The sequence below is a fragment of the Streptomyces sp. ML-6 genome, assembly GCF_030116705.1.
Lineage (GTDB): Bacteria > Actinomycetota > Actinomycetes > Streptomycetales > Streptomycetaceae > Streptomyces.
Genome location: NZ_JAOTIK010000001.1, coordinates 4,100,307 through 4,157,977, shown reverse-complemented (window position 1 = coordinate 4,157,977; position 57,671 = coordinate 4,100,307). Strand labels below are relative to the sequence as shown.

Genomic DNA, 57,671 nt, shown 5'->3' with positions numbered 1-57,671 from the left:
GCCCGGCCAGGAGGACGCCCTGCTGAGGCTCTGGCCCAAGTGGGGCCTGGACATCGACGGACAGCGCGTCCTGGACCTGCCCGAGCTGTTCGACGGGCTCCCGGTGGTGCTGGAGATCGGCTTCGGAATGGGCGAGGCCACCGCGCAGATGGCCGCCGACGACCCGGACACGGGCATTCTCGCCGTCGACGTGCACACCCCGGGCCAGGGCAACCTCCTCGGCCTCGCGGACCGCAACGGCCTGTCCAACATCCGGGTGGCCAACGGCGACGCGATCATCCTGCTGCGCGAGATGCTCGAACCGGAGTCGCTGGACGGGCTGCGGGTGTACTTCCCCGACCCGTGGCCCAAGAAGCGCCACCACAAGCGGCGGCTGATCCAGCCCGAGTTCCTGGACCTGGCGGCGCAGCGGCTGAAGCCGGGGGCCGTGATCCACTGCGCAACCGACTGGGAGCCGTACGCCGAGCAGATGCTGGACGTGCTGACCGCGCACCCCCGGTACGAGAACACCCGGGCGGACGGCGGCTACGCGCCCCGGCCCGCGTACCGGCCGCTGACCCGGTTCGAGGGGCAGGGGCTGGACAAGGGCCACGTCGTGCACGACCTGCTCTTCACCCGCCGCTGAACACCGCCGCGGGATTCCGTACGCCGCCCCCGCCGCTGAGCATCGCCTGCTGAGCCCTGCCTGCTGAGCACCGTCGCAGGGCCCCGTTCGCCGAGTGCCGCAGCCGGGCCCTGCCACTGAGCACCGCCGCAGGGTTCCGTTCGCCGAACCCTGCCCGCCGCCGAGCACCGTCGCAGGGCCTGCTGCCGGGGCCCGTCCGCGGGCCGGCGGGGGCCGGGCCCGCGTCCTCGCCCCATGGCCAGGTGTCGGTGCTGCTCGTTAGGGTCGTCGGGTGGTCTTCGACGGGTCTGTCCAGCAGCGGCAGTCACAGCCGGCCGTACCGCTCCTCGAGGAGAAGCGGGTCGGTGAGATCCTCGCTGCCGTTCCCGGGCGGGGGCACTGGCGCTACCGGCCGCGCCGCGTCGGCATGGTGTGGCGCAGCCGGGCGTTCCGCGTCACGGCCGTGTGCACGGTGCTCGCGCTCTGCGGGCTGGCGATCCTGGCCCTGGTCCGCGACCAGACGGGCACCGAGGGGTTCCTCGTCGGGCTGGGACTCGCCGTACTGCCCGTGCCGCTGCTGATGACGGCGTTCCGCTGGCTGGACCGGGTCGAGCCGGCCCCCTGGCGGAATCTGCTGTTCGCCTTCGCCTGGGGCGCGTTCGCCGCCGCCCTGGTCGCGATCCTCGCGAACTCGTTCGCGACCCGCTGGATAGCCACGGCCACCGCCGACCCGGCGGACGCCGACACCCTCGGTGCCACGGTCATAGCGCCGGTCGTCGAGGAGAGCGCCAAGGCCGCCGCGATACTGCTGGTCTTCCTGTTCCGGAGACGCGACTTCAACGGGATCGTCGACGGCGTCGTGACCGCCGGGTTCACCGCGAGCGGCTTCGCCTTCACCGAGAACATCCTCTACCTCGGCAACGCCTTCGACGAGGACCAGCAGGCGGGCACCGCCGGTGCCGTGTCGGTGACGGCCGCGACGTTCTTCGTACGGGTGGTGATGTCGCCGTTCGCGCACCCGCTCTTCACGGTGCTGACCGGCATCGGCTTCGGGATCGCCGCGACGATCGCCCGGCGCCGGCGTGTCCGCCGGGTCGTGCTGCCGCTGCTGGGCCTCGTCCTCGCCATGGGCATGCACGCGCTGTGGAACGGGTCGGCGACCTTCGGCCCGTACGGCTTCTACGCCGTGTACGGGCTGTTCATGGTCCCGGCCTTCGGGCTGGTGACCTGGCTGGCGATCTGGTCGCGCCACCGCGAACTGCGCACGCTCTGCGCCGAGCTGCCCGCCTACGCGGCGGCCGGCTGGCTGACCCCGGCGGAGCCGCTCGCCCTCTCCTCGATGCGGGCCCGCGGCCTGGCCCGTGACGAGGCCCGCCGTCGGCACGCCATCGCGGCACGGGGGCCGGTCCCGTACGGGGCGGGGTGGCCGGGGTACGGGCCGGTCGCCGTCCCCGCCCCGACGAGCGGGGACCTGGCCCGGGCCACGGCCCACGGCAAGGCGGCCGCCCGCACGGTCGCCGAGTACGAGTCGTTCGCCACGTCGCTGGCGTCGCTGCGGCTGCGGGCCCGGCGCGGGGCGGCCGAACCGGACTTCGCGGCGCGGGAGCTGGAGCTGCTGCACCACCTCTGGCAGCGCAGGGAGGTGGCCGTGCCCGCCCTCACGTACGCGGCGCAGGCCACGGGCCGGCTGCGCCCCCATCACCCGGCGCCGCCCCCGTACGCCGGGCCGTACCCCGCGCACGCCCCGTACGGCGGTCACCCCAACGGCCCCGGGCCGGGACACCACCCCTACCTGCCCCCGCGGTAGGACCACCGGGGTCTGTCCGGCCCCACCGGGTGACGAACCGTCCGCCCCGCCGACGGCGCGGGCGAGCGGCCGTGGACGGGGCGGGACGGGACTTCGCGTCAGGCGGACGCCTCGGTGAGTTCGGCCAGGTCCTGTTCGGTCAGCGCGAGGTCCGCGACGGCCACCAGGGCGGGCAGCTGCTCGACCGTGCGGGCCGAGGCGATCGGCGCGGCGACGGTCGGCCGGGACGCGAGCCAGGCCAGCGCGACGGTCGCGATCTGCGCGTCGTGCTCCCGGGCGACCTTGTCCAGCGCGGCCAGGACCTTCTGCCCCCGCTCCGACTCCAGGTACTGACCGGCGCTCTGGGCCCGCGCGCTGTCCACCACGGCGCCCGGCCGGTACTTGCCGGTGAGGAAGCCGGAGGCCAGGGCGTAGTACGGCACGGCGGCGAGCCCGGCGCGGGCGGCCGTGTCCTGGAGCTCGCCCTCGTAGGTGTCGCGGGAGACCAGGTTGTAGTGCGGCTGGAGGGCGACGTAGCGCGCCAGCCCCTCGCGCTCCGAGAAGTCCAGGGACGCCCGGAGCCGCTCGGCACTGAGGTTGGAGGCGGCGATCTCCCGGACCTTGCCCTCCTTCACCAGCTGGTCCAGGGCGGTGATGATCTCCTCGACCGGCACGGTCTCGTCGTCGAAGTGCGTGTAGTAGAGGTCGATGTGGTCGGTGCCGAGCCGGCGCAGCGACTCCTCGGCGGCGGCCTTGAGGGTGGCGGGGGAGAGCCCCTTGTACTCGGGGTGGGCGCCGCCCTTCGTGGCGACGACGATGTCGGAACGGTTGCCGCGCGCGGCGAGCCACTTGCCGATGACGGTCTCGGACTCGCCGCCCTTGTTGCCCGGCACCCAGGCCGAGTACACGTCGGCGGTGTCGATGAAGTTGCCCCCGGCCTCGACGTAGGCGTCCAGCACGGCGAACGACTGCGCCTCGTCGGCGGTCCAGCCGAAGACGTTGCCACCGAGCGCGAGCGGGAAGACCTGGAGGTCGGAGGAGCCCAGCTTACGAAGAGAAGTCATGAGTGGATCAACGAATTTCGACGGGCTCGTTGTTCCGGCGGGCCGCCGTTCCGGTGAGGCCGTTGCTCCGGTCAGACCCGTTGTTCCAGTCGGGACTGCCGTCCCAGTCGGGACTGCCGTCCCAGTCGGGGCCGCCGTTCCAGTCGGGACTGCCGTCCCAGTCGGGGCCGCCGTCCCGGTCGGGGCCGCCGTTCCAAGTTCCCCGGCCCGGGCCGCTCACGACGAACCGGCAGCCCTGACGTCGGGGGGTGAGCGTCAGGACTGCCGGGGTTCATGGCCGGTGGACCGGCTCGGGCGGCCTCAGATGTTGAGGCCCTTGCCGCGGAGCCAGGCCATCGGGTCGACGCCCGTGCCGTCGGGGGTGTGGATCTCCAGGTGGAGGTGCGGTCCGGTCACGTTGCCGGTCGCGCCGACCCGGCCGATGGTCTCGCCGGTGGTGACCTTCTGGCCGACGCCGACGCCGATCGAGGACTGGTGGCAGTACCAGATCTCCGTACCGTCCTCCAGCTCCAGCACCGTGCGGTAGCCGTACGAACCGGCCAGACCGGCCGACTTGATCGTGCCGCTGTGCACGGCCTTGACCGGGGTGCCGGTCGGGGCGGCGAAGTCGAGGCCGGTGTGGTGGCCGGAGGACCACATCGAACCGGCCTGCCCGAAGGTCGAGGTGATCGTGTACGAGAAGGTCGGAACGGCGTAGCTGGCGGCGAGCTTGGCGAGCCGCGCGGCCTCCGCCTTCTTCTTGGCCTCCTCCTCCGCCTTCTTCTTCTCGGCGGCGGCCTTGGCCTCGGCCGCGTCCTGCTGCTTCTTCGCCTCGGCGGCGGCCTTCTCCGCGGCCTTCTTCTCCTCGGCGGCCTTGGCCTCGGCGGCGGCCGCGTCCTGCTGCTGCTCGGCCTGCTGGAGGATGCGGGCGCGGAGCGCCTCGCCCGCGTCCGTCCTGCCCTGCTCGGCCTCGGCGACGGTGAGGCCGGCGGAGGTCAGCGGGGCGGAGGCGGTGACGTCCTCGGACGCGTCCTTGTCCGAGTCGTCGGAGAACAGGGCGCCCACGCCGGGAAGTGACGCGGCGTCGGGAAGGTTCTCCGTGATGGAGTCGGGGACGGAGATGGAGACCGCCGGCTTGCTCTGCGCGGTGGCCATGCCACCCGCGCCGACCGCCGCGATGACGCCGACGCCCAACACCGTGGAGCTGCGGGCGAGTCCGCTGCGCTGCTTGGCGACGCGGTGCCGGCCGCGCACGGGGCGGACGGACTCCTCGGTGGGGTTCCACTCCTCCAGGCTGCGCGCGGGCTCACCGCCGTTGCCGTCGGTACGGAAGCCGCCGCCGAAGTCGTCGTTGAAGTCACCGCCGAACTCGGTGGTGAGGTCGCCGCCGTGGCCGGTGTGGGGGTCTGCGCCGTAGTCGCCGCCGTACACCGTCGTCATCGTCCCGGTGGCCGCCGGATCGGAACCGGCGTCGGAGTCGGGACCGCGCTGCGCGGGGAAGTCGGCGCCGAAGCCGTAGTCGGGGGTGAACCAGGACGGGGCCTCGGGGGCAGGCTTGTTGGACGCCACGGGGGCGCACTCCTTTCCTTCCTTCTCGCCTACCGGGTTAGCTGACGGGTTCGGAGCAGGAAGGTCTCCTACGGGCCCCTCTGCCTCTCACGAGACACAGGCGTCCGATTCACCCCATATAGGTGGTTCCCCGGTTCCCTTGCGGAATTCGGCGCTCGCGCACGGTGCCGCCACTGGCGACGGCTGGGACGACCGCACTGCGTTATCGAACGTTAATAGACACCGGGGCCGCTTTCCAAGCCGTTCCCACTGATCGTTCATGTCTTTGGCCAGGACTTTACGGGACATAACCTAATGAAAATGTACGAGTTGACCGACTCTCAGTCATTACCCTGATTCTGACGTTGCGTCAAACGTTATGCGGAGCGACGCCCTTCGATCACGCACGGTGGCACTGCGGGCGGAAGGAACGGAACCGGTCCCCCGCGCCCCGCCCCTCACGCCTCCTCCAGGCCGACGATCCGCACGGTCCTGCGCCGGTCCGGCTGCCTCTCCGCCGGACACATGACCGCGAGCAGCGCCATGTCGTCGGTCGTCTCGCCGCCCGTGTGCAGACGCACGTCGTCGGTCAGCGCGGACAACAGTTCTTCGGGCCCCGGGAAGATCCGCCCGCGCAGCCGTTCCGCCGGGTCGTAGAAGACCCCTTCGGCGTTCCGCGCCTCGGAGAGGCCGTCCGTGTACAGGAGCAGGGTCGCCCCGGCCGGCAGGTCCCACTCGTCCGTCCGCTGCGGCCACGCACCCAGGTCCATCCCGAGCGGCAGCGCGGGCTCGGTGGGCCTCAGCACCTCCAGCGCCCCGTCGGGATGCAGCAGGATCGGTTCGGGGTGGCCGCGGTTGACGACGCACACCCGGGACAGCCCGGACGGGATCTCGGCCAGCACGGCGGTGATGAACCCCTCCAGCACGTCGAGCCCGCCCCGCCTCGCCTCCTCCCGCGCCAGCGCCCGCTCCAGCCGCCGCGCGACGCCCGCCAGTGAGCGCTCCTGCTCGGCCGCCTCGCGGAACGCCCCGATGACCACCGCCACCGTCCCCACGGCTTCGAGGCCCTTGCCCCGCACGTCCCCGACCACCAGCCGCACCCCGTACGGGGTGTCCGTCACGGCGAACAGGTCGCCGCCGACGAACTCGTCCGCCTGCGCCGCCACGTACCGCGCCGCCACGTGCAGTCCGCCGATCCGCTCGGACGGCTTCGGCAGCACCGCGCGCATGGCGGTCTCCGCGATGACCCGTGCGGAGGCCAGCTGCTCGTTGCCGCGCCGCACCACCGCGTTGATCACGACCGCGAGGACCGAGACGGTGGCCAGGGTCAGCAGCTCGATCAGCGGCACCACTTCGGGCAGCGTGCTGCTGGACAGCCGCAGCGCGATGACGGCCAGCGTCGAGGCGACACCGGTGCAGACGGTGCTGGACAGCGAGAAGAACGGGGCGGCGATCAGCGGCGCCGCGACGAACAGCGGGATGGCGGTGAAGACCGGCGGCGTGAAGGCGTCGAACACCAGCCCGCCGAAGATCATCAGGGCGGGCAGTGCCCGCACGAACCGCCGGGTGCCGACGCCGCCCCCGGCGTGCCCGCCGGGCCGCTGTTCCCGCTTCCACACCACCCGTTGGTCTCCTGCCCGGTACGTCCGCGGCTGCGGACGGAACCGCGCCCCGCCCCCAGACTCCCCGGAACGGCACGACGCGGCGACCGCTCGTCGGCCAACGGAGGGACCCGGGCGGGGCACGAAACGAGTCAGGCCCGGCACGCTGCATGCGTGCCGGGCCTGACTCTTCAGTAGCGGGGACAGGATTTGAACCTGCGACCTCTGGGTTATGAGCCCAGCGAGCTACCGAGCTGCTCCACCCCGCGTCGGTGAACACCACTCTACGCCATTCCCGGGACGCTCATGACCACTCGGGTCCCCCCGGGCTTCACCCGGGCCACATCCGGCACACGGACCGACCCCGCGCCCCACGCCCCACGCCGACGAACGAGGACCCGGCTCCCGTACGGGCCCGCCGCGGGACAGCGCGCACACACCCATATGCAGTGATATGACTGATTTCACCTACCGGCCGACCGAGGCGACACCATCGCACTGATCGGGAGCGAACCGTGGACGACTACTCGTTGCTCGACCTCTTCTGGACCATGCTCTGGTTCTTCCTCTGGGTCATGTGGCTGTTCCTGCTCTTCAAGGTCATCACGGACATCTTCCGCAGCCACGACCTCAGCGGCTGGGGCAAGGCGGGCTGGCTGGTCCTGACACTCCTGCTGCCGTACATCGGGGTGCTGGTGTACGTGATCGTGCGCGGCAAGTCCATGAGCCGGCGGGACATCAAGGAGGTCCAGGACCGGGACGCGGCCTTCAAGGCGTACGTACGGGAGGTGGCGGGCACCTCGGGCGGGGACGGCCCGAAACACGGCGGCCACGTCGACGACCTGGCGAAGCTCGCCGACCTCAGGGACCGGGGCGCCCTCACGGAGGAGGAGTACCAGCGCGCGAAGACGAAGCTCCTCGTCTGAGCCGGGGGGGCAGGCCACCCGTACCTCCTCGTCCGGACCGGGACGCCGGTACCTCCTCGTCCAGGACGTGACACCCGCACCCCTCGTCCGGGTCGGAACCGCCCGTACCTCCTCGTCCGGACCGGGACGGGCCCGCACCGCCCCCCATCCCCCGCCGCCGCCCCGGGCGCGCATGTCTCCCTCCGCCCGCCCCGGCGGGCTGGCAGGGTCGCTGGGCCGGGCGGAGGCTGGAGACATCAGCCCACGGCGGCCTTCCCGTCCGCGGCTCCCGGGCACCGGGGCCCCGGCCTCCCCCGCCGGGTGCCGGGCGGGGCGCGACCGCCATCCCGACCTCGACGCACGAGGGGGTGGCCAGGCCATGAACCGCACCACACCCGTACCCCTGGACGCGATGCGGACCGCGTTGCGCGGCCCCGTCATCGGCCCGCAGGATCCGGAGTACCGCCCGGCCGGCACGATCTACAACGCCATGATCGACAGACGTCCCGCGGCGGTGGTCCGGTGCGCCGACACGGCGGACGTCATGGCCGCGGTCGACTTCCTCCGCGACGAGGGACTCGTGGTCGCCGTCCGCGGCGGCGGCCACAGCGGGGCGGGCCTCTGCCTGGTGGACGACGGCGTCACCATCGACCTCTCGCCCATGCGCTGGGCCCACGTCGACCCGGAAGCGCGCACGGCCACGGTCGGCGGCGGCAGCACCCTCGGCGACCTCGACCACGCGGCCCACGCCTTCGGGCTGGCCACCCCCTCCGGCATCCTCTCGACCACCGGCGTCGGCGGCCTCACCCTGGGCGGCGGCCACGGCCACCTCACCCGCAAGTACGGGCTGACGATCGACAACCTGCTGGCCGCGGAGGTCGTCCTGGCCGACGGGACCCCGGTGACGGCGAGCGACACCTCCCACCCCGACCTGTTCTGGGCGCTGCGCGGCGGCGGCGGGAACTTCGGCATCGTCACCTCCTTCACCTTCCGGATGCACCCGGTGGACACCGTGGGCGTCGCCGTCACGCTCTGGCCGGCCGCCCGGATCCACGACGTGCTGCGCTGGTACCGCGACTTCCTGCCCCGGGCCACCGAGGACCTCAACGGCTTCTTCGCCTCGCTCACCGTGCCGCCGGGGCCGCCGTTCCCGGAGGAGATCCACGGCCGGCGGATGTGCGGTGTCGTGTGGTGCTGGACGGGCGACCCCGAGCTGCTGGAAACCACCCTCAAGCCCGTCGAGGACCCCGGAACGCCCGCCTTCCACTTCACGGCGCCGATGCCCTACCCCGCCCTGCAGTCCCTGTTCGACGCCCTGCTTCCCCCCGGCCTGCAGTGGTACTGGCGCGGCAACTTCTTCGACCGGATCACCGACGAGGCCGTCGACGTGCACGCCGAGTACGCCGAGCGCCTCCCCACCGACCTGTCGACCATGCACCTGTACCCGGTCGACGGCGCCGCCCACCGGCCCGGCCCCGGCGACACGGCCTGGGCCTACCGGGACGCGGTCTGGTCCGGCGTCATCGCGGGCATCGACCCCGATCCGGACAACGCCGGAAGGCTCCGGCAGTGGTGCGTGGACTACTGGGAGGCACTGCACCCGCACTCCATGGGCGGCACGTACGTGAACTTCATCGGCGCGGGCGAGACCCCGGACCGGGTACGGGCCACCTACCGCGACCACTACGACCGCCTCGCGGCCGTCAAGCGGACCTACGATCCGCACAACTTCTTCCACGCCAACCAGAACATCGAACCGGCGGCCCGACCCGGGGTCCGGCGGAGGGCCCCGGCATCGTCCGATCGGCTGACCCCGGCGTCATCCGTCGGGGGTCGCGAGGGAAGCCCGTAGGGCGACCGGGGCGGGGCGGGTCCGGCCCGAGGATGGATCTCGGAGCGGGAACGCAGAGATTCCCGAACCCCCGGCCGAACCCGAGGAGTCGTTGACCATGAAGAAGCTGTCGCTGCGCACCCGCGTCCTGACCGGTGCCGTCGTCACCGCCGCCGTCGCGGGCACGTTCGGAGTCGTCTCCGCCAACGCCGCGGCCCCGGCCGCCGCGCCCGCCGCCGCCGTCAAGGCCGACGCCGCCGACAAGAACCTCACGCACTCCACGCACCTGACGATCGAGGCCGCGACGAAGGCCGCGCGGGCGACGCTGGACGCCGCCGAGAAGGAGAACCAGCGCGTCTCGGTCGCCGTCGTCGACCGCAACGGCAACACCGTCGTCACCCTGCGCGGCGACGGCGCGGGCCCGCAGTCCTACGAGTCGGCCGTGAAGAAGGCCTACACCGCCGTCTCCTGGAACGCCCCCACCTCCGAACTGGTCAAGCGCCTGGAGAACGCTCCGACGCTGAAGGACATCCCCGGCACCCTCTTCCTCGGCGGCGGCGCCCCCGTCACCACGAAGGGCGCCCCGATCGCGGGCATCGGCGTCGCCGGCGCCCCGTCCGGCGACCTGGACGAGAAGTTCGCCCGGGCCGGCGTGGCCGCCCTCGGCCGGTAACGGCCCCCGAACGCCGGCGGCACCCGATCCCCCCGTACGGGTGCCGCCGGCCCCTCCGCACACGACGAACGCCCCGACCGGACGGAACCGGTCGGGGCGTTCGGAGTACGGGTGGGAGGGACGAACCGCTCCCCCGCCATCGGTAGGCCGTGTGGGACTCGAACCCACAACCAACGGATTAAAAGTCCGCTGCTCTGCCAATTGAGCTAACGGCCCTCGGCGAATCACCCCTGAGCATAGCCCGCCGGAACCCGGCCGCCGATCGGGTATCGGTTACCGGGCCCGTCATGGCGGAAACCTGATGCTTCGAAGGGGGCTTCCGGCCGCCGAGGCACGGCCGCCGGAAGCCCCTCGGGTCGCCGGCCGCCGGAAGCCCCTCGGGTCAGAAGATTCCCTTGTAACCCTGCCACCCGGTGGCGATCTTCGTGCGCGAGCCGAACGATCCCTTGCCGTTGCCGTTGTTGCGGAAGAGGTTGCCCGAGCTGTCCCGCTCGACGATGTCGGCCTTCCCGTCGCCGGTGATGTCGCCGACCCCGACGATGACGTCGTACGACCTTCCCCACGCGGCGAAGACCTTCACCCGCTCCTTCAGCCTGCCGCTCGCGGTGCCGTCGTAGCGGTAGAGCGTGCCGTCCTTCTTGTCGTGGGCGAGCACGTCCCCGTATCCGTCGCCGTTGAGGTCTCCGGCGCCCACGACCTTCGAGTAGCCCTTCCAGGCCGAGCGGATCTTCACCCCGGGCTTCAGCCTGCCCTTCCCGTCGTCGGCGAAGAGGTGGATGTCGCCGGTCGACGCCTTGCGCGCGAGCAGGTCGGGGCGTCCGTCACCGGTCAGGTCGCCGGGCACGGTCAGGATGTCGTACGCGTTCCAGCCGGTGCCCAGCGAGGTGTGGCCGCTGCCCGGCGTGTACGAGTTGCCGCACTTGCCGTTGTACCGGCGCAGTTCCCCGTTCGGCATCCGTACGAGCATCTCGGCGCACCGGTCGCTGCCCATGTCCCCGAACGGGACCGCGACCGTGCCCTTGGGCCAGCCGGCGCCGGAGCGCTTCCAGTCGAACTTCCCCTTGCCCTCGGTGTAGTGCAGGGTCAGTTCGCCGACGGAGTTGAGCGTGACCAGTTCGCCGAAGTCGCTGCCGCCCTGGTCGTGGTGGCCCTGGAGACCGCCGCCGACCGAGATCTTCCCGCTGGTGGTGTACGTGCCGCCGCCCTTGACGGCCTTGGCGGTCAGCGTCCAGGTGTGGAGCTCGTTGTGGACGTGGGTGCCCTTGTCCGTCCGGCCGTCCCAGTTGACCTCGACCTCGGCGCCGGGGCCGCCGGTGAGGGTACGGACGGTGCGTCCGCGCAGGTCCTTCACCACGAAGGTCCAGGTCGCGGGCGCGTTGAGCTGCCAGCTGCTCTCCCAGCTCCGGCTGCCCTCCTTGCTCTTGAGGTCGACGGACCCGGCGTCGAGGTCCGATTCGATCTTCGCCAGCGGCTGCGTGGGCACCCCGCTCGGCACGATCCGGATCGCCTTGTCCGGGCCGACGTACGCGATGTCGCCGCCGAACTTGTCCACGGCCCAGGTCAGCCGCCGCTGGTCGACGGTGCCGCCCGCGGGCAGGTCCGCGATCTCCCTGGGCGGTGCGACCGTCCCGGTGTGGAAGTCGGTGAGCAGCAGCTTCCCGGCGGTGCGGTCGTGCCGGACGAGGTAGCCGTCGCCGACGAGCGCGGCGCCGGACGGCACGGTGACGCTCTTCTTCGCCGTACGGTCGTAGACCCCGGCGGCGCCGTCCGGGCCGCAGTTCCAGTAGATCCAGCGGCCGACCGTCTGGAGCTCCTCGAGCACGCACGGGGCGCCGGTGGTGACGGTCTGGACGACCTTCTTCTGTTCGAGGTCGGTCGCGGTGACCACGCCGGCGGTGGAGGCCGCCGTCCACAGCGCCGAGCCCCAGACCGAGGCGGCGGTGATGGGCCGCGTCATCCGCACGTCCGCCCGGCGGACCCCGAGGGCGTCGATGTACTGCTTGCCGGTCGACGCCGCCTCGTAGACGAAGTAGCGTCCGGTCGCGTCCACGAACCGGCCACCGGTCACCGCGGGTTCCTCGGAGCTGTGGTGCGTGTTCCCCGTCGTCCAGATCTGGGCGCGTTCCTTGCCGTCGTCGACGAAGAAGCGGCCCAGGTGGCCGTTGCCGGTGGCGCGCAGGAGCACGCAGTCACCGGCGTCGCACGGCACGCTCTTCGCGTGCGCTCCGGTCGCATAGCCGTCCACGTACCCCATCGAGACGGGGGCGCCCACCGTCGTCCCGCCCGGGGAGATCCGGCGGGCGAGCGCGTACCGCGGTCCGCTCGGGGCGATTTCCACCGTGTTCAGCACTCCGCCGGAGAAGTCGATGCCCCAGACGCCGCTCGTCGCGATGGGTGCCGGCGCGTCCGCGGCGACGGCGTTCGGCACCGTGCCGAGACCGGCCGCGGCCACGGTGAGGGCGGCCAGCGCCGCGATACGGCGCCGGGCGCCACGACCGGGTGAAGAAGCAAGGCGAGCCAAAAGGGTCAGTCCTCCCCAAAATGCCCGAAGGCATGAAGACACAAAGACACGAAGATGCAAGGACGCAAAGACACGCAGGGCCCGAAGACACACAGGGCACAGGTGATCAACGGCGGTCCACCGCAAAGGAATTACGCAAAGCCCGCAAAGCCCCCCGGCCCCGCCCCCGCTCAAGTCGCCGGATGCTAGCAGCAGTTGCTCGTGTGTGGGAAGCGAAAAGAAAAGCGGGCCCGCTCGTGAAGAGCGGGCCCGCTTTCCGCAGACCGTTCAGCGGACCCTCGGCGGGTCCTCACGGTGTTCAGCCGTTGCGCTTCCAGCGCGGCTTGTCGTCACGGCGGCCGAAGGAGCCGGTGCCGCCGCGGTGGTCGTCACGGCGGCCGGTCGGACGGTCGCCGCCGGAGCGGAAGCCGCCGGAGGGACGGTCGTCACGACGGTCGCGGTTGAACGGACGGTCGCTGCCGCCGGAGCGGAAGCCGCCCGACGGACGGTCGTCGCGACGGTCCCGGTTGAACGACGGGCGGTCGTTGTCACGGCGGTCGAAGGAGCGGCCACCGCGGTCGTCCCGGCGGTCGTGGGAGCGGAAGCCGCCCGACGGACGGTCGTCACGGCGGTCCCGGTTGAACGAGGGACGGTCGTTGTCACGGCGGTCGCGGTTGAACGACGGACGGTCGTCACGGCGCTGGAAGCCCCGGTCGCCACCGCGGTCGTCACGACGGTCCCGGTTGAACGACGGGCGGTCGTTGTCACGGCGGTCGCGGTTGAACGACGGACGGTCGTCACGGCGCTGGAAGCCCCGGTCGCCACCGCGGTCGTCACGACGGTCCCGGTTGAACGACGGGCGGTCGTTGTCACGGCGGTCGTACCCGCGGTTGTCCCGGCGCTCGAAGTTGCCGCGCTCGTCGCGACGGTCCTCGCGGGCGGGCTGCTCCGGCACGGAGACGGCGGCCTCCAGAGCGGCCTCCGCCTCGGCCGTGGCCTCGGCCACCGCGGCCTCGGGGTCCTCGCCCCGCTCGCGCGCGGCCCGGGCGACGAGGCGGTCGGCCTCCTCGCGCAGCTCACCGGCACGGCGCTGGACGCGCTCCAGCTGCTTGGTCAGCTCGGCGACCTCGCGCTCGGCCTGCTTGGCGGCGTTGCTCGCGGAGTCGGCCTGCACCTCGGTCAGCGAACGGGCACCGGTGATCTCGGCGACCTCCGGGTCGAAGGCGCCCGCGCCGCCGACGATGTGGCGCGAGGCGTCGACGCCCGCGTCCTCCATCAGGCGGAAGATCTGGCGGCGCTGGTGCGGCAGCGCCAGCGACACGACCACACCGGACTTGCCGGCCCGCGCGGTACGGCCCGAGCGGTGCAGGTAGTCCTTGTGGTCGCCGGCCGGGTCCACGTTCAGGACCAGGTCGATGCCGTCGACGTGGATGCCGCGGGCGGCGACGTCTGTCGCGACGAGCGCGTTGACGTAGCCGTCCTTGAAGTCGGCGAGCACCCGGGTGCGGGCGCCCTGCGTCATGCCGCCGTGCAGCGCGTCCGCCTTGACGCCCGCCTCGACGAGCTGCTCGGCGATGCGGTCGGCGCCCAGCTGGGTGCGGACGAAGATGATGGTGCGGCCCTTGCGGGCGGCGATGGCGGAGGTGACCGGCGCCTTGTCCTTCGGCTTCACGACGAGGACGTGGTGCGTCATGGTCGTGACGTTGCCCTGGGCGCTGTCGACCTCGTGGCTCACCGGGTTGTCCAGGTAGCGCTTGACCAGCGTGCCGATCTCGTTCTCCATCGTGGCGGAGAAGAGCATCCGCTGGCCGCCGGCCGGGATCTGGTCGAGCAGCTCGGTGACCTCGGGCAGGAAGCCCAGGTCGGACATCTGGTCGGCCTCGTCGAGGACGGCGACCTGGACGTTCTCCAGGGAGCAGGCGCCCCGGTTGATGATGTCGCGCAGCCGGCCCGGGGTGGCGACGAGGATGTCGACGCCGCGCTCCAGGGCGTAGATCTGGTTGCCCATCGACGTACCGCCGCAGACGACCTTCATCTTCAGGCCGAGCACGTCGCCGTACGGCTGGAGGGCGTCCGCGACCTGCATCGCGAGCTCGCGGGTCGGGGTCAGGATGACCGCGCGGGGCTTCTTCTTCTCGGTGTGGCCGCCGGCCAGCGCGGCCAGGGTCGGCAGACCGAAGGAGAGGGTCTTGCCGGAGCCGGTGCGGCCGCGGCCCAGGATGTCCTTGCCGGCCAGGGCGTCCGGGATGGTCGCGGCCTGGATCGGGAAGGGCTCCGTCACACCGTTCTGCGCGAGCTTGCGGACGATGCCCTCGGGCAGGCCCAGGTCGGCGAAGGTGACGGTCGGCTCGGCGTCCGCGTCGGCGGCGTCGGTGTCGGCCTGCTCGGCCAGGGGGGCGTCCGCCTCGATCGAGTCGGCGGACTCGGCGACGACGGCCTCCGCGGCCTCGACGAGCTCGTCGTTCTCGATGCTCTCGGGCATGACGGTGCGGTCAGAACTGGAAATTGACATGCGAAATGCGAAACCTTCCGGAGTCTCGGCACGCGCCCGTAACTCCGTGATTCGCAATTTCGACCGCCTCAATGCGGTCCAGCCACGGCAAGGGAGAGTACGCGCCACACGGCGCGCTTCTGTTTCGGCGCCGGGCAATGGGATCAAACGATCTACTACCATACGGGCTCCCTCCCCCATTGCGCAAACCGGCCCCCTCCGGCCCCCCGCTACACCGGCCTCACCTGCGGCGATGCCTCCGGGGTCCGCAGCACCGCCGGTCCGTACGGCGCGGCCATCGCCCCGCCCCGGAGCCGGGCGGCCGGCGAGGCGGACGGCAGCGGCAACGACGGCTCGGAGGGGGTCGGCGGCTCGACGGGGGCCGGCGGCTCGGTGGTCGCGGGCGCGGACGGCGTCGGGGTCCCCGATGACTGCGGCACCCCGGGGCCGGGGGGCGGGACCGGGGGCGCCGGTGTCCCGTCGCCACCCCGCGCGGGTTCCGGACCGCCCGGCTCCGCTCCCGGGCGCCCGTCGCCGGGAGCGTCCGGGGCCCCGGTGGAAGCGCCGGGCTCCGGCGAGCCGGCGGCTTCCCGCTCGGAGTCGGAGTGCGCCTCGGCCCGGCCGCCCCCGGCCCGGACGCGGCCGGTGCCCGCCACGGTGCCGCCGTCCGGCCGCGCCGCGCTCCTCCGCCCCGGCGGACCGCGACGGCGAGGGCGCGGGCTTCGTGCCGCTCCCCTCGTCGCCGTCACCGACGCTCATGCAGCCTGCGGACGCGGCGACCGTCGCTGCGATGACGGCCGCCCATCGGACGGGGGCGGGGAACTGGCGCACGGGAGGCACCTCCGGGAGCACGAAGGGGGCGGAGCGGTACGGAAGGAGCGGGCGGGACTTCCGTGCCCAACTCCCCTCCCCCCGCCGGGGACACGCCCCCGTCCCGGGCCGCGCACCGCCCCGTGTCCGAAAACGCGCGGGTTTCCGGAGGGGCCATGCGCCACCGCCACCGGAAGAGCCCGTACGCGGCAGCCCGTACGCGAGGGGCTGCGCACCACCGCCCCTCCCGGGGCCCGTGCGCGACCGGCCCCGGCTCACCCGTAGCCGAGCGCGTGCAGCCTCTCGTCGTCGATGCCGAAGTGGTGGGCGATCTCGTGCACCCACAAACTTTCATCAAACATCTCTCACCAGACCGTCCGGGAACCTACGATCCCCCACAGGGAGTAACGATCGGAGGCTCCAGTGTCACCACGCTCGGCGTTCACACGCACCGTTTCATCAGCACTCAGGGCAATTCTCTACCTTCGGATATCAGACCTCACGGACACCTCGACCTCGATACCGCGCCAGGAGAAGGCAGGCCACTCGAAGGCAGACGAGCTGGGCGCCGATGTGGTGAAGATCTTCAAGGACGTGGACAAGTCCGGCTACCACGCGTACGTGGACCGCCCCGACTGGGACGCCGCCCTGTCCATGCTTCGCGAGCGCCTCGCGGACGTACTGATCGTCTTCAAGGTGGACCGAGCAACGCGCCAAGGCATCCCGCAGGCATCAGAGATCATCCGTGTCGTTTACGAGACCGGGTGCCGCTTCATCTCGGTAGCCGACGGTATCGACTCCCAGAACGAGGGCTGGGAGATCCAACTCACCCTTGCCGCCCATCAGGCCCACAAGGAGTCCAAGAACACGTCGATCCGGGTCGCGGACCTCCGGGCGGACGAACGCGACGAAGGCCGCTGGATGGGCAGTCGTCCATACGGCTTCGTCGTCACCCCGGAGCGGAAGCTCACCCCGCATCCGGAGGAGTCGAAGATCGTCAGCGCCGTGGTCGCCAAGCTCCTGGATGGTCAGTCCCTGCGTTCCGTGGCGAAGTGGCTGAACGATCAGGGCCACGACTCTCCGCGCTGGGCAGGCCGGAAGCTACGGATCGCTCAGCTTGAGGCCAAGGGCGAACCGATCAAGGCCCAGAAGCTCCGGGAGAAGCCGCTCAAGACGCCGAACTCATGGTCGTGGCCCGTCGTCCGGCAGCTTGTGATCTCACCCACCCTGGCGGGGTACCTGCCGCACAAGGGTGAGGTTCACCGTCACAGCGTGACCGGCGAGATGGTCCGGGTGGGCAAGGAGATCATCAGCTTCGCGGACCACACCCGCCTGCGATCGATGTTCGGCAGCCGTGTCCCGGTCCACTGGACCCGGGACTCCACGCCGGGCACGAAGTCCAAGGAGACCGGACGGGCTGTGACCGGACTTCTCTCGGACTACCTGGGCTGCGCCGGGTGCGGCTCCCGCATGTCGTACGACACGGCATTCGTCCGTAACGGAGAGGTCTGGCCACGCTACCGCTGCATCCGGCGTCACTTCAGCGGCCGATGCCCTGGCGTGCTGATCAAGGGTACTCACGCGGACGCCCTGGTGACCGAAGCGGTGATCACCCGTCTCGGGGCCCTTGCTGACGACGACCCGGCGGTCCTGGCCATCGCGCAGCGCTGGGCCGACATGAAGCACCCGGACCGCAAGGCCCGCCGCTCCCAGCTTGAGGCGTTGATCTTGGAGGAGGAGCAGTTTCTTGACCGTCTGGAGGACGAGAAACTGAAGGGCCTGTTTCGAGGCTCCCGTGGTGAGGCCCGCTTCAAGCGCCGCTACGACGAGAGCAACGAGAGGCTGGACGCCTACGAGCGGGAGTTGAACAGCCTCCCCACCGGGAAGGCGCTCGACATCACTTTCCTGCGGGAGACGGACCTCTTCCGCGAGGCGTGGGAGAAGTGGCCCCTTCCTGAGCGTCGAGAGATCGTCGGTCTCGTGCTGGAGCGGGCTTGGGTGCTCAAGGCCCGCCAGACCGGGGTCCGCCCGACGATGGACCGCTTCCGCTTCTGGTGGGTCGGAGAAGAGCGCCCGAAGGACCTGACCTTCTCCACAACGCTCGCGGAGGCCAACACCCAGCCTGAGCCCAAGTAAGCCTCACAGGCCCCCCAGACGGCCACGCGGCCCCGTTCCACCCAGCCAGAGGGACGGGGCTCCCGCCCGGCGACGCTCTCACCGGCAAGGGCAGGCAGCCAGCTCCCCAGTCCAAGGGTGAGGGCGGTGACGAAGTGACGGAATGACGATTAGTTCCTATTCCATCCATGAAACCAAGAACCAGTAGATTTAAGGGGTAACCGAGCTTCAGCAGCACTTCGTCACTTCGTCACCGCAGTGGTCCCCCGCTGACCACCAAATCCCGACCGGACGCTCATCGCGTGCAAGGCCCGGGGCGAGCGGCCCCGCTGAGGGGAAGAGCGGCCCGGAAGTTCCCGCGCGTGCACGCCGGCGATCCCGGCCCCAGCTCGGAAAACGCGCCCTGGGTGCGGCTCCGTTTTTGGACTCTCGGGCGCTGTCTGACCTGGGCAAAGCCCGTTCCGCACCCCTGAGAAAGGCACCCGCTAAGGGGGCGATAAGCCCCGCAGAGCACCAACAAGGCCCCCGATGGCTGCCCGTACTGGGTGGCTGTCGGGGGCTTTCGTGCTTACTAGCTGTTTCTGACTCCTCGAACCAGCAGAGTCCCCGTGCGCTGGCTTCCGACCGGGGGCGGGATCACGGACACAGAGACATCCACGTATCCGTGCTCCTTTAGCGTCCGGGCCCACACGTCCGGCTCGTAGTCCCATCGCTTGACGACGGCCGGTTCTTCGTCGGGGCCCCGTGGGATGTAGGACGCCTGACAGCCGTAGCAACCCTCCACGGCGGGCCGCTGGGACATGGCGAACACCCCGCCGGGCTTGAGCGTCGCGTGGACGGCGGGAAGCATCTCCGCAGGATCAGTGAAGTAGGCGGCCCCGAAGACGGAGTAGATCGCGTCGAAGGGAGCCATCCCCCGCAGGAAGGTGAGCGCGTCTCCCCTGTGCAGGGTCATGCCTTCGATGTCGGACCAGCGATCGCGAGCCTTGGCCAACTGCGCCGGCGACAGGTCGATTCCCACGGCTTCCATGCCGAGAGTGGCGAGATGAGCGACGTTGCCACCGGATCCACACCCCAGGTCCAGCACCCTGCCTCCGGACGGCAGAGAGAGCACTTCGGCCCCCGGTCCATGGTCAGGGTGTTGGGTCCAGTTGAACCAGGTGGTCTCGCCCTTGGCGTTGGTCTTCCGGCGCTGGGGCTTGCTCTGCGAGTAGGTGTCCCAGGCAGCGCTACGAGTGTCGGTCACGGCGTCCGTCCCATTTCGTGGCGAGAGCCGCCCGGCGTGGGGACCGGACGGCTCACGCGCTGAGGCGTGCTACTTGTTCACGGGGCTGTCGGTGCACCCAGCGTGGCACTGCGTGCAGTCCGCCGCGCCCTCGTTGGGCCAGAATTCCGGGTCGATGGTGAACCCGACGGCGCGGATCGCCGCCTTCGTCGCCTCCATGGCGGCCCTGCCCGCTTCGGGGTCCGAGCCGGACTCGTCGTCGTCCGGGACGTGGTGGATGTAGTCCACGCCGAGCGACTTGGCGAAGGCCACGTAGGGGACGCTCCGCTGGAGGAACGCGTGCCAGAACAGGTCCACCCGAAGGGACGGGGTGAGCGGCTCGTCGGTGAGCGTCGAGGCCACCAGGAAGGCCGCCATCTGGCTCACTCCACGCTCGCCCTGGTCGTCGGACATCTCCGGCCAGGTCTTGCGCACGTCCCGGGCGAGCCGTTCCCGGAGGTCCGGGCTGATGAGGCCCAAGACCTCGGCCGACTGCTTCGTGATCGTCACGTCATTTCCTTCCGTGTCGGATGGTGCGTGATCGGGGAGGAGCATCGGGGGCATTCGCAGGGAGGCCACGCGGCGGACGCTGCGGGGGTCAACGGCTTGTCGCTCCGGTCGGTGGGGAAGACGACCTCTCCGCCGTAGGTTCTGCCGCCGTCGCGGGATACCCGCACCGTCATGGTCATCCGCTCACGCTCCCTCGTAGCTGCCTCACGACGCCCTGATGTTCCGCCTGTGGGCCAGGGCAGAGCGACGACGGATCGGGCGTCTTCGGGGCGTCACTCAGAGGGGCGTCAATGACGCCTCAATGGGCGTCAAACCGGTGTCATTGCAAGGCTGTTCGGTCTAGCTTTGACGTCATGACGACGACCGCTGTGGTGCCGAATGATGTGCTGCGGGCCGTACGAATGGGCCTGCGTATGAGCCAGGACGAGTTCGCCAACGCGCTCCGCCAGGCGGGGGCCGAACTGGGAGAGCCCAACGAGGCGTCCAAGCGCCTTGTGCAGCGCTGGGAATCCGGGACGAGCAAGACAACCCCGGGGCGTCTACGCCAGGGCGTTAGAACGGGTCACAGGGCGACCCGTGGAAGCCCTGGGGTTCGCCCTGCCGGTACCGATGGCACGGGTCCACGCCGATGGGTCAGGAGGGCATGACATGGACGCTGGAGCAGGGGGCGTCACCTCCGCAGCCGCGACCGCCGCACCGGTCACCGAGGAGACGTTCTCGGGGATCTGGCTCAGCCGGTACGAGTTCTACTCGTCCAGCCGGGACGCGACGTACGAGGGCAAGCACTACGTGGTGATCGTCCAGCACGGGAACCGGCTGACCGCTCAGAGCCTTCCGGGGGCGTCCAGCAACCCGGAAAGCCCGCTCACCCTGGATCTCACCGTTGATCGCAACGTGGTGACCGGCTCCTGGGTGGAGCAGACGGCGTCTGACGGCTACTACCAGGGCGCCCGGTACCACGGTGCGGTTCAGTTGCTGGTCGAGCCGACCGGCCGCCGGATAGCCGGAAAGTGGGTCGGCTTCGGCAAGGACTTCGACGTGAACACCGGGCCGTGGGAGCTGCGGCTTGTGGACCGGTCCACCAGCAAGGCCGCTCTGGAGCGGTACAGCCAAGCGCCGGAGTGACCGTCCGGAGGCTTCTCGCGCCTCTCCTCCGTGGAAGTGATGTCGCTCACGGAGAATGGCCGTGTGCTGGAGATGACGCGAGAAGCCTTCGAAGAGCTGGTGTCCGATGCCCTGGACACGATCCCGCCTGAGCTGACGCGGATCATGGACAACGTCGCCGTGTTCGTGGAGGACGAGCCCCCAGCGGACGATCCGGAGCTTCTGGGGCTCTACGAGGGGACTCCGCTCACGGAGCGGGGCGAGTGGTACGCCGGGGTGCTGCCGGACCGCATCTCGATCTACATGGGGCCGACGCTGCGGATGTGCGAGACCCCGGCAGACGTGGTGGACGAAGTTGCCGTGACCGTCGTCCATGAGATCGCCCACCACTTCGGCATCGACGACGAGCGGCTGCACGAACTGGGCTGGGGTTGATCCAGGGCGGTCCGTCAGGCCGCTATCAAGCCGCGAGACTCACCTGAACAGGGGATTCCTCACTCGAAGAGGTGTACGACGGGATATCGTGCACGACGGTGATCTCGGTCTCGGCGACGACGTCCTCGCGGGACTCGCGCATCCGGAGCGTCGGCCCCCGGTAGATGGTGATCCGGTCCGGCAGCACCCCGGCGTACCACTCCCCGCGCTCGGTCAGCGGGGTGCCCTCGTACAGCCCGAGCAGCTCCGGATCGCTCGGGTCCGGTTCGTCCTCGACGAACACCGCGACGTTGTCCATCAGCCGCGCCGGCTCCAGCGGGATCAGGTCCAGCGCCTCGGCGACCAGCTCTTCGAACTCTTCGCGCGTCATCTCCAGCACCCCGCCATTGTCCCGTACGCCCCGCCCGTGCGCCCCGGTCCGGAGCGCCCCGCCGATCCGCCGGCCGCCGTCCTGCCTCGGGCTCGGGCGCGGACCGGCCCGGGGCGGCGACGGCCGAGGTCAGCCCCCGTACGCCGGTGGAGCACCCGCCCGGCGCACCCCTGTCACCTATTCGGTTTGGCTGACCCCGAAACGCCGTAGTACAGTCTCCGACGTGCCCAAGGGCGCCGGTCAGGACTCGACCGTCCCGAAACCCCCGGGTCGAAGGAAAAACAGTTCTGCCCTCATCGTCTAGTGGCCCAGGACGCCGCCCTTTCAAGGCGGTAGCACGGGTTCGAATCCCGTTGGGGGCACGCACAACCTTGTGCGACACTTAGTCGCACAACAGCTTGGTCCTGTGGAGCAGTTTGGAGTGCTCGCCACCCTGTCAAGGTGGAGGCCGCGGGTTCAAATCCCGTCAGGACCGCTGCAGCCCTTTTGAGCTGCGTGGCTGGGTAGCTCAGTTGGTACGAGCGATCGCCTGAAAAGCGATAGGTCGCCGGTTCGATCCCGGCCCCAGCCACCATTCGAAGGCCCCGTCCGATGGACGGGGCCTTCGTCGTATCAGGCCTCTTCCCGGTCGGCCGAGTTCACGCCGGTACGGCCGCGCCACGCCCGTACCGCCAGGAACAGCAGCACCACCGTGACCACGGCGACCAGCGCCATGCCGTCCGGCACGCGCTCGCCCATGCGCTGGGCCCACTGCTCGACGGCGAAGGAATCGTCCACGTCCAGCAGTCCGGGCAGCGCCGTCGTGCCGTCGAACACCAGGAACAGCGCGCCGAGGCCGATGAAGAACAGCCCGGACAGCAGGCTCGTGGTGTGCGCCTCGAAACGGCCGATCCTGAAGGTCCGGCCGCGCAGCCAGGTGCGGCGCCCCAGGTCGAAGCGTTCCCAGAGCAGGGCGAGCAGGAAGAGCGGGATCGCCATGCCCAGGGCGTACACGGCGAGCAGCAGCCCGCCGTAGACCGGGCTGCCGCTGACCGCCGCCACGGTGAGGACGCTGCCGAGGATCGGGCCCGCGCAGAATCCGGCCAGCCCGTAGACGGCGCCCAGCGCGTAGACGGACAGGGCGGTGGTGGGGCGGATCCGGCCGCTGAGGGCGGCGATCCGGCGCGAGGCGAAGCCCAGGCCCACGATCTGGGCGACGCCGAGCGCGATGATCAGCCAGCCCGCGCCGAGGACGAGCGCGTCGCGGTGGCCGTAGAAGAGCCGTCCGGCGTACGAGCCCGCGGCGCCGAGCGGGACCAGGGTGGTGGCCAGGCCGGCGTAGAAGATGCCGGTGCGGGCCAGGAGCCGCGAGGCCGAGTCGATCGAGTATGCGAAGAAGGCGGGCAGCAGGAGGGCGCTGCACGGGCTGACCAGGGCGAGCAGCCCGCCGAGGAAGGCGGCGAAGTAGCCGATGTCGGCCGTCACTTCGCGTCCTCCGCGCCGCCCTTGCCGCTCCCGGAGCCCTCGCCGCCCTTGGCGCCCTTGGCGTCCTCGGTCCTGCGGGCCTCCTTCGCCGCCGCCTCGATGACCTCGGTGAAGGTCTCCAGGGGCTGGGCCCCGGCGATCGGGCGGCCGTTGATCAGGAACGACGGGGTGGAGGTCGCGCCGATCCCGTACCCCTGTTCCTGGTCCTTGCCCACCGCGGCCGAGGCGGCGGAGCTCTCCGTGTCGCGCGCGAACCGGGCGAGGTCCGCGACCCCGGCCTGCCGGGCGAGCTCCTTCAGCCGGTCCTCGCCGAAGCCCTTCTCCTTGGCCCCCTCCGCGTACGCGGCGGCGTGGAACTGCCAGAAACGGCCCTGCTGGCCGGCGGCCCACGCGGCGCGCGCGGCAGCCTCGGACTCGGCGCCGAAGATCGGGAAGTTGCGCCACTCGATGCGCAGGGTGCCGTTCTCGACGTACTTCTTCACCAGGACGGGTTCGGTGTCGCGGGCGAACTTGCCGCAGTAGCCGCACTTGAAGTCGGCGTACTCGATGAGGACCACGGGGGCGTCCGCCCGGCCCTGGGCGAGCTTGTCGCCGGCGTCGCGCCGGGCCAGCTTCGCCAGCTCCGGATAGACCCCGGCGTCCGCCTCGGCGGTGACGTCGGCGGCCGGGGAGGACGTGGTGGAACCCGTGGAATCGGGGGCGGTGGCCCGGTAGGAGGCGTAGCCGAGCAGCGCGGCGGCCAGGACGACCCCGGCGCCGTAGAGCACCGGCTTCCTGGACCGCGAGGTGCGGGCGGGCGTGCGGGAGGGCGTGGACTTGGACATGCGGGACTCCGTGCTGAGCGGGTGGAAAGGGAAAGGAGAGAGGAAGGGACGGCCGGGTGGGGCGGTCCTCTACACCCTCAGCACGGAGAGTTCGACGGGAGTGGGAGCGGCGGGCTCCGGGTCGCACAGCCCGATCCGCGCGGGCGGGCGGACGGGCCCCGGCCCGATCGCCGCGGGCAGGCCCCACTCGGCGAGGCCGGGGGCCTGGTCGTACGAGGCGCGGGCCCGGCCCGGGAGGGAGGGCTCGTTGCCGTCGTGCTTCTTGCCCCTGCCGCACCCGGGCATCTGCTGCCGCTCGTCGGCGGACGTCACCGCCGGACCGGGGTCAAGGTCGTGCCCGGCCGGCGCGACCGTCGCCACCGCCCCCGCGGCGGTCACGGACGCGCCGCCGCCTTTGGTGACGGTCGCGGCCGGCCCGCAGAACAGCCCCAGCACGACCGCGACCACCGCCATCAGGCAGCACCACTGCGTACGGGACACGGCGACCGGCCTTTCCGGACGGGGACGACGGGCAGGGACGACGGGCGGGAGCAAGGGGGCACGGGCTGTGTGCTCGGCTGCCCGAAATGGTACGTGCTGTGTTTCCCCGCCTCCCCGCCGTGCCTCGCCGTGCCTTGCCATGCCCCGCCGTGCCCCGGGCTCGCGGACGCGCCGGCGCTTCGGTGCATGGGTGTGCCGATGCGGTGACGCGTCGGCGTGGTGACCGGGGCCGCACGAAATGCGTTCGCCGTTCGTCGGGCCCGAGTGAGATCCTGGGCTCCGTATGTCTACTTCCTTCGCCGATCTCCAGTCCCAGCTCGGAGAGATCTCGCTCCGCGACGCGCACCGGCTCGGCCGCCGTCTCGAAGGTGCCCGCCGCATCCGCAAGCCCGAGGCCCGGCAGTCCGTGCTGGACGAGATCGCCGCCGAGGCCGCCAAGGCGGCCGAGCGGCTCTCGCTGCGTGCCGCCCGGGTACCCGCCGTGTCCTACCCGGACCAGCTCCCGGTCAGCCAGAAGAAGGACGAGATCCTGGAGGCGATACGCGACCACCAGGTCGTGATCGTCGCCGGGGAGACCGGCTCCGGCAAGACCACGCAGATCCCCAAGATCTGCATGGAGCTGGGGCGCGGGGTCCGGGGCATGATCGGGCACACCCAGCCGCGCCGGATCGCGGCCCGTACGGTCGCCGAGCGCGTCGCCGACGAACTGAGGACGCCGCTGGGCGAGGCGGTCGGCTGGAAGGTCCGCTTCACCGACCAGGTGAACCCCGACGCGACGTTCGTGAAGCTGATGACGGACGGCATCCTGCTCGCCGAGATCCAGACGGACCGCGAGCTGCGCGCCTACGACACGATCATCATCGACGAGGCCCACGAGCGGTCGCTGAACATCGACTTCCTGCTCGGCTACCTGGCCAGGCTGCTGCCCAGGCGCCCGGACCTGAAGGTCGTCATCACCTCCGCGACGATCGACCCCGAACGGTTCGCGCGCCACTTCGGCGACGCCCCGATCGTCGAGGTCAGCGGGCGCACGTATCCGGTCGAGGTGCGTTACCGCCCCCTCCTCGAAGAGGAGGGGGAAGACTCCGACCGCGACCAGATCACCGCGATCTGCGACGCCGTCGACGAGCTCCAGACCGAGGGCCCCGGCGACATCCTGGTCTTCCTCTCCGGCGAGCGGGAGATCCGTGACACCGCGGACGCGCTGAACAAGCGCAACCTGCGCCACACCGAGGTGCTCCCCCTCTACGCCCGGCTCTCGCACGCCGAGCAGCACCGGGTCTTCCAGCGCCACACGGGCCGCCGCATCGTCCTGGCGACCAACGTCGCCGAGACCTCGCTGACCGTGCCCGGCATCAAGTACGTGATCGACCCGGGCACCGCCCGGATCTCCCGCTACAGCCACCGCACCAAGGTCCAGCGGCTGCCGATCGAGCGGATCTCGCAGGCCAGCGCCAACCAGCGCAAGGGCCGCTGCGGCCGTACGTCGGACGGCATCTGCATCCGGCTGTACTCCGAGGACGACTTCCTGACCCGTCCCGAGTTCACCGACCCCGAGATCCTGCGCACCAACCTCGCCTCCGTCATCCTCCAGATGACCGCGGCCGGCCTCGGCGACATCGAGAAGTTCCCCTTCATCGACCCGCCGGACCACCGCAACATCCGCGACGGCATCCAGCTCCTCCAGGAGCTGGGCGCGCTGGATCCGGAGGAGAAGGATCCGAAGAAACGGCTCACCCAGCTCGGCCGGAAGCTCTCGCAGCTGCCCGTCGACCCGCGGCTGGCCCGCATGGTGATCGAGGCCGAGCGCAACGGCTGCACCCGCGAGGTCATGGTGATCGCGGCGGCGCTCTCCATCCAGGACCCGCGCGAACGGCCCGCGGAGAAGCAGACCCAGGCCGATCAGCAGCACGCCCGGTTCAAGGACGAGACCTCCGACTTCCTGGCGTTCCTCAACCTGTGGCGGTACGTCCGCGAGCAGCAGAAGGAACGCGGCTCCTCCAGCTTCCGCCGGATGTGCAAGCAGGAGTACCTGAACTTCCTGCGCATCCGCGAATGGCAGGACATCTACACGCAGCTGCGCACCGTCGCCAAGCAGATGGGCATCGCCCTCAACGAGGAGGACGCGCCGGAGCAGTCGGTGCACACCTCGCTGCTGGCCGGGCTGCTGTCGCACATCGGGCTGAAGGACACCGAGAAGAACGAGTACCTGGGTGCCCGCAGCGCCAAGTTCGCGATCTTCCCCGGTTCGGCGCTCTTCAAGAAGCAGCCGCGGTTCGTGATGTCGGCCGAACTGGTCGAGACGTCCCGGCTGTGGGCCCGGGTCAACGCCAGGGTCGAACCGGAGTGGATCGAACCGCTGGCCCAGCACCTGCTCAAGCGCACCTACAGCGAGCCGCACTGGGAGAAGGACCAGGCGGCGGTGATGGCGTACGAGCGGGTCACGCTCTACGGAGTGCCGATCGTCGCCCAGCGCAAGATCAATTTCGGCCGGATCGACCCCGAGACCTCGCGCGACCTGTTCATCCGCAACGCCCTGGTCGAGGGCGACTGGCGGACCCACCACCAGTTCTTCCACGACAACCGCAAACTGCTCGGCGAGGTCGAGGAGCTGGAGCACCGCGCCCGGCGCCGCGACATCCTCGTGGACGACGAGACGCTCTTCGACTTCTACGACCAGCGCATCCCCGCCCACGTGGTCTCCGGGGCGCACTTCGACTCCTGGTGGAAGCACAAGCGCCGGGACGAGCCGGACGCGCTGGACTTCGAGCGCTCGATGCTCATCAACGAGAAGGCCGGGGCCGTCACCAAGGACGACTACCCGGACTCCTGGCGGCAGGGGAAGCTCAAGTTCAAGGTCACGTACCAGTTCGAGCCGGGGGCGGACGCCGACGGCGTGACCGTCCACGTCCCGCTCCAGGTGCTCAACCAGGTCACCTCCGAGGGCTTCGACTGGCAGATCCCCGGCCTGCGCGAGGAAGTGGTCACCGAGCTGATCCGCTCCCTGCCCAAGCCGATCCGCCGGCACTACGTCCCCGCGCCGAACTACGCGGGCCGGTTCCTCGACCGGGCCGTGCCCCTGCAGGAGCCGCTGACGGTCACGCTCGCCCGTGAGCTCCAGCAGATGGTCGGCGTCCCGGTCACGGCCGACGACTTCGACCTGAGCCGCGTCCCGGACCACCTGAAGATCACTTTCCGGATCGTCGACGAGCGGCGCCGCAAGGTGGCCGAGGACAAGGACCTGGAGGCGCTGCGGCTCCGGCTGCGCCCCAAGGCCCGCCAGGCCCTCTCCAAGGCCGCCGCGGCCAGTGCGGGCCCCTCGGGCGAGTCCGTCGAGCGCTCGGGCCTCACGGACTGGACGATCGGCACGCTGAACAAGGTCTTCGAGACCCGCCGGGCCGGCCAGCCGGTCAAGGCGTATCCCGCGCTGGTCGACCAGGGCGACACGGTCGCCGTGCGGCTCTTCGACACCGAGGCCGAGCAGCAGCGGGCGATGCGGCTCGGCACCCGGAAGCTGATCATGCTGAACGTGCCGGTGAACCCGGCGAAGTTCGCCTCGGACCAGCTGACGAACCAGCAGAAGCTGGCCCTGTCCCGCAATCCGCACGGCTCCGTCCAGGCGCTCTTCGAGGACTGCGCGACGGCCGCCGCCGACCGGCTGATCGAGGCGCACGGCGGCCCGGCCTGGGACGAGGAGTCGTTCCGGAAGCTGTACGACAAGGTGCGCACCGACCTGGTGGCGCTGACCGAGCACGCGGTCAAGCAGGTCCAGCAGGTGCTGGCCGCCTGGCAGTCCTGCGAGCGGCGCCTGAGGGCGACCAACAGCCTGGTCCTGGTCGACAACGTCACCGACGTCCGCGACCAGCTCGCCGCCCTCGTGCCGCCGGGCTTCGTCACGAAGACCGGGCTGCGCAGGCTGCCCGACCTGATGCGCTACCTGGTCGCCGCGGACCGCAGGCTCCAGCAGATGCCGACGGCCGCCCAGCGCGACACCACGCGCATGGAGAAGATCCACGAGATGCAGGACGAGTACGCCTGGCTGCTGGAGCAGCTGCCGCAGGGCAGGCCCGTCCCGCAGGAGGTCCTGGAGATCCGCTGGATGATCGAGGAGCTCCGGGTCAGCTACTTCGCCCATGCGCTGGGGACCGCCTACCCGGTCTCCGACAAGCGCATCGTTAAGGCGATCGACGCGGCGGCGCCGTGAGCGGGCCCGCCCGGACGGGCCCCTTCCGCGGTGACGGAGTCACCACCATCGGTGAGTTCGACCTGACCCTCTGACCTGCTGTACAGTCTGTCTTCGCAGCCAGCCGCAAGGCAGGCGGCGAAAACCTGGTCCTGTGGAGCAGTTTGGAGTGCTCGCCACCCTGTCAAGGTGGAGGCCGCGGGTTCAAATCCCGTCAGGACCGCAGTGACGAAAGCCCGGATCCCCTGGATCCGGGCTTTCGCGTGTCGTGGCTCCGGTGATTGCCGACGAGCAGTCAGGGCGTCAGGAGCCGCCCCTTCTCCCAGTACGGACCACGATCCACCGGGGGTGGCTCGCACTGCGACGGGCATCCGCACACCCGCCCACGCCTCGCGTCCACCCCGCACCGGACCGCCACCCGGACCACCCCTCCCCCGCCCGCACTCCAGGCCTCCTCACCCACGCCCCCGGCCGGCCGTCCCGCGTCGCCGTCGGCCCGGCACCGGCCCCGCCCGCTCCACGGACGGGCCCACGCGGCCCGCCAGGGGCCTTCTGACGGCCTTTCGGACCCATTTCCCGCCCCGGACCGCCCGCGCCGCCCCCGAGGCGCCGGAGGCGCCCGGGAGGGCCGGGGCGGAAATCCCCGCGCACAGGAAAGCCGGGACGAAAGTCCCCCCGGCGAGCGACCAATGGCGAGGCGTTCCGCTCCCCGGCGGTGGCAGGCTCGTCAGCAGCAGGATCCATGCGGTGTGACGGGAGTCACTCAAGCAGTTTTGAGAAGGGGTGACCTTACACCCGTCCTACAACTGCCGAATTTAATATGTGCAATTGCACCACCTGGACGAGAGTCCCGTGGGACCATCCCGGCCCGCCCCGTCCCGGCCTCCTCGGACGGCCCGGCCCGGTCACCCGTGGACCCGCCCGGGAGCGCGCACGAACGTACGAACACACGGGCGACTACAGGCGCGTACGGGAACACGCGGGCGTGCTCGGGCGTGCGCGGACACAAAAAGATCGCGCTGGACTCGGCGGAGTCCAGCGCGATCGAACGACGCACCCGCATTTCACAGGTATGGCGCCCGTTGGGGCGGGCGCCCGTCATATGGAGCATGGGGTGGGCCTGTACGGGTTGGGGGACCCGGAAGCCCGGTTGTTGCGCGACGCAGGGGGTGTGTCAGGCCTCGCTGCGCTGCTGCGGAATACCCGCAAGCAGTGCGCGGACCTCTGCCTCGCGGTACCGGCGGTGTCCACCGAGCGTACGGATGGACGTGAGCTTGCCGGCCTTTGCCCAGCGGGTAACCGTCTTCGGGTCCACGCGGAACATCGTGGCAACCTCAGCCGGGGTCAGCAGCGGCTCGGCATCAGGGGTGCGAGCAGTCATGAGCGGCCTCCTCGGGAGAACCGAACCATCTCGGTTCTTTCCTCTAAATTCTGCACCTTGACCCGCGTTGCCCGAAATGGCGGACGCGGGCCGAGTCGGTTATAGGACGAACGGCTTGTCCTCGGCACTACAACTACACCATCCGTCCAGCCACGTCGGCCAAACCGATGGAATTGCCCTCCCAGGTGTTCATCAGCGACGGAAGCCGATGGACCATGCCATAGCGGACAGTCACACCGCCGTGACGATCAGTCACAGAGCGATCAGGAGCCACCAGACCCCCCATAGCGTGCAATGCAGAGCAATCCGCCCTTAGTTGGACGGAAGGAGCCCTCCCCGGACTCCTTGTCCTATTTTGGCACGAGGAGTAGGGAACGGCGCAAGGGCCCAGTTAGTGCTATCCATCACGCTTGAGGCAAAGGCCCGGTTCGGGACGTAGGTCCCGGACGGACTTCCGCCTCCACGTCCCCACGTGCCGCACGGGGCACCGGTTCACCTCACATGGATACAAGATCACGGACGCGGATCGCGCCCCGTCAGTTCGCGAACTGACGATCTTTCACCGCCCGCCAGCGCTCCGCCAGCCGTCCGTACGCCTCGCTCGCCCCCTCGGTGTCACCGGCCCGCAGCGCCTCGAGGCCCTCGGCCACGTCGGCGGCCGACCGGTCCCCGGCGAGCTGCCCGGCCGGCAGGGCGTGCACCAGACCCGCGTAGTCCAGCTCGACCAGCGCCCGCGGATGGAACTCCTCCAGCCAGCGCCCCACGTCCACGAGCCCCTCGATCAGCGGGCCCTCGTCCACCGCCTCCCGCATGGTCCGCAGCGCCCGCGCCAGCCGCCGCCGGGCCTGCACCATGGGCGTCCGGTACCGCAGCACGGGCGCCGCGCCGTCGCCGCCCGCCGCGTACTCCCGCTCCTCGTCGGAGAAGAGCACGAACCAGCGCACCGGCACCTGCCACACCGAGGTGCGGATCCACGGTCTGGCGTCCGGATTCCGCTCCGCCCACCGCTCGTGGTCCGCGACCGCCTGCCCGCGCACCACCGGCGGCAGCACCGCGTCGAGCACGGGGGCGGGGAACATCTCGGCCAGTTCCTCCAGGGCCAGCCAGCCGCGCAGCCGGGTCCGCCACGGACAGACGCACACCACCCCGTCCGTCTCGACGACGAACGCGTCCCCGCTCTCGTGCGCCGGCACCGCGACCGGCGGCGTGGCCGCCAAGTCGGCCAGCGAGCGGCGCAGTTCGTCCTGGGCCGTGGGGCGTCCGGAGCGCTCCGCGTACCGGGCCCAGTGGCTCCGTTCGGGCTCCGGGAAGGCGGCCAGCGGCTCGTACACCCGGAGGTAGGACGCGTAGGGAACGAGCACCGAAGACACCACCGACATGCAGCAGATCGTGTCATGCCGGTACTCCGCCGGGGGGTGATCTCGGCACCGGAACAGATCTACGTGCGCGTAGGACTTACGCTCTTGCCCAGTCGGACCTGCCATGTCGGCCGGTCCGCGGCCCTCCCCACCTTCAGGAGGGTCCTCCGCCGCTTCGTACTTGGGAGTCACCACAGTGACCGATGTGACCGGCGCGCCTGCTGATGTACTGCACACCCTGTTCCGCTCGGAGCAGGGGGGCCACGAGCAAGTCGTGCTCTGCCAGGACCGTGCCACCGGCCTCAAGGCCGTGATCGCCATCCACTCCACCGCCCTGGGCCCGGCCCTCGGCGGCACCCGCTTCTATCCGTACGCCTCCGAGGGGGAGGCCGTCGCGGACGCGCTGAACCTCGCGCGCGGCATGTCGTACAAGAACGCCATGGCCGGTCTCGACCACGGCGGCGGCAAGGCCGTCATCATCGGCGACCCGGAGAGGATCAAGACGGAGGAGCTGCTGCTGGCCTACGGGCGGTTCGTGGCCTCGCTCGGCGGGCGCTACGTGACCGCCTGCGACGTCGGCACCTACGTCACCGACATGGATGTCGTCGCCCGCGAGTGCCGCTGGACCACCGGCCGCTCCCCCGAGAACGGCGGCGCCGGCGACTCCTCGGTGCTCACCTCCTTCGGTGTCTTCCAGGGCATGCGGGCCTCGGCCCAGCACCTCTGGGGCGACCCGACGCTGCGTGGCCGAAAAGTGGGGGTCGCCGGAGTCGGCAAGGTCGGCCACCACCTGGTCGAGCACCTGCTCTCGGACGGTGCGGAGGTCGTGATCACGGACGTCCGGGAGGAATCCGTGCGCCGGATCACCGAGCGGCACCCCGAGGTCTCCGTCGCGGCGGACACCGACGCGCTGATCCGCACCGAGGGCCTCGACATCTACGCCCCGTGCGCGCTCGGCGGCGCCCTGAACGACGAGACCGTCCCGGTGCTCACCGCCAAGGTCGTGTGCGGTGCGGCCAACAACCAGCTCGCGCACTCCGGTGTCGAGAAGGACCTGTCGGACCGCGCCATCCTGTACGCACCCGACTACGTGGTGAACGCGGGCGGTGTCATCCAGGTCGCCGACGAGCTGCACGGCTTCGACTTCGACCGGTGCAAGGCGAAGGCGACCAAGATCTTCGACACCACGCTGGCCATATTCGCACGTGCGAAGGCCGACGGCATTCCGCCGGCCGCCGCGGCCGACCGGATCGCCGAGCAGCGGATGGCCGAAGCGCGCCGTAGCTGACTGTCGCCGATCCGTCGCCGTACGTGTGCGGCGACGGATCGGGGCGTGCGGCCGCCGACCGGGGAGACAAGACTCACGCCGGTCGGCGGGTCGCCTGCCCAGAAGAGGTTAAAATCGCAGTTGACCAGCAAGGACGGGGCTCCTCGCAGGTCTCCTTCCGGGGTGCGTGATGCGGGCGGCGTACCGTATGGCCGCGGAAGCAGGTACCGTTGAAGCCCTACGGGCACGGTCTCTCCATACGAGAGTCCGTCCTGAAACATGAACGCGTGTCAAGACTCTGGGGCCGTCGAGCCCCGTCACCGAGGGGGTCGAGCCATGGGGCGCGGCCGGGCAAAGGCCAAGCAGACAAAGGTCGCCCGCCAGCTGAAGTACAGCACCGGCGGGACTGACCTGTCGCGTCTGGCCAATGAGCTGGGCGCAACGCCTTCCAGTCAGCCACCGAACGCGGAGCCGTTCGAGGACGACGAGGAGGATGACCCGTACGCACGGTACGCGGATCTGTACAACGACGACGAGGACGAGGACGAGGACGACAAGTCCAGTCCGTCGTCACAGCGCCGCGGCGCTTGACCTCGCGCTGACACATCAACCCGGTCCGGGCTTGTCCCGGGCCGGGTTCTGTGCTGCCCCGGCCCGGTCCTCCCCCGCGTGAGCCGGGCACGGAACCCGGTGTCCACGCGGTGCTCCCCGCCCGTCCGGCCTGCCGGGATTCCGGTGGTCGGGAGGGGCGGGGCTCCGTGCACACCGGGCGGTCCCGGTGTGCACGTCCGGGTCGCACCAGGTCGTCCCGGTGTCCCATCGATGCCTAGCGGGCGTACTCGCCGACGAGCTCCGCACCCGAGGTGTGCGTCCCGCGCCCGATGATCTCGCCCGCGACCCAGGAGTCGACCCCGCGGTCGGCCAGCGTCGTCAGTGCCGCGTCCACGGACTCGGCCGGGACGATCGCGATCATGCCGACGCCCATGTTCAGCGTCTTCTCCAGCTCCAGCTGCTCGACCCGTCCCGTCCGGCCGACCACGTCGAAGACCGCGCCGGGCGTCCAGGTGGAACGGTCGACCCTGGCGTGCAGTCCGTCCGGGATGACCCGGGCCAGGTTGTTGGCCAGGCCGCCGCCGGTGACGTGGCTGAAGCCGTGGACCTCGGTCGTGCGGGTGAGGGCCAGGCAGTCCAGCGAGTAGATCCGGGTGGGCTCCAGGAGCTCCTCGCCGAGGGTCCGGCCGAACTCCTCGACCTGGCGGTCCAGCGACCAGCCGGCCCGGTCGAAGACGACGTGGCGGACGAGTGAGTACCCGTTGGAGTGAAGACCGGACGACGCCATGGCGATCACCACGTCGCCCTCGCGGATGCGGTCCGGGCCCAGCAGCCGGTCGGCCTCGACCACGCCCGTGCCGGCGCCGGCGACGTCGAAGTCGTCCGGGCCGAGGAGGCCCGGGTGCTCGGCCGTCTCGCCGCCGACCAGGGCGCAGCCCGCCAGGACACAGCCCTCGGCGATGCCCTTCACGATGGACGCGACCCGCTCGGGGTGGACCTTGCCGACGCAGATGTAGTCGGTCATGAACAGCGGCTCGGCGCCGCAGACGACCAGGTCGTCGACGACCATGCCGACGAGGTCGTGGCCGATGGTGTCGTACACGCCCATCTTGCGGGCGAGGTCGACCTTCGTGCCGACGCCGTCGGTCGCGGAGGCCAGCAACGGACGCTCGTAGCGCTTGAGGGCCGAGGCGTCGAAGAGGCCGGCGAAGCCGCCGAGGCCGCCGAGGCCCGCGACCTCGGGGCGCTGCGTCTTCTTCACCCACTCCTTCATCAGCTCGACGGCGCGGTCGCCGGCCTCGATGTCGACGCCCGCTGCCGCGTAGGAAGCACCTGTTGTCTCAGACATTGCCTGGGATCTTTCGTGTGGAGATACGGGGCTGGTGGCCGGAGGTGGACGGCCGGGCCGTCACGGGCGGCGCAGCGCGTCGGTCGCGGCGGTCGCCGCCGGGCCCGCCGCCAGCTCGGTCTCCAGCAGCTGCTTGCCGAGCAGCTCCGGGTCCGGGAGCTCCATGGGGTACTCGCCGTCGAAGCAGGCGCGGCACAGGTTCGGCTTGGCGATCGTGGTCGCCTCGACCATCGCGTCGAGCGAGATGTAGGCGAGCGAGTCCGCGCCCATCGACGTGCCGATCTCCTCGACCGACATGCCGTTGGCGATCAGCTCGGCGCGGGTGGCGAAGTCGATGCCGAAGAAGCACGGCCACTTGACCGGCGGGGACGAGATCCGGATGTGGATCTCGGCGGCACCGGCCTCGCGGAGCATCCGGACCAGTGCGCGCTGGGTGTTGCCGCGGACGATCGAGTCGTCGACGACCACCAGGCGCTTGCCCTTGATGACTTCCTTGAGCGGGTTCAGCTTGAGCCGGATGCCGAGCTGCCGGATGGTCTGGGAGGGCTGGATGAAGGTCCGGCCGACGTAGGCGTTCTTCACCAGTCCGGCGCCGAACGGGATGCCGCTGGCCTCGGCGTAACCGATCGCGGCGGGGGTGCCGGACTCCGGCGTCGCTATGACCAGGTCGGCCTCGACCGGCGCCTCGGCGGCCAGCCTGCGGCCCATCTCCACCCGGGAGAGGTAGACGTTGCGCCCGGCGATGTCGGTGTCGGGGCGGGCCAGGTAGACGTACTCGAAGACACAGCCCTTGGGCTTCGCTTCCGCGAAGCGCGAGGTGCGCAGGCCGTTCTCGTCGATGGCGACGAGCTCGCCCGGCTCGATCTCGCGGACGAAGCTGGCGCCGCAGATGTCGAGGGCGGCGGTCTCGGACGCCACCACCCAGCCGCGCTCCAGCCGGCCGAGGACCAGCGGGCGGATGCCCTGCGGGTCGCGGGCCGCGTAGAGGGTGTGCTCGTCCATGAAGACGAGGGAGAAGGCGCCCTTCACCTCGGGAAGCACCTTCGCGGCGGCCTCCTCGACGGTGAGCGGCTTGCCGTCGTCGTCGGTCTGGCCGGCGAGCAGGGCGGTCACCAGGTCGGTGTCGTTCGTCGCGGCGACCTGGGTGGCGCGGCCGTCCTTGCGGGGAAGGTCGGCGACCATCTCGGCGAGCTGGGCCGTGTTGACCAGGTTGCCGTTGTGACCCAGGGCGATCGAGCCGTGCGCGGTGGCACGGAACGTCGGCTGCGCGTTCTCCCACACCGAGGCACCGGTGGTGGAGTAGCGGGCATGACCGACCGCGATATGGCCCTGGAGGGATCCCAGAGACGTTTCGTCGAAGACCTGCGAGACCAGTCCCATGTCCTTGAAGACCAGGATCTGGGACCCGTTGCTCACTGCGATGCCCGCGGACTCCTGTCCACGGTGCTGCAGGGCATACAGTCCGAAATAGGTGAGCTTGGCGACCTCTTCGCCCGGAGCCCAGACACCGAAGACGCCGCAAGCGTCCTGGGGGCCCTTCTCTCCGGGGAGCAGGTCGTGGTTGAGTCGTCCATCACCACGAGGCACGCCACCGAGTGTAGGCGAGGTCGACCACTGGTCCGAATTCGGGACACCGCGCCGGACCACCGGGGAAGCGCTCCCGAGGGGGGTGCGAGACCCCTTCCGGGTGATCACCCGGAGTGATCGTCCGCGGCTCCCGGCGGGCGCGCGGCACGGGGCGCGGACCGGCCACAGGGCGGCGGCTGCGCGGATCAGCGCCCCTGGGACCGGCGAGTTCCGGCCATTCGGCGCGGGGGCGCGGCGGGCCCGATGGTGGCGCTCGGTGAACCGGCCGACGGGCCGTCGCGGAACCCGTCCGAACGTGCGTTTCGTGGCGAGCCTCACATCGCAATCCGCCCTACTCGCCGGTTCGCGGATCGTGTCGCCGGGGCCGCGGGCCGTACCGCCGGGGCCGTGGGCGGGGTTCCCGGGCGGGGTGTCCGAGGCGGTCACCGGCGGCAGGACCGCTCAGCCCATCAGGGGCAGGAGGGCTTCGAGGTCGGCCCGTTCGCCGCTCGCGGAGAGCTTGGCGGCGTCGAGGGCCCGCGCCCACCGCGTACGGCCGGTGGCGAGCCCGATCCAGGTGAGCGGGTCGGTCTCGACGACGTTGGGCGGCGTACCGCGCGTGTGCTTGGGGCCCTGCACGCACTGGACCACGGCGAACGGCGGGACGCGCACCTCGACCGAGCCGCCCGGCGCCTTCCGGGCGAGGGCGTCGGCGAGCAGCCGGGTGCAGGCGGCGAGCGCCTGCCGGTCGTACGGGACGTCGAGGCCGGTCGCCTCGTTCAGGTCGTCGGTGTGCACGACGAGCTCGACGGTACGGGTGACGAGGAAGTCGGTCAGCCGCATCGTGCCCGCCGGGACCGACAGCAGCCGGTCGTCGGGAACGTCGGGCACCAGCTCCTCGAACCGCCCGGTGACCTCCTCGTACAGCGCGTCCAGGTCCGGGGTCGCCGCGGCGAGCTCCCGGGTGCCGTCGGCGATGGGGGCGGCCCGGTCCGCGGTCGAGAACGGCCAGTCGAGGAGTTCCGGATCGGGCCCGGCCGCGGCGGGCGGCGGCAGCTCCAGGCTCCGGGTGAGGTGCGAGAGCCCCATGGTCAGGTGCACGGCCAGTTCGCGCACGGTCCAGTCGCCGAGCCGGGTCGGCAGGGCGAGCTGCTCGGGCGTCAGGGTGCGGACGGCCCCGCGGACGTGGGCGAACTGCGCCAGGACCGCGCTGCGGGTCCGGGCCGGGTCGTAGCGGCGGGCGCGTTTCCGGGACGGCGGCATGCCCAGGAGCCTACGGCCTGCCCGGCGCCCCGATCGGCGGTCGGCGGTCGGTGGGCGGCGGTGGTGGACCGTCGGTCGTCGGCTCAGTTCCGAATCGCGAAGTCGCCCAGTCCGCCGGCCAGGAGGCCGAAGCCGCGCTCGGCCAGCTCGGCGGCTTCCGGGGCGATCGCGTCGGCGCGCTCGCCCGCCAGCAGCCGCAGCTGGTTCGCCTGTATCAGCGAGTTGCGGGTGCTGATCAGCTGGGCCGCCGCGATCCGGGCGATCGGCGGCTCCTGCCCCTCCTCGACCAGGACCTCGGCGAGCAGCTCGAAGGAGCGCATGGCGAACGAGTGGGCCCTGATCAGCAGCGCCGGGGTCTCCTGGATCAGCCGGCGCACCTCCAGCACCATCGGCAGGTCGCTCATCCCGACCGAGGGGTCGCGGCGCTCCATCGCCTCCAGGAACTGGGTGCGCACGGCGGCCAGGGCGGACTCGCCGGGCGCCCGGTCCCGTACCACCCGCGCGACGTCGCCGACGTGCTCCTCCATCGGCGCGAGGACCAGGTCCTCCTTGCTCGCGAAGTAGTTGAAGACCGTCATCTTCGACACCTCGGCGGCCTCGGCGATCTCGGCGACCGAGACCTGGTCGAAGCCGCGCTCGGCGAAGAGTTCGGTGGCCGCGGCCAGCAGACGGTGGCGCGTCTGGCGCTTCTTGCGCTCGCGCAGGCTCATCCCCTCGGTCATGGCGGCACTGTACCAGGATGAAAGTTGAGCTTGGATTAATTCTTGACCGAATATAATTTTATGAGTCGTGGTGCTGCCGGGCACGAAGGTGCCGAGCCGCCCGGGAAGGGAGCCCCGTCCTGCCGGCGGGCCGCGCCGACGGTCGCGTGACGCGTACCGTACGCCCCGCCCACACGGGGACGGTCCCGCCCACGGATGGGCGGGACCGTCCCCGGCACGCACGGACCGTCCCCACGGACAGGTCGTCGTCAGGCGAGCAGACCCGGAATGGTCTCCTCGTGCGCGGCACGCAGCTCGCTCAGCGGGATGCCGAACTCGCCCTGGACCTCGATCTCCTCGCCGTCCACGACACCGATCCGGGCGACGGGCAGACCCCGGGCCCCGCACATGTCGTTGAAACGGAGCTCCTCGCTCCGGGGGACGGAGACGACCGCGCGTCCCGCCGACTCGGAGAAGAGGAAGGTGAACGCGTCCAGTCCGTCCGGCACGACCAGCCGGGCACCCTTCCCGCCGCGCAGGCAGGACTCGGTGACCGCCTGGATCAGGCCGCCGTCGGAGAGGTCGTGCGCCGCGTCGATCATGCCGTCGCGGGAGGCCGAGATCAGGATCTCGGCGAGCAGCTTCTCGCGGCCCAGGTCCACCTTCGGCGGCATGCCGCCCAGGTGGCCGTGGATGACCTCGGACCAGGCCGAGCCGCCGAACTCCTCGTGGGTGTCGCCCAGCAGGTAGAGGAGCTGGCCCTCTTCCGCGAAGGCGACCGGCGTGCGCCGGGTGACGTCGTCGATCACGCCGAGCACGGCCACGACCGGCGTCGGGTGGATCGCCGTCTCGCCGGTCTGGTTGTACAGCGAGACGTTGCCGCCGGTGACCGGGGTGCCCAGCTCCAGGCAGCCGTCCGCCAGGCCGCGGGTGGCCTCGGCGAACTGCCACATGACGTCCGGGTCCTCGGGCGAACCGAAGTTCAGGCAGTCCGAGATCGCGAGCGGCTTGGCACCGGAGGCGGCGACGTTGCGGTACGACTCCGCCAGCGCGAGCTGCGCGCCGGTGTACGGGTCGAGCTTGGCGTACCGGCCGTTGCCGTCGGTCGCCATGGCCACGCCCAGGTTCGACTTCTCGTCGATCCGGACCATGCCGGCGTCCTCGGGCATCGCGAGCACGGTGTTGCCCTGCACGAACCGGTCGTACTGGTCCGTGATCCAGGACTTCGACGCCTGGTTCGGCGAGGAGACCAGCTTGAGGACCTGCTCGCGCAGCTCGGCGCCGTTCGCCGGACGGGCCAGCTTGCCGGCGTCGTCGGCCTGGAGCGCGTCCTGCCAGGACGGGCGGGCGAACGGGCGGTGGTACGTCGGGCCCTCGTGGGCGACGGACCGCGGCGGCACGTCCACGATCTGCTCGCCGTGCCAGAAGATCTCCAGCTGCGAGCCCTCGGTCACCTCACCGATGACGGTGGCGATGACGTCCCACTTCTCGCAGATCTCCAGGAAGCGGTCCACGTGCTGCGGCTCGACGATCGCGCACATGCGCTCCTGCGACTCGCTCATGAGGATTTCCTCGGGCGAGAGGGAGGAGTCGCGCAGCGGCACGGTGTCCAGCTCGACGCGCATGCCGCCGGAACCGGCGGAGGCCAGCTCGGACGTGGCGCAGGAGAGCCCGGCGCCGCCGAGGTCCTGGATGCCCGCGACGAGCTTCTCCTTGAAGATCTCCAGGGTGCACTCGATGAGGAGCTTCTCCTGGAACGGGTCGCCGACCTGGACCGCCGGGCGCTTGGCCGGGCCGGTCGACTCGAAGGTCTCCGAGGCCAGCACGGAGACGCCGCCGATGCCGTCGCCGCCGGTGCGGGCACCGTAGAGGATCACCTTGTTGCCGGGGCCGGAGGCCTTGGCCAGGTGGATGTCCTCGTGCTTCATCACGCCGATGCAGCCGGCGTTGACCAGCGGGTTGCCCTGGTAGCAGGCGTCGAAGACGACCTCGCCGCCGATGTTCGGCAGGCCCAGGCAGTTGCCGTAGCCGCCGATGCCCGCGACGACGCCCGGCAGGACGCGCTTGGTGTCGGGGTGGTCGGCCGCGCCGAAGCGCAGCGGGTCGACGACGGCGACCGGGCGGGCGCCCATGGCGAGGATGTCGCGGACGATGCCGCCGACGCCGGTGGCCGCGCCCTGGTAGGGCTCGATGTACGAGGGGTGGTTGTGCGACTCGACCTTGAAGGTGACCGCGTACCCCTGGCCGACGTCGACCACACCGGCGTTCTCGCCGATGCCGACGAGCATCGCGTCGTTGGCGGGGGTCTTCTCGCCGAACTGCTTGAGGTGGACCTTGCTGCTCTTGTACGAGCAGTGCTCGGACCACATCACGGAGTACATGGCGAGCTCGGCACCCGTGGGACGGCGGCCCAGGATCTCGCGGATCCGGGCGTACTCGTCCTCCTTGAGGCCGAGCTCCTTCCAGGGCTGCGCGGTGTCCGGGGTTTCGGCCGCGTGCTTGACCGTGTCCAGGCTCATGCGTTGACCAGCTTCTTGATGATCGAGGTGAAGAACCCGAGGCCGTCGGTGCGGCCGGTTCCGATCAGCGGCTCGACGGCGTGCTCCGGGTGCGGCATCAGGCCGACGACATTGCCCGCGGCGTTGGTGATGCCGGCGATGTCGCGCAGCGAGCCGTTGGGGTTCACGTCCAGGTAGCGGAAGGCGACCCGGCCCTCCGCCTCCAGCTCGTCGAGCACCCGCTCGTCGGCGACGTAACGCCCCTCCATGTTCTTGAGCGGTACGGAGATCTCCTGGCCCGCGGAGTAGTCCGAGGTCCAGGCGGTCTCCGCGTTCTCGACGCGCAGCTTCTGGTCGCGGCAGATGAAGTGCAGGTGGTTGTTGCGCAGCATCGCGCCGGGCAGCAGGTGCGCCTCGGTCAGGATCTGGAAGCCGTTGCAGATACCGAGGACCGGCATCCCCGCCTTCGCCTGATCGATGACGGTCTCCATGACCGGCGAGAAGCGGGAGATGGCACCCGCCCGCAGATAGTCGCCGTAGGAGAAGCCGCCCGCCAGAATGACCGCGTCGACCTGGTGCAGGTCCTTGTCGCGGTGCCACAGCGATACGGGTTCGGCGCCCGCGACCCGTACGGCCCTCAGGCTGTCCTGGTCGTCGAGCGTGCCGGGAAAGGTGACGACTCCGATACGAGCAGTCACTTCGACTCCTCGGCCTTCTCCACCTTCACGGTGAAGTCCTCGATGACGGTGTTGGCGAGGAAAGTCTCGGCCATCTCGTGAATGCGGCCGAGGGCGGCTTCGTCGACCGGCCCCTCGACCTCGAGCTCGAAACGCTTTCCCTGACGTACGTCCGCGATTCCCTCGAAGCCGAGACGGGGCAGTGCGCGCTGCACCGCCTGTCCCTGCGGGTCGAGGATCTCGGGCTTGAGCATGACGTCGACTACGACGCGTGCCACTGGCACTCCCGGTTTGGTGTGGTGCGGCTGTTTCTCCGGGGGGGCTCCCCAGACCCCCGCAGGTCCCTTCAGCGTACCTGGCCGGAAATTCTACGCGAGTAGATATCACAGCTCCCGGATCACGTCGAGATATCGGTGACAACGGATGGGGAAAGTCCTGCAAAAAAAATCCTCACCATCAGCACACATAGAAGGCTGACACGCGGATGTAATTGGGTGGGCTTCACAATGCGGTGCCCACCGCTGTACAAATGATTACCGGGGAATGCAGCATTGCCCCTAAACGGCCGACAACCGTCGGCCCCGTATCCGCCGGACAGGCCCTGGCAGTCAGCAGGCCGGCATCGGTTCGCAGCAGAAGCGCCGGCGCCGCAGGAAAGGACCGATATCCGTGGCTCAACGCGTAGTGGTCACGCTCTTCGACGACATCGACGGGGGAGCAGCGGCGGAAACGGTCACGTTCGCCCTGGACGGGAAGTCGTACGAGATCGACCTCAATCCGTCCAATGCCAAGAAACTGCGCAAGGCCCTCGCGCCGTACATGGCGGCCGGCCGGAAGCAGACCGGCGGCGGCAGGCACGGCAAGAAGCCCGTGGCGTACCGGCACACGTCGCTCGCTCCCGACCCGGCGGCCGTACGGGCCTGGGCCCGCTCCCACCGGATGGACGTGCCGGCCCGCGGCCGCATCCCGAAGAAGGTCTACGAGGCGTTCCGCGAAGCGAGTTGAGCCTGGGCGCCCGGCGCCCCGGCCCGGCGCCGTCTCCCGGGTGACGGGGCGTCGCGCCCCGGCCCGGACGGCGGCCGGTCGCCCCCTGCCCGGTCGTGCCACCGATCCGGCAGCACCCCCTGCCCGGTCGCGCCACCGGCCCGGACCGGGCGGAACGCCTTTCCGGGGCCGTCCGGAGCACCCCTCGACAACACCGCACGGGCACCGACTTGCGCTACACCCCCGCAGGTCGGCTAAAGTCTGGAGCACGCCGAGGGGCAAGGCCGAAAAGCCGAACCCCGAGCAGCGTGCGGGTGTAGTTCAGTAGCAGAACATCCCCCTTCCAGGGGGAAGGCGCAGTGTGCAATTCCTGTCACCCGCTCTGCATCGCTCTCGACGACCACTCCGGTGGATCGGGTAGAGTGTTGCTCGCACCGCACGGAGAGCTCCTTCCGGAGTACAATGAGCGGCAGCAATGCGGACGTGGCTCAGTTGGTAGAGCATCACCTTGCCAAGGTGAGGGTCGCGAGTTCGAATCTCGTCGTCCGCTCTTGATCGGATTTTTGAAGGCCCTGGTCGATTTCGACCGGGGCCTTCGCCGTATTCCTCTCCTCTCATCGTCGAGGACCGCCGAAGATCTCTGAGGACCGCTCGGACCGTCGAAGACCGCTGAGGACCGCCGAAAACCGCTGAGGGCCGCTCCATGACGTTTGTCATGTGCAGTGGTGACAGCCCGCACTGAGCGCGGCGCCGAGCCGGCGGGAGTCTGGGCACATGACCAGCGACGAGATTCCCAGCGACCGCCCGGGCGGCACCGCGGCCGATCCCGGGACCGACCCCGTGACCGCCCCCCTGGCCGATTCCACGACCGGTCCGGTGGCCGGCTCCCCCGTCGTTCCCGTGGCCGATCCCGTCATCGAGGTCGACGGCGTGCACCGCAGCTACACGGGCGGCTTCGAGGCCGTGGCCGGTGTCTCCTTCTCCGTGGGGCGCGGCGAGCTCTTCGCCCTGCTCGGCACGAACGGCGCCGGGAAGACCTCCACCGTCGAACTGCTGGAGGGCCTGGCCGCGCCCGACGCCGGCGCGATCCGGGTGCTGGGCCACGACCCGTTCCGCGAGCGCGCCCTCGTCCGGCCGCGGATCGGGGTGATGCTCCAGGAGGGCGGCTTCCCCTCCGACCTGACGGTCACCGAGACCGTACGGATGTGGGCGGGGTGCACCAGCGGTGCCCGGCCGACCGGCGAGGCCCTGGAACTGGTCGGGCTCTCCCACCGGGCCCGGGTGCGGGTCAAGCAGCTCTCCGGAGGCGAGCGGCGCCGCCTCGACCTGGCACTGGCCCTGCTCGGCCGGCCCGAGGTGCTGTTCCTGGACGAGCCGACCACCGGGCTCGACGCCGAGGGACGGCGCGAGACCTGGAAGCTGGTGCGCGAGCTGCGCGCCGGAGGCACCACCGTCCTGCTCACCACGCACTACCTGGAAGAGGCCGAGACGCTCGCCGACCGGCTGGCGATCATGCACCGGGGGCGGATCGTGACGGCGGGCACCACCGCCGACGTGACGGCCGCACGTCCCTCCCGCATCCGGTTCACCCTGCCCGACGGGGTCCCGGCGGCACGGATTCCGCTGACGCTGCAGGCCGCCGCCGAGGGGGGCCGGATCGAGATCCGCACCCACCGGCTGCAGGAGTCCCTGGACGAACTGCTGACCTGGGCGAGGCAGTCGGACATCCGGCTGATCGGCCTCGACGCCCGGTCGGCCTCCCTCGAAGAAGCATTCCTCGACATCGCGCGGAGCGCGACGGAGAACGGAAAGGCGGCCGTGCGATGACGACCACGACGACCGGCGGCACCCCCGGGACGAAGACCGGAACCACCACCGCGGCGGGCGCCCCGGCCGGGCCGGGGCGGGCGGCGACCACCACGGTCCGGGACCGGCTGACCGCCCTCGGACGCGCCGAGGTCACCCTGCTCGCCCGCAACCGGACGGCCGTCTTCGTGGCGCTGCTGATGCCCGCCGCCATGGTCCTGGCGATGAAGTCGACGCTCAAGCCGTCCCTTCTCGACGGGACCGGGCTGAGCATCGCCGGAGCGGCGCTCACCGGTGGCATCGGCATCGTGCTGATCCAGGCCGTCTACATGAACATGGTCTCGTCGTACGTGGCCCGGCGCGAGGACCTGGTCCTCAAGCGGCTGCGCACCGGCGAGGTCACCGACCGGGAGATCCTCGTCGGGACCGCGCTGCCGTCGGTCGCGCTGGCCCTGGCCCAGATCGTGGTGATCATCGTGGCCGGGACGGTCTTCTTCGACCTCGCCGCGCCGAAGCGGCCCGACCTGCTCCTGGCGGGGCTGCTGCTGGGCGTGGTGCTGCTGACGGCGCTGGCCGGGGCCACCTCGACGGTCACCCGTACCGTGCAGACCTCGCAGCTCACCACCCTCCCGCTGTTCCTCGTCTCGATGATGGGCTCGGGGCTCTTCGTACCGCTGGAGGTCATGCCCGACCGGGTGGCGGCCGTGTGCGAACTGCTGCCGGTGACCGGGGCGATGACGCTCGTCCGGTCGGGCTGGCTGGGCGGGGCCGAGGGGTCCGACCTGCTGGTGGCCGCTCTGACGGGGCTGGCCTGGACCGCGTTCGCCGTGTTTGCTGTGCAGCGTTGGTTCCGCTGGGAACCGCGACGCTGAGGGGGGACGTGCCGTGTCGGTGCTCGTGCGGGGCTGGCGCCGCGGCTGGCAGCAGCGCAGCAGGCTGGAACGGATCGATCTGTACTCGCGGGTGACCGTTTCGACGATGCCCTGGTTCTTCACCCTGGCGTGGCAGGTGGCCCCCTTCAAGTCGGACATCCGCCATGAGCCGCTGCCGCTGTTCCTGGGCCTGGCCCTGCTGGTCGTGAGCCTGGTGCAGTGCCTGCTGAACAGCCTCAACATACGGCCGGCGTACAGGCACTACCTCGGTACGTCCGTCTTCCCCCGGCGTCGGCAACTGCCGCCCCTGGTACTGATCCTGGTGAGCCTGGGGCTGCTGGTGGCACTGGTCGGGGTGGACGGGGTGAACGGCTCGGGACTGTTCCTCATGGTCATCAACATGCCGACGGCGTTCGCGACGACACAGACCCTGCTGGTCCCGGTCCGCACCTTCCTGCTCCAGGCACTCGCCCTCGCCGCGCTGGGCGTCGGCTCCCTCGCCGCGGTCGGGGTGCGGGGCGGGCCGCTGGGCGGGGTGGCGTCGGCGGTGCTCCTCAGCTGCTTGATCATCCTGGTCTCCGTACGGCCCAGCGCCTGGAGCCTGGCCGTGATGTGGCAGGCCGAGGAGGCCCGGGACCTGCAGGCCCGGCTCGCGGTCGCCGAGGAGCGGCTGCGGTTCGGCCGGGACCTGCACGACGTGCTGGGCCGCAATCTCGCCGTGATCGCGCTGAAGAGCGAACTGGCCGCGGAACTGGCCCAGCGCGGCAGGCCGGAGGCGGTGGACCAGATGGTCGAGGTGCAGCGGATAGCCCGTACCTCGCAGCAGGAGGTGCGCGAGGTGGTACGGGGCTACCGGGAGGCCGATCTGAGTACGGAACTGGCCGGGGCCCGCGGGGTGTTGAGCGCGGCCGGAATCGAGTGCGAGGTGCGGGGGACCACCGGCGGGGAACTGCCCGCGCCCGTGCAGGCGGCGCTCGGCTGGGTCGTGCGGGAGGCGGCGACCAATGTGCTGCGGCACGGCGATCCGCGCCGCTGCACGATCCGGATCGGGTCCTCGGCGGACGAGGTGGTGCTCCAGGTGGAGAACGACGGGGCGGCCGACGACTCCGGGGCTGGGACCGGGACCGGGGGTTCCGGACTGGCCGGGCTGCGGGAGCGACTCCGCGCGCTGGAGGGTTCGCTGGACGCGGGCCCGGCGGGCAACGGCCTGTTCCGGCTCACCGCGACGATCCCGCTGTCCGGCACGGAGAACCGGACGCCGTCCCGCGCGAAGCCGGGAGCGGCGGGAGCGGTAGCGGGAGTGGTGGGGGCGGGACCGGGAGCAGCGGGCACGGGAACGGCGACGGAAACGGAACTGGCGGCACCCACCGCCCTCCAGGAGGGACGACGATGACGGCCGTGCGCGTACTGCTCGCCGACGACGAACACCTGATCCGGGGCGCGCTGGCCGCGCTGCTGGCCCTGGAGGACGACCTCGTGGTGGTCGCGGAGGCGGCGAGCGGACCGGAGGCACTGGCCATGGCGCGGGCCCACCGGCCCGATGTGGCGGTCCTCGACCTGGAGATGCCCGGCGCCGACGGTGTGAGTGTCGCCACATCGCTGCGGACCGAACTGCCCGACTGCCGGACGATGATCGTGACGAGTCATGGCCGGCCCGGGCACCTCAAGCGGGCGCTGGCGGCAGGCGTGCGGGCCTTCGTCCCGAAGACCGCCAGCGCCCGTCAGCTCGCCGGGATCATCCGCACCGTGCATGCCGGAAACCGTTACGTGGACCCGGAGTTGGCGGCCGACGCGATCTCCTCGGGGGACTCTCCGCTGACCGCCCGGGAGGCCGAGGTGCTGGAACTCGCGGCGGACGGGGCACCCGTCGCGGAGATCGCGGAGCGGGCCTCGCTGTCGCAGGGGACCGTCCGGAACTACCTGTCGGCGGCCGTCTCGAAGCTCGGGGTGGAGAACCGGCATGCCGCGGTGCGTCTCGCGCGGCAGCGGGGATGGGTATAGTGGTTCTCGCGCTTCGGCGCTTGCGGACGTAGCTCAGTTGGTAGAGCGCAACCTTGCCAAGGTTGAGGTCGCCAGTTCGAACCTGGTCGTCCGCTCGGTTCAGCAAGAAGCCCCCGGCCTTCCGGCCGGGGGCTTCTTCGTGTTCGTCGGGCGGTCCTACTGCCAGGGCGTGCCGGTGAGGAGTTCGTACGCCTCCAGGTACTTCGCCCGGGTCGCGGCCACGATCTCCTGGGGCAGGGCCGGGGGCGGCTGCTCGCTCCTGCGGTCCCAGCCGGAGGCCGGCGAGGTCAGCCAGTCGCGCACGAACTGCTTGTCGTAACTGGGCTGGGCCCGGCCCGGCTCCCATCCGGACACCGGCCAGAAGCGCGAGGAGTCGGGGGTCAGCACCTCGTCCGCGATGATCAGCTCCTCGGTGCCGTCGGCGGCGGGCGCGAAACCGAACTCGAACTTCGTGTCGGCGAGGATGATCCCGCGCTCGCGCGCGATGTCCCGGGCCCTGCCGTACACGTCCAGCGTGGTGCGGCGCAGCCGGTCGGCGGTCTCCTCGCCGACCTGGCGGGCCACCTCCTCGTAGCTCACGTTCTCGTCGTGGTCGCCGACGGCCGCCTTGGTGGCGGGGGTGAAGATCGGCTCCGGGAGTTCGGAGCCGTCGACGAGCCCCTCGGGCAGCGGGAGGCCGCAGACCGTGCGGGACTCCTTGTACTCGACGAGGCCTGAGCCGGTGAGGTAGCCGCGGGCGACGCACTCGACCGGGACCATCCGCAGCGACTTGCAGATCAGGGTGCGGCCGGCCCAGTCGGCGGGGGCCCCGGCGGGAAGCTCCGTGGACAGGACGTGGTTCGGCACGAGATCGGCGAGCTGGTCGAACCACCACAGCGAGAGACGGGTGAGCACCCGGCCCTTGTCCGGGATCTCGGTCGGCAGGACCCAGTCGTACGCGGACATGCGGTCGCTGGCGACCATGACGAGGTCGCCCGCCTCGTTCCGGTACAGGTCGCGCACCTTGCCCGTGTGCAGGTGGGTGAGCCCCGGGACCTGTACTGGTTCGGGCTTTTCTACAAATCCGGACACGCTGCCTCCGCGTAGGTTGATCCAGGAGTCGTACCGATTCTCCCGTATCGGGTGCGGTGGAGTGGAACGGGGGCGTCCGCGGCGCCGACTGCCGTGCCCCTGGAGGCATCACGGGCACGGGTGGCATCACGGGCCTCGCACGGCTTGTACGTCTCACGTGTCTCGCGGGCGCGGGGGCTCGGGGGCGTTTCAGTCGCGCTTGCAGATGCGGTCGAGGAGATTGGCCGTGGCCCGCTGGATGCGGGAATCGACGTGGCCGGGGCGGTCCAGGGCCGGGGACCAGGCGAAGGTGCCCGAGGCGAAGACGATGGCGCCGGACGGGGCACGGTACAGGGACGTCTCCTGGTGGCGTCCGACGCCCTCGCTGTCCAGGTACGGGGAGTGGGCGAGCAGGATGCGGCTCTCGTGCTCGGGGAGCGCGATGCGCGGGAAGTAGCGGTCGGCCTCGCCCGCGACCATCCCGTCGAGTTCGTCGCCCTCGCCGGCGCCCGTCGCCTCCCACAGCCAGTGCTCGGCGTTCCGCACGACCATGGGGTGCGGATCGGGCACCCGGCCCGCGTACTGGATGCCCAGGACCTGCTGCTCGGGGCGGTCGATCTCGCGCCAGAGCGCGGACTTTCCCGGGCCGCGGCGTTTTCGGCAGGTGAGCAGGCGGTCCGGGACGCCGGACGGCGACGGGGAGAGGCTGACCTGCCAGTACATGGTGTTCGCGGAGAGGAACACCAGTGAGGTGCCGCCGTCGCGGGCGCTTTCGACGGTACGGCGCATGGGCACCGACCAGTACTCGTCGTGGCCGGGGAAGACCAGGCCCCGGTAGCGGCCCGGGTCGACGCGGCCGGCGTGCAGATCGCGGGTGTCCGCGTACGCGATGTCGTAGCCGTACCGTTCGGCCCAGCGGATGAAGTCGTAGGCGTGCCCGACGTGCAGCGGCAGGCCGGCGCCCGCGTAGGGGCGGTCGAAGGAGACCGTGACCGCGGCGCCCTCCTCGCCCAGGAGCCGGCCCTCCTCGTCCCAGGCGTGGTAGAGGCTCGCGCCGGTGCGGCCGTCCTCCGGGTAGAGGTTGTACGCCTGCCAGGTGATGTCCGGCAGCACCAGCAGCAGATCGGCCGGGTGCTCGTCGCGGACCGTGAACGGGATGTGGGAGCGGTACCCGTCGACCGTGGTGAGCACGGCCACGTACGCGCCGATCGACCAGTAGCTCGGGATCTGCAGGCGCCAGGACTGCCACCAGTGGTGGCAGGAGACCGTGCGGTCGGCGGCGAGCGGGGCGGGCTGCACGATGCCGGAGATCCGGGGACTCGTGGTGATCTTGGCGGCGCCGTCGCCGCCGTAGTGACCGATGCGGTAGATGTCCACGGAGAACTGCCGGGGCGGGTTCACGGTGATGTGGAAGTCGACCGCCTCGCCGGGGGCGGCGGCGCCCGTGGAGATGAACCCCTTGATCTGCCGGTGCACGTCGTCGGCGGTACGGGTGCCGCCGTCGGTGGAACCGCGGGTCAGGGCCGGATCGGCGTACCAGGGGACGACGTGCCCGGTGTCGCCGAAGTAGTTCTCGCTGCCGCGCAGCCAGGGCAGGGGGCCCTGGCCGAAGGGGTCGGAGACGGCGTGCGCGAGGGCACCCGACTCCCAACGTCGAATCTGCTCCGCCCCCATACCCGTCCCCTCCCTCAGCTCCCCCGCAACAACAGTCGAGCCACCCGCGGCCATGCGTCATCGGTGCGCCGACAGTGCTGCGTCGGATGTCAGCGTCGATCCCCAGCACATCACATAACGCACGCAGTCCGTCACCGTTCGTCGCGAATTGACGTGAACGGAACGCACTCTTCCGGGTGTTGAGGTGTGACGGAACGGACCTTTGTTTCAGACGAGGCGTACGGGCTTGTCGGTGCGTACGCCGACCGAGGCGAGCCAGGACCGCAGCGGTTCCGCGTCCCCCTCCTCGACCAGGCTGAGGACGGGGCCTCCCAGGTCCGCCCGGCGCTCGCCGTCGACGAGCAGGGCGGGGCCGTCGAGCCAGTCGAGACCGGGGGCCGCACCCGCCGTGTCCACTGCGGCGCAGCAGACCATCGCCACGACGTGGTCGGCGAGCAGCTCCGTGCCCGTACGGGGCGGCTGGAGCGGAAGGAACGGGAGGGGATCGGGGCCCCAGAGGTCCGGGGCGGGGCCGGTCGCGCCGGAGGCACCGGTCACCGCGGAGGCGCCCGGCGCGTGGCCGGACGGGGCCTGCCGGACCGCCGCGGCCTCCTCCCGGGCCAGTGCGGCGCTGATCCCGGCGGCGAGCGCCTCACCGCCCCCGGTCCGGCCCGCCAGGTGATCGACCACCCGGGCCAGCGTGGGCACCCCCGCGTCGACGGGGCAGGCGGTACGGAACGGACGGCCACCGGTGCCGGGGGCGACGGAACCGGCGGGAGCGGAGGTGAGGGCGGCTTCCGGCGTGCTCATCGAGTCGAGGACCCGGTGCAGGCGGGCGGCCTCGGTGCGCCACTTCCGGTCCACCACCTCTTCCGGGTACTGCTGCCAGTCGACCGGCGACCAGTCCGCCCCCGTCCGGGCGGGGCCGCCGTGGAACAGCCGGGCCGCGAGCAGCGACGCGGCCTCGTCGGCGGCGCCCGGCTCCTCCAGCAGGTCGCAGGCCGGGCGTTCGCCGAGCCGCGCGGCGAACCCGTCGGCGAGCCGGTCGCGCCGGGACAGCTCGGTCAGGGCGGAGACGACCCCGGCGTCCAGCCGGGAGGGCCAGCGGCCCATCCGCCAGGCGGGCAGCGCGACGCGGGTGAGCAGCCGGTCCCAGCCCGCGTAGGCGAGGCCGACCTGTTCCTGGGCGACGATCCGCAGCCCGTGGTCCACGTCCTGGGCCCGGATCGACGCGGCGGAGGCGACGCTCCGCTCCATCTCCGCCGCGTGGTTGCGACAGCCGCGCAGCAGCAGCCTGGCGATCCGGCCGACGAAGGCGCGGGGCACCTTGCGCACCCCGGCCAGCGGCCCCGGCGCGGGCACGGCGGCGTCGGCGACCACGCCGTCCAGACCCCGTACGAAACGGCGGGCCGCAGCTATGTCGGGATGCGCGGAGGGGCCCGTGCCCGCGACGACCGGGGCGAGCACCGCCCGCAGCTCCGCGACCCTCATCCACCACAGGAACGGCGAGCCTATGACCAGCACCGGAGCCGCCTGGACCCGGCGACGGCGGGGGCGGCCCGCTCCGGGGCGCCGGGGTGCCTCGGCCCCGGGACGCGCCACCGGGGCCGTGGCGGGCGGGACGGGGGCATGGAGCGGCGCGGGAGCATGGAACGGCGCGGTCCCGGCCTCGGCCTCGGTCGCAGTCGCGGCCTCGGCCCTGGTCGCGGAGGAGCTTGCGGAGGGACGTGCGGCAGGGGCCCCGGCCGACTGCGCCGAGGGGTGCGTGCGGTCCTCCAACCAGCTGTCGCAGTCGGGTGTCAGGGCTATCGCGGAGGGCGCGGGAACCCCGAGCCGGTCGGCGAGGTCCCTGACCAGGCGGTAGAGGTCGGGGGCGGCTTCCTCGGCGAGCGGGACGGTCGGACTGACCGCCGGCTTCGCCCGTACGATCGCCGTTCCGACGGCGACGGCGAGCAGGAGCACGACGACCGCGCAGGCCGTCACGACCCAGCGGGCCGTGTCCCAACCGCCGCCCACGGCATGGCCCTGGGAACCCGCCACGAACAGGACCACGGCCACCGCCGCCGGCAGGATCGCCGCGGCCGTCGCCCAGCCCCGGATCCTCAGCAGGGCAAGAGCTCGTGCGCGCGCACCCGGCGCACCCGTCTCCTCATTCATCCCGATACCGGACATGGCCGGACGTCACCCCCTCTGTCCCTGCGGCGGTGTTCTTCACTCCCCCACTGTGACACCCGTCACTGACATCGCAATGCCGGTGGGCCAAGTGCCGGAATGCTTGCGCCGCACCCTAGTTGGGGCCCCGGCAGGCGTCATCCGGATGGCGCAGTCGTCACTCGATGGAATGGCTTTGGGCAAAGGTGCTGACGTGCCGCCGCGCTTGGGGCATTGGCGCGTTCCGGCCCGGGGCGGCGGGGCCCATGGCGCGGTGCGCGATGCATCGGTACAGGGCGACGTGATGCGGGGCAGGCCGGTCGGCCTGCCCCGCATCGCGATCCCGCCGCCCCGAGGGCGGCCGGTCTCAGGCTTCCGCGGCCTTGCGGGCAATGTCGGTGCGGAGCTGCGAACCGTCGAGCCGGATCCGGCCCGCGGCCGTGTAGGCGCGCTCCCGGGCCTCGGCGAGATCCTTGCCGGTCGCGGTCACGGACAGCACCCGGCCGCCCGCGCTGACGATCGTGTCGCCGTCCTTCTTCGTACCGGCGTGCAGGACGTACGCGTGCGGGGCGTCCTGTGCCGCCACCTCGTCGAGTCCCTCGATCGGGTCCCCCGTGCGCGGGGTGCCCGGGTAGTTGTGCGAGGCGATGACCACGGTGACGGCGGCCTCGTCGCGCCACGTGAGCGGGGGCAGTTCGTCGAGGGTGCCGTTGGCGGAGCCCAACAGGACACCAGCCAGCGGGGTCTGCAGACGGGCCAGGACCACCTGGGTCTCGGGGTCGCCGAAACGGGCGTTGAACTCGATCACCCGGACGCCGCGCGAGGTGATCGCGAGGCCCGCGTACAGCAGTCCGGAGAACGGGGTGCCGCGGCGGCGGAGCTCGTCGACGGTCGGCTGGAGCACCGTCTCCATGACCTCGTCGACCAGCTTGGGGTCGGCCCACGGGAGGGGGGAGTACGCGCCCATGCCGCCGGTGTTCGGGCCCTGGTCGCCGTCCAGGGCGCGCTTGAAGTCCTGCGCGGGCTGGAGCGGCAGCACGGTGGTGCCGTCCGTGATCGCGAAGAGGCTCACCTCGGGGCCGTCGAGGAACTCCTCGATGACCACGCGGTCGCAGGCCAGGGCGTGGGCGCGGGCCGCCTCGACGTCGTCGGTGACGACGACGCCCTTGCCCGCGGCGAGGCCGTCGTCCTTGACGACGTACGGGGCGCCGAAGGCGTCGAGGGCGGTGTCGATCTCCGCCGGGGTGGTGCAGACGTAGCTGCGGGCGGTCGGGACGCCCGCCCCGGCCATCACCTCCTTGGCGAACGCCTTGGAGCCCTCCAGCCGGGCCGCCTCACGGGAAGGGCCGAAGCAGGGGATGCCCGCGGCGCGCACGGCGTCGGCGACCCCGGCGACGAGCGGCGCCTCCGGGCCGACGACCACCAGTTCGGCGCCCAGGTCGGTGGCGAGGCGCGCGACGGCGTCGCCGTCGAGGGCGTCGACCGGGTGCAGTTCGGCCACCTCCGCGATGCCGGCGTTGCCGGGAGCGCAGTACAGAGCGGTGACGTCGGGGTCGAGGGACAGAGAGCGGCACAGGGCGTGTTCGCGGGCGCCGCCGCCGATGACGAGGACCTTCACGGGGTGCAGCCTAACCGTCGGGGCGCGACCCCCTCGACGCGCGCCGCCCCGTGGACACCCGGACGATCCGGCCGCTCACCCGCGCCGGGGCGGTCCGGTCCCCCACTCGCCCCCGGCCCGTACGGCGGGCCGCGCCCCTCGTCCTCCCCGTCCGTTCCTACTCGTTGGTGAACTCTTCTTCCTACTCGTTGGTGAACTCCTCGAGGACCGTGGCCCCCAGTTCACGGACGATCAGCTCGTGCCCGGAGAGCGCCGAGTCGACGAGATCCGGGTCGTCGGCCTCGGGGATGTCGTCCTCGGGGGCGACCGCGCGCGGCGCCTCGGGAGCGGAGTACGGCCGGGGCGCGGACTGCGCGGCGGGCGGGGCCGCCGGAGCGGGGGCGGGAGCCGGGGCCGGGCGGGGCTCGTAGCTCTGCTGAGGTGCGGGAGCCGGACGCTGCGCCATCGGCGGGGCGGCGGCCGAGGGGCGTCCCCCGCCGGTCTGCGGCGGCGCGCCGGCACCCCCCGAGGGGTCGACGATCGCCTCGATCTTCCATTGCGCGTTGAACCGCTCGGCGAGTGCCTGCTTCAGCACGTCCTCGCTGCCGCTGCCGGCGAAGTTGTCACGCGCGCCCGCGTTGAGGAAGCCGATCTGCAGGGTGCTGCCGTCGAAGCCGGTGACCTGGGCGTTCTGGCTGAGCAGGATCCAGGTGAACCGGCGGCGGTTCTTCACGGCCTCCAGGATGTCCGGCCACATGTTCCGCACCTGGGCGGCGCCCTGGGCCATTCCCGCGCTCGGCCCGGCGGCGGCATGCGCCGGTGCCGCGGGCGCGGCGGCCGGGACCGGGGCGGCCTGCGGGGCGGACGACTGGCCGGGGGTGGACGCGGTCGGCCAGCCACCGGGGCGGCGTCCCGACTCCGAACCGGCCGCGGTGGGCCAGGCCCCGGGGCGCTGACCGCCCGCGGGAGTCGGCGCCCCGCCCGACGGCTGCTGGGCGACCGGGGCCATGGGCTGCGCGGGGGCGGCGGGTGCGGTGGGCGGCGCCACCGGGGCGGGGGCAGGGGCGGGCGCGGGGGCAGGTGCGGGGGCCTCGCCCCGTACCGCGGCGCGCGCGGCGGCGGGCCCCCACCGGGCGGCACGGGCGGGGCGGCTGGCACCGGTGCGTGGGCCAGGGCCTCGGGCCCGGGCACGTACCCCATGGCGGGGCCCGGCCCCGCGGTCGCGAAGGAGGCGCCGCGCTCCAGCCGGTCGAGCCGGGCCTGGAGCGAACGCTCGTCGTCGAAGGCGGCGGGGAGCAGCACCCGGGCGCAGATCAGCTCGACCTGGAGCCGCGGCGAGGTCGCCCCGCGCATCTCCGTGAGCCCCGTGTTGACCAGGTCGGCGGCGCGGCTCAGCTCCGCGGCGCCGAAGACGGACGCCTGGGCCTGCATCCGCTCGACGACGTCGGCGGGGGCGTCGATCAGCCCCTTCTCCCCCGCGTCCGGCACGGCGGCCAGGATCACCAGGTCGCGCAGCCGCTCCAGGAGATCGGCGACGAAGCGGCGCGGGTCGTTGCCGCCCTCGATCACCCGGTCCACGACCTCGAACGCCGCGGCCCCGTCGCCCGCCGCGAAGGCGTCCACGATCGAGTCGAGCAACGAGCCGTCGGTGTAACCGAGCAGCGAGGTCGCCATGGCATACGTCACACCGTCGTCGCCGGCCCCGGCGAGCAACTGGTCCATCACCGACATCGAGTCACGCACGGACCCGGCACCGGCCCGCACGACCAGCGGCAGCACACCGTCCTCGACGGGGCTGTTCTCCTTGCCGCAGACCTCGGCGAGGTACTCGCGCAGCGTCCCCGGCGGGACGAGCCGGAAGGGGTAGTGGTGCGTACGCGACCGGATGGTGCCGATGACCTTCTCGGGCTCGGTGGTCGCGAAGATGAACTTGAGGTGCTCCGGCGGCTCCTCGACCACCTTCAGCAGGGCGTTGAACCCCGCCGAGGTGACCATGTGCGCCTCGTCGATGATGTAGATCTTGTAACGACTGGAGGCGGGCCCGAAGAACGCCTTCTCCCGCAGATCACGGGCGTCGTCCACGCCACCGTGCGACGCGGCGTCGATCTCGATGACGTCGATCGACCCCGGCCCGTTGCGCGAGAGGTCCCGGCAGGACTGGCACTCCCCGCACGGCGTGGGCGTCGGCCCCTGCTCGCAGTTCAGGCAGCGGGCCAGGATGCGCGCACTGGTCGTCTTGCCGCACCCGCGCGGACCGCTGAACAGGTACGCGTGATTGACCCGGTTGTTCCGCAGGGCCTGCTGCAGCGGGTCGGTGACATGCTCCTGCCCAATGACCTCGGCGAACGACTCGGGGCGATAGCGGCGGTACAGCGCAAGGGACGACACACATACGAGGTTATCCGGGCCGACTGACAACCGGCCCCGGACCGCCCGAAGCCGCCCACGCACCCGTGCCGGGCCCCGGGACCCCGGGAAGACCGCCCCTGAAAACACAAGAGGCACCGGGAAACGCAAGGGCCCCCCACGCACCCGCCAGAGCCGACCTACCCTTGCTGCCTTCCGGCCCTGGGGGAGTTCAGTCAGATAGCGCCACGTGAGGGGCTGACGCCCACCTTAACCGATCCCCACCCCCACCGGTCCACCTCCCCACCCTCTCCGACTGTTCGGAAGGACCCCGGGAGGCCCCCGGAAGGCTCCCGGAACGATCTTGAGGGGAACAGGTTCGCAAGCACCCCTCAACGTCTTGTATTGTTTGCGGCGGAGGATTCGCCTAGTGGCCTAGGGCGCACGCTTGGAAAGCGTGTTGGGGGCAACCCCTCACGAGTTCGAATCTCGTATCCTCCGCAGGCGCCTGAACAGGCGAAGTGAAGAACCCGGACCGCTTCGGCGGCCGGGTTCTTCGGCATCTCCTGGTCTCAGTTCCAGTCTCGCTTGTCTCAGGCATTCGCGACATCTCGTGCAGCACGCCGAAATCGCCCGCCCTCCAGCCCCGTCGACGGCTCGCCCTCTGCCCGCCTCGCCGAGCTCCTGGATTCGACCGCCGACCGGGAGACCGGCGGCACGGCCTCGGTATGGCGGTTCAGCGGCGACAGCATCCGCCGCGCCCTGCACACCGGTCACGCTCCGGCCGAGCTGACCGCCGTCGCCAACGGGCCCCTGCCGCAGCCCCTGTCCTATCTCATCGCCGACGCCGCCCGCCCCCTGCGTCATCCACGGCGACGAACCCGCGCTCCTGGCCGCGAGCTCGCCGCCCACCGGGCACTCGCCGCGCTCGGGCTGCGGCAGCTCGCCCCGACGGTGCTCGTCAGCGGCAGCTCGCCCGACAAGACCCTCGCCGCGCTCCGGGACCAGGGCTATGCGCCCGTCGCCGAGGACGCGGAGGAACCGTACGCATCAAGAAGGTGCTGCCTCGACGGGCCGCCGCCGTTCCGGCCCCTCGGAAGGCCACCACGAAGGCCGGTACTGGACGCTCAGCACGCCGAACGGCGAAGGTGCCTGCCACAGTCGACTCGCTCGGCCTGGCGGTCCGACTGCTGGACACCCCGCCGACCGCTCCGGAGCCCGATCCATTCGGCACCGGGGTTTCCTTCGGCACGGACACCGAGGAGACCGTCGCCGCATACGCAAAGCAGCTGACGTACATCGACGTCCGCCAACTCGCCCATGCCATCGACATGGGCACGGCCATCACCGTCGAGTACGTCGCCGCCTCGGGCAGCCGCACCGTGCGTACCCTCAGCCACCTCGAAATCGACCCTCCCTACCTGGAAGCGTGGTGCCACCTGCGCAACGCTGAACGCGTCTTCACGCTCTCCCGTATCCACGGCGTCATGCCGGCGTAGGCAGACGATCTGGCGTACGCCCACGCCGAGGAGCGGCGGCATCGCTTCCCGAGGAAGCCGGGACATGGGTCATCCATCGAGATATATTTGATGGCACAGGTGATATCAGGAAGGATGTCCCATGAGTCGAACCGTGATCGACCTCGACGACGAACTGCTGGCCGATGTCGCTCGGGCACTCGGCACGAGCACCAAGAAGGAGACGGTCAACACCGCGCTGCGTGAGGTGCTCGAAAACCGGCGGAGGGCGCTCGCACTCGCCCGACTGCGCGCGGCCTCCGCCGACGGCGCCTTCGACCTGGAACTCTTCCGGGAGAAGGGCAATTACCGTCGGTGAACGCCGCACAGTTCCTGATCGACACCAGCGCCCTGGCACGCTTCATGCGCACCGACGCCGAGCAGTTCGGCTGGGACCAGGCAGCCGCCGCCGGACTCATCGCGACGTGCCCGATCACGGAGCTCGAATTCTTCTACAGCGCCCGCTCCGCGGCAGACCGCGCTCAAGGCATCGAGGACATGCGTCTGCTGTTCGGATGGGTACCGGCCGATGAGCGCGCCTA

45 protein-coding genes, 10 tRNA genes, 1 other RNA gene, 3 pseudogenes and 1 riboswitch (2 of these 60 cut by a window edge) are annotated in these 57,671 nt (G+C 71.3%); of the genes and pseudogenes, 28 read left to right on the top strand and 31 right to left on the bottom strand.

Translation table 11 applies throughout. The features are described from left to right. On the top strand, positions 1-625 hold the 3' portion of the coding sequence (gene trmB, locus OCT49_RS18445; protein ID WP_283855842.1) for a tRNA (guanosine(46)-N7)-methyltransferase TrmB. The gene continues 299 nt to the left of window position 1, outside the view; only the last 625 of its 924 coding nucleotides appear in the window; its start codon lies beyond the left edge, outside the window; its stop codon occupies positions 623-625. A gap of 406 nt (positions 626-1,031) precedes the next feature. Continuing rightward, positions 1,032-2,411 carry a PrsW family intramembrane metalloprotease gene (locus OCT49_RS18440; protein WP_502963481.1) on the top strand — a complete coding sequence of 460 codons (1,380 nt, stop codon included), beginning with the start codon at positions 1,032-1,034 and terminating at the stop codon, positions 2,409-2,411. Between the two features lie 98 nt (positions 2,412-2,509). On the opposite strand, the gene OCT49_RS18435 is transcribed toward OCT49_RS18440, so the two are convergent. The 5 genes from OCT49_RS18435 to OCT49_RS18415 form a co-directional block, all read right to left on the bottom strand. Next, positions 2,510-3,454 (bottom strand): aldo/keto reductase, encoded by a 945-nt coding sequence (locus OCT49_RS18435; protein WP_283852962.1) that lies wholly within the window; start codon positions 3,452-3,454, stop codon positions 2,510-2,512. Between the two features lie 7 nt (positions 3,455-3,461). Then, entirely contained in the window at positions 3,462-3,674 is a 213-nt protein-coding gene (locus OCT49_RS18430) for a hypothetical protein (RefSeq protein WP_283852961.1), read from the bottom strand. Between the two features lie 80 nt (positions 3,675-3,754). Continuing rightward, positions 3,755-5,002, bottom strand: a complete 1,248-nt coding sequence (locus OCT49_RS18425) for a M23 family metallopeptidase (RefSeq protein ID WP_283852960.1) — start codon at positions 5,000-5,002, stop codon at positions 3,755-3,757. An 11-nt stretch (positions 5,003-5,013) separates the two neighbouring features. Beyond that, a riboswitch (cyclic di-AMP (ydaO/yuaA leader) is annotated at positions 5,014-5,166 on the bottom strand. A gap of 273 nt (positions 5,167-5,439) precedes the next feature. Continuing rightward, the gene (locus OCT49_RS18420; protein ID WP_283852959.1) at positions 5,440-6,603 is read right to left on the bottom strand and encodes a PP2C family protein-serine/threonine phosphatase; all 1,164 of its coding nucleotides are present in this window, start codon (positions 6,601-6,603) and stop codon (positions 5,440-5,442) included. Between the two features lie 174 nt (positions 6,604-6,777). After that, positions 6,778-6,851, bottom strand: a tRNA-Met gene (locus tag OCT49_RS18415). 246 nt (positions 6,852-7,097) lie between these two features. Between OCT49_RS18415 and OCT49_RS18410 the strand changes: the two genes are divergently transcribed. The 3 genes from OCT49_RS18410 (at position 7,098) to OCT49_RS18400 (ending at position 9,991) form a co-directional block, all read left to right on the top strand. Beyond that, positions 7,098-7,508: an SHOCT domain-containing protein gene (locus OCT49_RS18410; RefSeq protein ID WP_283852958.1), complete on the top strand. Its 411-nt coding sequence runs from the start codon at positions 7,098-7,100 to the stop codon at positions 7,506-7,508. Positions 7,509-7,866: 358 nt separating this feature from the next. Then, positions 7,867-9,339, top strand: coding sequence for an FAD-binding oxidoreductase (locus OCT49_RS18405; RefSeq protein ID WP_283852957.1), 1,473 nt, complete (start codon positions 7,867-7,869; stop codon positions 9,337-9,339). 97 nt (positions 9,340-9,436) lie between these two features. Continuing rightward, on the top strand, positions 9,437-9,991 hold the full coding sequence (locus tag OCT49_RS18400) for a GlcG/HbpS family heme-binding protein (RefSeq protein ID WP_283852956.1): 555 nt from the start codon (positions 9,437-9,439) through the stop codon (positions 9,989-9,991). Positions 9,992-10,134: 143 nt separating this feature from the next. Here OCT49_RS18400 and OCT49_RS18395 read toward each other — a convergent pair. The 4 genes and pseudogenes from OCT49_RS18395 to OCT49_RS18375 all read right to left on the bottom strand — a co-directional run. After that, positions 10,135-10,207: transfer RNA gene (locus OCT49_RS18395), tRNA-Lys, on the bottom strand. A gap of 166 nt (positions 10,208-10,373) precedes the next feature. Further along, entirely contained in the window at positions 10,374-12,512 is a 2,139-nt protein-coding gene (locus tag OCT49_RS18390; RefSeq protein WP_283852955.1) for an FG-GAP-like repeat-containing protein, read from the bottom strand. A gap of 298 nt (positions 12,513-12,810) precedes the next feature. Further along, positions 12,811-14,973: a DEAD/DEAH box helicase gene (locus tag OCT49_RS18385; protein WP_283852954.1), complete on the bottom strand. Its 2,163-nt coding sequence runs from the start codon at positions 14,971-14,973 to the stop codon at positions 12,811-12,813. A 1,094-nt stretch (positions 14,974-16,067) separates the two neighbouring features. Continuing rightward, positions 16,068-16,133 (bottom strand): annotated as a pseudogene (locus tag OCT49_RS18375) (metallopeptidase family protein); the annotation flags it as partial. A gap of 82 nt (positions 16,134-16,215) precedes the next feature. On the opposite strand from OCT49_RS18375, the gene OCT49_RS18370 reads away from it, so the two are divergent. Further along, a complete protein-coding gene (locus tag OCT49_RS18370; protein WP_283852953.1) occupies positions 16,216-17,928 on the top strand; it encodes a recombinase family protein in 1,713 nt (570 codons plus the stop codon). Positions 17,929-18,478: 550 nt separating this feature from the next. Here OCT49_RS18370 and OCT49_RS18365 read toward each other — a convergent pair. Together OCT49_RS18365 and OCT49_RS18360 are read right to left on the bottom strand one after the other, a co-directional pair. Next, entirely contained in the window at positions 18,479-19,153 is a 675-nt protein-coding gene (locus tag OCT49_RS18365) for a class I SAM-dependent methyltransferase (protein ID WP_283852952.1), read from the bottom strand. Positions 19,154-19,222: 69 nt separating this feature from the next. Beyond that, positions 19,223-19,681, bottom strand: coding sequence for a hypothetical protein (locus tag OCT49_RS18360; protein WP_283852951.1), 459 nt, complete (start codon positions 19,679-19,681; stop codon positions 19,223-19,225). Positions 19,682-20,034: 353 nt separating this feature from the next. On the opposite strand from OCT49_RS18360, the pseudogene OCT49_RS18355 reads away from it, so the two are divergent. Continuing rightward, positions 20,035-20,806, top strand: a pseudogene (locus OCT49_RS18355) (helix-turn-helix domain-containing protein). Between the two features lie 63 nt (positions 20,807-20,869). Further along, the gene (locus tag OCT49_RS18350; RefSeq protein WP_283852950.1) at positions 20,870-21,220 is read left to right on the top strand and encodes a metallopeptidase family protein; all 351 of its coding nucleotides are present in this window, start codon (positions 20,870-20,872) and stop codon (positions 21,218-21,220) included. Between the two features lie 25 nt (positions 21,221-21,245). On the opposite strand, the gene OCT49_RS18345 is transcribed toward OCT49_RS18350, so the two are convergent. After that, positions 21,246-21,599: a metallopeptidase family protein gene (locus tag OCT49_RS18345; RefSeq protein ID WP_283852949.1), complete on the bottom strand. Its 354-nt coding sequence runs from the start codon at positions 21,597-21,599 to the stop codon at positions 21,246-21,248. 280 nt (positions 21,600-21,879) lie between these two features. Between OCT49_RS18345 and OCT49_RS18340 the strand changes: the two genes are divergently transcribed. The 3 genes from OCT49_RS18340 (at position 21,880) to OCT49_RS18330 (ending at position 22,164) form a co-directional block, all read left to right on the top strand. After that, positions 21,880-21,952 (top strand) — tRNA-Glu (locus OCT49_RS18340). Between the two features lie 38 nt (positions 21,953-21,990). Beyond that, positions 21,991-22,065, top strand: a tRNA-Asp gene (locus OCT49_RS18335). A 22-nt stretch (positions 22,066-22,087) separates the two neighbouring features. Continuing rightward, positions 22,088-22,164 (top strand) — tRNA-Phe (locus tag OCT49_RS18330). 38 nt (positions 22,165-22,202) lie between these two features. On the opposite strand, the gene OCT49_RS18325 is transcribed toward OCT49_RS18330, so the two are convergent. The 3 genes from OCT49_RS18325 to OCT49_RS18315 all read right to left on the bottom strand — a co-directional run bounded on the left by OCT49_RS18325 (position 22,203) and on the right by OCT49_RS18315 (position 24,358). After that, on the bottom strand, positions 22,203-23,054 hold the full coding sequence (locus OCT49_RS18325; RefSeq protein ID WP_283852948.1) for a cytochrome c biogenesis CcdA family protein: 852 nt from the start codon (positions 23,052-23,054) through the stop codon (positions 22,203-22,205). Beyond that, entirely contained in the window at positions 23,051-23,878 is an 828-nt protein-coding gene (locus tag OCT49_RS18320) for a DsbA family protein (RefSeq protein ID WP_283852947.1), read from the bottom strand. Before OCT49_RS18320 ends, OCT49_RS18325 begins: the two co-directional genes overlap by 4 nt. Positions 23,879-23,947: 69 nt before the next feature. Continuing rightward, the gene (locus OCT49_RS18315; protein WP_283852946.1) at positions 23,948-24,358 is read right to left on the bottom strand and encodes a hypothetical protein; all 411 of its coding nucleotides are present in this window, start codon (positions 24,356-24,358) and stop codon (positions 23,948-23,950) included. A gap of 283 nt (positions 24,359-24,641) precedes the next feature. Here OCT49_RS18315 and hrpA point away from each other — a divergent pair, with 283 nt between their 5' ends. Next, the gene (gene hrpA, locus OCT49_RS18310; protein WP_283852945.1) at positions 24,642-28,562 is read left to right on the top strand and encodes an ATP-dependent RNA helicase HrpA; all 3,921 of its coding nucleotides are present in this window, start codon (positions 24,642-24,644) and stop codon (positions 28,560-28,562) included. Positions 28,563-28,689: 127 nt separating this feature from the next. Continuing rightward, positions 28,690-28,764 (top strand) — tRNA-Asp (locus OCT49_RS18305). Between the two features lie 951 nt (positions 28,765-29,715). Here the strand turns inward: OCT49_RS18305 and bldC are convergent. Together bldC and OCT49_RS18295 are read right to left on the bottom strand one after the other, a co-directional pair. Further along, positions 29,716-29,922 carry a developmental transcriptional regulator BldC gene (bldC, locus tag OCT49_RS18300; protein WP_003949541.1) on the bottom strand — a complete coding sequence of 69 codons (207 nt, stop codon included), beginning with the start codon at positions 29,920-29,922 and terminating at the stop codon, positions 29,716-29,718. A 536-nt stretch (positions 29,923-30,458) separates the two neighbouring features. Further along, a complete protein-coding gene (locus tag OCT49_RS18295; RefSeq protein ID WP_283852944.1) occupies positions 30,459-31,301 on the bottom strand; it encodes a DUF8083 family protein in 843 nt (280 codons plus the stop codon). 175 nt (positions 31,302-31,476) lie between these two features. Here OCT49_RS18295 and OCT49_RS18290 point away from each other — a divergent pair, with 175 nt between their 5' ends. Next, positions 31,477-32,568, top strand: a complete 1,092-nt coding sequence (locus OCT49_RS18290; protein ID WP_283852943.1) for a Leu/Phe/Val dehydrogenase — start codon at positions 31,477-31,479, stop codon at positions 32,566-32,568. A gap of 315 nt (positions 32,569-32,883) precedes the next feature. Then, positions 32,884-33,138, top strand: coding sequence for a DUF3073 domain-containing protein (locus OCT49_RS18285; RefSeq protein WP_283852942.1), 255 nt, complete (start codon positions 32,884-32,886; stop codon positions 33,136-33,138). Between the two features lie 235 nt (positions 33,139-33,373). On the opposite strand, the gene purM is transcribed toward OCT49_RS18285, so the two are convergent. The 7 genes from purM to purS form a co-directional block, all read right to left on the bottom strand. Next, positions 33,374-34,447, bottom strand: a complete 1,074-nt coding sequence (purM, locus tag OCT49_RS18280; RefSeq protein ID WP_283852941.1) for a phosphoribosylformylglycinamidine cyclo-ligase — start codon at positions 34,445-34,447, stop codon at positions 33,374-33,376. 60 nt (positions 34,448-34,507) lie between these two features. Beyond that, entirely contained in the window at positions 34,508-36,034 is a 1,527-nt protein-coding gene (purF, locus tag OCT49_RS18275) for an amidophosphoribosyltransferase (RefSeq protein WP_283852940.1), read from the bottom strand. Between the two features lie 441 nt (positions 36,035-36,475). Continuing rightward, positions 36,476-37,276 (bottom strand): maleylpyruvate isomerase family mycothiol-dependent enzyme, encoded by an 801-nt coding sequence (locus OCT49_RS18270; RefSeq protein WP_283852939.1) that lies wholly within the window; start codon positions 37,274-37,276, stop codon positions 36,476-36,478. Positions 37,277-37,359: 83 nt separating this feature from the next. Continuing rightward, positions 37,360-37,998 (bottom strand): TetR/AcrR family transcriptional regulator, encoded by a 639-nt coding sequence (locus OCT49_RS18265; protein WP_283852938.1) that lies wholly within the window; start codon positions 37,996-37,998, stop codon positions 37,360-37,362. A 248-nt stretch (positions 37,999-38,246) separates the two neighbouring features. Beyond that, complete coding sequence (purL, locus tag OCT49_RS18260) at positions 38,247-40,496, bottom strand: phosphoribosylformylglycinamidine synthase subunit PurL (protein ID WP_283852937.1); 2,250 nt, start codon at positions 40,494-40,496, stop codon at positions 38,247-38,249. After that, positions 40,493-41,173: a phosphoribosylformylglycinamidine synthase subunit PurQ gene (gene purQ, locus OCT49_RS18255; RefSeq protein ID WP_283852936.1), complete on the bottom strand. Its 681-nt coding sequence runs from the start codon at positions 41,171-41,173 to the stop codon at positions 40,493-40,495. Before purQ ends, purL begins: the two co-directional genes overlap by 4 nt. Further along, positions 41,170-41,436, bottom strand: a complete 267-nt coding sequence (gene purS, locus OCT49_RS18250; RefSeq protein ID WP_283852935.1) for a phosphoribosylformylglycinamidine synthase subunit PurS — start codon at positions 41,434-41,436, stop codon at positions 41,170-41,172. The genes purQ and purS overlap by 4 nt, the downstream gene beginning before the upstream one ends. Before the next feature lie 385 nt (positions 41,437-41,821). Here purS and OCT49_RS18245 point away from each other — a divergent pair, with 385 nt between their 5' ends. From OCT49_RS18245 to OCT49_RS18210, 8 genes are all read left to right on the top strand, one after another. Beyond that, positions 41,822-42,157 (top strand): histone-like nucleoid-structuring protein Lsr2, encoded by a 336-nt coding sequence (locus OCT49_RS18245; protein WP_283852934.1) that lies wholly within the window; start codon positions 41,822-41,824, stop codon positions 42,155-42,157. Positions 42,158-42,446: 289 nt separating this feature from the next. Continuing rightward, positions 42,447-42,518 (top strand) — tRNA-Gly (locus OCT49_RS18240). Between the two features lie 95 nt (positions 42,519-42,613). Continuing rightward, a tRNA-Gly gene (locus OCT49_RS18235) sits at positions 42,614-42,686 on the top strand. A gap of 224 nt (positions 42,687-42,910) precedes the next feature. Continuing rightward, positions 42,911-43,963, top strand: coding sequence for an ABC transporter ATP-binding protein (locus OCT49_RS18230; RefSeq protein ID WP_283852933.1), 1,053 nt, complete (start codon positions 42,911-42,913; stop codon positions 43,961-43,963). Beyond that, positions 43,960-44,814, top strand: a complete 855-nt coding sequence (locus OCT49_RS18225; RefSeq protein WP_283852932.1) for an ABC transporter permease — start codon at positions 43,960-43,962, stop codon at positions 44,812-44,814. Before OCT49_RS18230 ends, OCT49_RS18225 begins: the two co-directional genes overlap by 4 nt. 19 nt (positions 44,815-44,833) lie before the next feature. Then, a complete protein-coding gene (locus tag OCT49_RS18220) occupies positions 44,834-46,207 on the top strand; it encodes a sensor histidine kinase (RefSeq protein ID WP_349632830.1) in 1,374 nt (457 codons plus the stop codon). Then, positions 46,204-46,815, top strand: a complete 612-nt coding sequence (locus OCT49_RS18215; protein ID WP_283852930.1) for a response regulator transcription factor — start codon at positions 46,204-46,206, stop codon at positions 46,813-46,815. The genes OCT49_RS18220 and OCT49_RS18215 overlap by 4 nt, the downstream gene beginning before the upstream one ends. A 22-nt stretch (positions 46,816-46,837) precedes the next feature. Beyond that, a tRNA-Gly gene (locus OCT49_RS18210) sits at positions 46,838-46,910 on the top strand. A gap of 61 nt (positions 46,911-46,971) precedes the next feature. Here the strand turns inward: OCT49_RS18210 and OCT49_RS18205 are convergent. The 7 genes from OCT49_RS18205 to ffs form a co-directional block, all read right to left on the bottom strand. After that, a complete protein-coding gene (locus tag OCT49_RS18205) occupies positions 46,972-47,886 on the bottom strand; it encodes a phosphoribosylaminoimidazolesuccinocarboxamide synthase (RefSeq protein WP_283852929.1) in 915 nt (304 codons plus the stop codon). A 189-nt stretch (positions 47,887-48,075) separates the two neighbouring features. Then, positions 48,076-49,539, bottom strand: a complete 1,464-nt coding sequence (locus OCT49_RS18200; RefSeq protein ID WP_283852928.1) for a N,N-dimethylformamidase beta subunit family domain-containing protein — start codon at positions 49,537-49,539, stop codon at positions 48,076-48,078. A 207-nt stretch (positions 49,540-49,746) separates the two neighbouring features. After that, positions 49,747-51,690 (bottom strand): hypothetical protein, encoded by a 1,944-nt coding sequence (locus OCT49_RS18195; RefSeq protein WP_502963390.1) that lies wholly within the window; start codon positions 51,688-51,690, stop codon positions 49,747-49,749. A gap of 346 nt (positions 51,691-52,036) precedes the next feature. Then, positions 52,037-53,287 (bottom strand): phosphoribosylamine--glycine ligase, encoded by a 1,251-nt coding sequence (gene purD / locus OCT49_RS18190; protein ID WP_283852926.1) that lies wholly within the window; start codon positions 53,285-53,287, stop codon positions 52,037-52,039. A 181-nt stretch (positions 53,288-53,468) separates the two neighbouring features. Beyond that, complete coding sequence (locus OCT49_RS18185; RefSeq protein ID WP_283852925.1) at positions 53,469-54,023, bottom strand: hypothetical protein; 555 nt, start codon at positions 54,021-54,023, stop codon at positions 53,469-53,471. Next, entirely contained in the window at positions 53,996-55,654 is a 1,659-nt protein-coding gene (locus OCT49_RS18180; RefSeq protein ID WP_283852924.1) for a DNA polymerase III subunit gamma and tau, read from the bottom strand. The genes OCT49_RS18185 and OCT49_RS18180 overlap by 28 nt, the downstream gene beginning before the upstream one ends. Before the next feature lie 125 nt (positions 55,655-55,779). Continuing rightward, positions 55,780-55,874, bottom strand: an RNA gene (gene ffs, locus OCT49_RS18175) — signal recognition particle sRNA small type. Between the two features lie 154 nt (positions 55,875-56,028). Between ffs and OCT49_RS18170 the strand changes: the two genes are divergently transcribed. From OCT49_RS18170 to OCT49_RS18150, 5 genes and pseudogenes are all read left to right on the top strand, one after another. After that, positions 56,029-56,113 (top strand) — tRNA-Ser (locus tag OCT49_RS18170). An 87-nt stretch (positions 56,114-56,200) separates the two neighbouring features. After that, a pseudogene (locus tag OCT49_RS18165) lies at positions 56,201-56,410 on the top strand (hypothetical protein); the annotation flags it as partial. Positions 56,411-56,760: 350 nt separating this feature from the next. Next, a complete protein-coding gene (locus OCT49_RS18160) occupies positions 56,761-57,111 on the top strand; it encodes a WYL domain-containing protein (protein ID WP_283856037.1) in 351 nt (116 codons plus the stop codon). A gap of 121 nt (positions 57,112-57,232) precedes the next feature. Further along, positions 57,233-57,448, top strand: a complete 216-nt coding sequence (locus OCT49_RS18155; protein ID WP_283852923.1) for a type II toxin-antitoxin system VapB family antitoxin — start codon at positions 57,233-57,235, stop codon at positions 57,446-57,448. Beyond that, on the top strand, positions 57,445-57,671 hold the 5' portion of the coding sequence (locus OCT49_RS18150; protein WP_283852922.1) for a PIN domain nuclease. The gene runs 196 nt beyond the window's last position; the window shows 227 of its 423 coding nt (coding positions 1-227); it begins with the start codon at positions 57,445-57,447; its stop codon lies beyond the right edge, outside the window. The genes OCT49_RS18155 and OCT49_RS18150 overlap by 4 nt, the downstream gene beginning before the upstream one ends.

Coding starts and splice junctions, on each gene's coding strand:
- OCT49_RS18435 (WP_283852962.1), bottom strand. CDS start 3,454: ATGACTTCTCTTCGTAAGCTGGGCTCCTCCGACCTCCAGGTCTTCCCG.
- OCT49_RS18200 (WP_283852928.1), bottom strand. CDS start 49,539: ATGGGGGCGGAGCAGATTCGACGTTGGGAGTCGGGTGCCCTCGCGCAC.
- OCT49_RS18295 (WP_283852944.1), bottom strand. CDS start 31,301: ATGTCGGTGGTGTCTTCGGTGCTCGTTCCCTACGCGTCCTACCTCCGG.
- OCT49_RS18195 (WP_502963390.1), bottom strand. CDS start 51,690: ATGTCCGGTATCGGGATGAATGAGGAGACGGGTGCGCCGGGTGCGCGC.
- OCT49_RS18215 (WP_283852930.1), top strand. CDS start 46,204: ATGACGGCCGTGCGCGTACTGCTCGCCGACGACGAACACCTGATCCGG.
- OCT49_RS18185 (WP_283852925.1), bottom strand. CDS start 54,023: ATGTGGCCGGACATCCTGGAGGCCGTGAAGAACCGCCGCCGGTTCACC.
- OCT49_RS18230 (WP_283852933.1), top strand. CDS start 42,911: ATGACCAGCGACGAGATTCCCAGCGACCGCCCGGGCGGCACCGCGGCC.
- OCT49_RS18270 (WP_283852939.1), bottom strand. CDS start 37,276: ATGCCGCCGTCCCGGAAACGCGCCCGCCGCTACGACCCGGCCCGGACC.
- OCT49_RS18385 (WP_283852954.1), bottom strand. CDS start 14,973: ATGCCCGAGAGCATCGAGAACGACGAGCTCGTCGAGGCCGCGGAGGCC.
- OCT49_RS18285 (WP_283852942.1), top strand. CDS start 32,884: ATGGGGCGCGGCCGGGCAAAGGCCAAGCAGACAAAGGTCGCCCGCCAG.
- OCT49_RS18440 (WP_502963481.1), top strand. CDS start 1,032: ATGGTGTGGCGCAGCCGGGCGTTCCGCGTCACGGCCGTGTGCACGGTG.
- purM (WP_283852941.1), bottom strand. CDS start 34,447: ATGTCTGAGACAACAGGTGCTTCCTACGCGGCAGCGGGCGTCGACATC.
- OCT49_RS18405 (WP_283852957.1), top strand. CDS start 7,867: ATGAACCGCACCACACCCGTACCCCTGGACGCGATGCGGACCGCGTTG.
- hrpA (WP_283852945.1), top strand. CDS start 24,642: ATGTCTACTTCCTTCGCCGATCTCCAGTCCCAGCTCGGAGAGATCTCG.
- OCT49_RS18155 (WP_283852923.1), top strand. CDS start 57,233: ATGAGTCGAACCGTGATCGACCTCGACGACGAACTGCTGGCCGATGTC.
- OCT49_RS18320 (WP_283852947.1), bottom strand. CDS start 23,878: ATGTCCAAGTCCACGCCCTCCCGCACGCCCGCCCGCACCTCGCGGTCC.
- purL (WP_283852937.1), bottom strand. CDS start 40,496: ATGAGCCTGGACACGGTCAAGCACGCGGCCGAAACCCCGGACACCGCG.
- OCT49_RS18265 (WP_283852938.1), bottom strand. CDS start 37,998: ATGACCGAGGGGATGAGCCTGCGCGAGCGCAAGAAGCGCCAGACGCGC.
- OCT49_RS18400 (WP_283852956.1), top strand. CDS start 9,437: ATGAAGAAGCTGTCGCTGCGCACCCGCGTCCTGACCGGTGCCGTCGTC.
- bldC (WP_003949541.1), bottom strand. CDS start 29,922: ATGACTGCTCGCACCCCTGATGCCGAGCCGCTGCTGACCCCGGCTGAG.
- OCT49_RS18225 (WP_283852932.1), top strand. CDS start 43,960: ATGACGACCACGACGACCGGCGGCACCCCCGGGACGAAGACCGGAACC.